This window comes from Persicitalea jodogahamensis, from assembly GCF_014651615.1.
GTDB classification, from domain to species: Bacteria; Bacteroidota; Bacteroidia; order Cytophagales; family Spirosomataceae; genus Persicitalea; species Persicitalea jodogahamensis.
The window spans coordinates 2,219,519-2,277,189 of sequence record NZ_BMXF01000001.1 but is presented as its reverse complement, the minus strand read 5'-3'; the positions used below and the strand labels follow the sequence as shown (position 1 = coordinate 2,277,189).

General features: G+C 49.3%; 49 protein-coding genes (1 of these 49 cut by a window edge). 37 read left to right on the top strand and 12 right to left on the bottom strand.

The genetic code is table 11. The features are described from left to right. The 12 genes from IE117_RS09405 to IE117_RS09350 all read left to right on the top strand — a co-directional run. Nucleotides 1–125, top strand: the 3' end of a protein-coding gene (locus tag IE117_RS09405; protein ID WP_189564026.1) for a glycosyltransferase family 2 protein. Its footprint begins 874 nt before the window's first position; the window shows 125 of its 999 coding nt (coding positions 875–999); its start codon lies beyond the left edge, outside the window; the stop codon is at nt 123–125. A gap of 87 nt (nt 126–212) precedes the next feature. Further along, nucleotides 213–1,523 (top strand): serine hydrolase domain-containing protein, encoded by a 1,311-nt coding sequence (locus tag IE117_RS09400; protein WP_189564025.1) that lies wholly within the window; start codon nt 213–215, stop codon nt 1,521–1,523. A 109-nt stretch (nt 1,524–1,632) separates the two neighbouring features. Continuing rightward, a complete protein-coding gene (locus tag IE117_RS09395; protein WP_189564024.1) occupies nt 1,633–1,800 on the top strand; it encodes a hypothetical protein in 168 nt (55 codons plus the stop codon). Between the two features lie 27 nt (nt 1,801–1,827). Further along, nucleotides 1,828–2,256: a hypothetical protein gene (locus tag IE117_RS09390; RefSeq protein ID WP_189564023.1), complete on the top strand. Its 429-nt coding sequence runs from the start codon at nt 1,828–1,830 to the stop codon at nt 2,254–2,256. Nucleotides 2,257–2,314: 58 nt separating this feature from the next. Beyond that, the gene (locus IE117_RS09385) at nt 2,315–2,998 is read left to right on the top strand and encodes a hypothetical protein (protein WP_229580587.1); all 684 of its coding nucleotides are present in this window, start codon (nt 2,315–2,317) and stop codon (nt 2,996–2,998) included. A gap of 106 nt (nt 2,999–3,104) precedes the next feature. Next, complete coding sequence (locus tag IE117_RS09380) at nt 3,105–3,653, top strand: CIA30 family protein (protein ID WP_189564021.1); 549 nt, start codon at nt 3,105–3,107, stop codon at nt 3,651–3,653. Nucleotides 3,654–3,679: 26 nt separating this feature from the next. Continuing rightward, nucleotides 3,680–4,084, top strand: coding sequence for a hypothetical protein (locus IE117_RS09375; protein WP_189564020.1), 405 nt, complete (start codon nt 3,680–3,682; stop codon nt 4,082–4,084). Nucleotides 4,085–4,344: 260 nt separating this feature from the next. After that, a complete protein-coding gene (locus IE117_RS09370; RefSeq protein WP_189564019.1) occupies nt 4,345–5,322 on the top strand; it encodes a diguanylate cyclase domain-containing protein in 978 nt (325 codons plus the stop codon). A 160-nt stretch (nt 5,323–5,482) separates the two neighbouring features. Next, nucleotides 5,483–7,180, top strand: coding sequence for a sulfatase-like hydrolase/transferase (locus tag IE117_RS09365; protein ID WP_189564018.1), 1,698 nt, complete (start codon nt 5,483–5,485; stop codon nt 7,178–7,180). A 21-nt stretch (nt 7,181–7,201) separates the two neighbouring features. Beyond that, complete coding sequence (locus IE117_RS09360) at nt 7,202–8,371, top strand: serine hydrolase domain-containing protein (protein ID WP_189564017.1); 1,170 nt, start codon at nt 7,202–7,204, stop codon at nt 8,369–8,371. Nucleotides 8,372–8,561: 190 nt separating this feature from the next. Continuing rightward, nucleotides 8,562–9,404, top strand: a complete 843-nt coding sequence (locus IE117_RS09355) for an alpha/beta fold hydrolase (RefSeq protein WP_189564016.1) — start codon at nt 8,562–8,564, stop codon at nt 9,402–9,404. A 300-nt stretch (nt 9,405–9,704) separates the two neighbouring features. Beyond that, complete coding sequence (locus tag IE117_RS09350) at nt 9,705–11,219, top strand: TlpA family protein disulfide reductase (protein WP_189564015.1); 1,515 nt, start codon at nt 9,705–9,707, stop codon at nt 11,217–11,219. A 154-nt stretch (nt 11,220–11,373) separates the two neighbouring features. Here IE117_RS09350 and IE117_RS09345 read toward each other — a convergent pair whose 3' ends face one another. From IE117_RS09345 to IE117_RS09335, 3 genes are all read right to left on the bottom strand, one after another. Continuing rightward, nucleotides 11,374–12,132: an EcsC family protein gene (locus IE117_RS09345; RefSeq protein WP_189564014.1), complete on the bottom strand. Its 759-nt coding sequence runs from the start codon at nt 12,130–12,132 to the stop codon at nt 11,374–11,376. Between the two features lie 506 nt (nt 12,133–12,638). After that, entirely contained in the window at nt 12,639–13,268 is a 630-nt protein-coding gene (locus tag IE117_RS09340) for a hypothetical protein (RefSeq protein WP_189564013.1), read from the bottom strand. 73 nt (nt 13,269–13,341) lie between these two features. Continuing rightward, entirely contained in the window at nt 13,342–13,995 is a 654-nt protein-coding gene (locus IE117_RS09335) for an outer membrane beta-barrel protein (RefSeq protein WP_189564012.1), read from the bottom strand. Nucleotides 13,996–14,337: 342 nt separating this feature from the next. On the opposite strand from IE117_RS09335, the gene IE117_RS09330 reads away from it, so the two are divergent. Beyond that, a complete protein-coding gene (locus IE117_RS09330; RefSeq protein ID WP_189564011.1) occupies nt 14,338–14,757 on the top strand; it encodes a T9SS type A sorting domain-containing protein in 420 nt (139 codons plus the stop codon). Between the two features lie 217 nt (nt 14,758–14,974). Here IE117_RS09330 and IE117_RS09325 read toward each other — a convergent pair whose 3' ends face one another. Together IE117_RS09325 and IE117_RS09320 are read right to left on the bottom strand one after the other, a co-directional pair. Further along, nucleotides 14,975–15,550 (bottom strand): porin family protein, encoded by a 576-nt coding sequence (locus IE117_RS09325; RefSeq protein ID WP_189564010.1) that lies wholly within the window; start codon nt 15,548–15,550, stop codon nt 14,975–14,977. A gap of 482 nt (nt 15,551–16,032) precedes the next feature. Continuing rightward, complete coding sequence (locus tag IE117_RS09320) at nt 16,033–18,177, bottom strand: ligand-binding sensor domain-containing protein (RefSeq protein WP_189564009.1); 2,145 nt, start codon at nt 18,175–18,177, stop codon at nt 16,033–16,035. 245 nt (nt 18,178–18,422) lie between these two features. Between IE117_RS09320 and IE117_RS09315 the strand changes: the two genes are divergently transcribed. The 18 genes from IE117_RS09315 to IE117_RS09230 all read left to right on the top strand — a co-directional run bounded on the left by IE117_RS09315 (nt 18,423) and on the right by IE117_RS09230 (nt 39,438). Continuing rightward, nucleotides 18,423–19,037, top strand: coding sequence for an FMN-binding negative transcriptional regulator (locus tag IE117_RS09315; protein WP_189564008.1), 615 nt, complete (start codon nt 18,423–18,425; stop codon nt 19,035–19,037). 180 nt (nt 19,038–19,217) lie between these two features. Further along, nucleotides 19,218–19,676, top strand: coding sequence for a YybH family protein (locus tag IE117_RS09310; protein WP_189564007.1), 459 nt, complete (start codon nt 19,218–19,220; stop codon nt 19,674–19,676). Between the two features lie 508 nt (nt 19,677–20,184). After that, on the top strand, nt 20,185–20,772 hold the full coding sequence (locus tag IE117_RS09305) for an RNA polymerase sigma factor (RefSeq protein ID WP_189564006.1): 588 nt from the start codon (nt 20,185–20,187) through the stop codon (nt 20,770–20,772). Nucleotides 20,773–20,855: 83 nt separating this feature from the next. Beyond that, entirely contained in the window at nt 20,856–21,971 is a 1,116-nt protein-coding gene (locus IE117_RS09300) for a FecR family protein (RefSeq protein WP_189564005.1), read from the top strand. A gap of 196 nt (nt 21,972–22,167) precedes the next feature. Next, nucleotides 22,168–25,572 carry a TonB-dependent receptor gene (locus tag IE117_RS09295; protein ID WP_229580584.1) on the top strand — a complete coding sequence of 1,135 codons (3,405 nt, stop codon included), beginning with the start codon at nt 22,168–22,170 and terminating at the stop codon, nt 25,570–25,572. Nucleotides 25,573–25,612: 40 nt separating this feature from the next. After that, complete coding sequence (locus tag IE117_RS09290; protein WP_189564004.1) at nt 25,613–27,586, top strand: RagB/SusD family nutrient uptake outer membrane protein; 1,974 nt, start codon at nt 25,613–25,615, stop codon at nt 27,584–27,586. 255 nt (nt 27,587–27,841) lie between these two features. Further along, nucleotides 27,842–29,113, top strand: a complete 1,272-nt coding sequence (locus IE117_RS09285) for a PQQ-dependent sugar dehydrogenase (RefSeq protein ID WP_374757955.1) — start codon at nt 27,842–27,844, stop codon at nt 29,111–29,113. A 188-nt stretch (nt 29,114–29,301) separates the two neighbouring features. Then, complete coding sequence (locus tag IE117_RS09280) at nt 29,302–29,910, top strand: class I SAM-dependent methyltransferase (RefSeq protein WP_189564002.1); 609 nt, start codon at nt 29,302–29,304, stop codon at nt 29,908–29,910. Between the two features lie 36 nt (nt 29,911–29,946). Then, nucleotides 29,947–30,390, top strand: a complete 444-nt coding sequence (gene arr, locus IE117_RS09275) for an NAD(+)--rifampin ADP-ribosyltransferase (protein WP_189564001.1) — start codon at nt 29,947–29,949, stop codon at nt 30,388–30,390. Between the two features lie 218 nt (nt 30,391–30,608). Next, the gene (locus IE117_RS09270) at nt 30,609–31,646 is read left to right on the top strand and encodes an aldo/keto reductase (protein ID WP_189564000.1); all 1,038 of its coding nucleotides are present in this window, start codon (nt 30,609–30,611) and stop codon (nt 31,644–31,646) included. Beyond that, nucleotides 31,639–32,613, top strand: coding sequence for a helix-turn-helix domain-containing protein (locus IE117_RS09265; RefSeq protein WP_229580582.1), 975 nt, complete (start codon nt 31,639–31,641; stop codon nt 32,611–32,613). Before IE117_RS09270 ends, IE117_RS09265 begins: the two co-directional genes overlap by 8 nt. A 64-nt stretch (nt 32,614–32,677) precedes the next feature. Continuing rightward, nucleotides 32,678–34,438 carry a glycoside hydrolase family 9 protein gene (locus IE117_RS09260; RefSeq protein WP_229580581.1) on the top strand — a complete coding sequence of 587 codons (1,761 nt, stop codon included), beginning with the start codon at nt 32,678–32,680 and terminating at the stop codon, nt 34,436–34,438. Beyond that, entirely contained in the window at nt 34,431–35,153 is a 723-nt protein-coding gene (locus IE117_RS09255) for a polysaccharide deacetylase family protein (protein WP_189563998.1), read from the top strand. The genes IE117_RS09260 and IE117_RS09255 overlap by 8 nt, the downstream gene beginning before the upstream one ends. Before the next feature lie 116 nt (nt 35,154–35,269). Further along, nucleotides 35,270–35,911, top strand: a complete 642-nt coding sequence (locus tag IE117_RS09250; RefSeq protein WP_189563997.1) for a DUF1801 domain-containing protein — start codon at nt 35,270–35,272, stop codon at nt 35,909–35,911. Between the two features lie 70 nt (nt 35,912–35,981). Beyond that, nucleotides 35,982–36,608, top strand: coding sequence for an NADPH-dependent F420 reductase (locus IE117_RS09245; protein WP_189563996.1), 627 nt, complete (start codon nt 35,982–35,984; stop codon nt 36,606–36,608). A 188-nt stretch (nt 36,609–36,796) separates the two neighbouring features. Beyond that, the gene (locus IE117_RS09240; RefSeq protein WP_229580580.1) at nt 36,797–36,994 is read left to right on the top strand and encodes a dodecin family protein; all 198 of its coding nucleotides are present in this window, start codon (nt 36,797–36,799) and stop codon (nt 36,992–36,994) included. 170 nt (nt 36,995–37,164) lie between these two features. Then, a complete protein-coding gene (locus IE117_RS09235; RefSeq protein WP_189563995.1) occupies nt 37,165–37,776 on the top strand; it encodes an inorganic pyrophosphatase in 612 nt (203 codons plus the stop codon). A gap of 66 nt (nt 37,777–37,842) precedes the next feature. Further along, nucleotides 37,843–39,438: a peptide chain release factor 3 gene (locus IE117_RS09230; protein WP_189563994.1), complete on the top strand. Its 1,596-nt coding sequence runs from the start codon at nt 37,843–37,845 to the stop codon at nt 39,436–39,438. Between the two features lie 71 nt (nt 39,439–39,509). Here the strand turns inward: IE117_RS09230 and IE117_RS09225 are convergent, their stop codons facing one another. Further along, nucleotides 39,510–39,926, bottom strand: a complete 417-nt coding sequence (locus tag IE117_RS09225; protein WP_189563993.1) for a DUF4890 domain-containing protein — start codon at nt 39,924–39,926, stop codon at nt 39,510–39,512. A 204-nt stretch (nt 39,927–40,130) separates the two neighbouring features. Here IE117_RS09225 and IE117_RS09220 point away from each other — a divergent pair, with 204 nt between their 5' ends. Beyond that, nucleotides 40,131–43,649 carry a family 78 glycoside hydrolase catalytic domain gene (locus IE117_RS09220; protein ID WP_189563992.1) on the top strand — a complete coding sequence of 1,173 codons (3,519 nt, stop codon included), beginning with the start codon at nt 40,131–40,133 and terminating at the stop codon, nt 43,647–43,649. A gap of 64 nt (nt 43,650–43,713) precedes the next feature. Here IE117_RS09220 and IE117_RS09215 read toward each other — a convergent pair whose 3' ends face one another. After that, the gene (locus IE117_RS09215; protein ID WP_189563991.1) at nt 43,714–44,004 is read right to left on the bottom strand and encodes a hypothetical protein; all 291 of its coding nucleotides are present in this window, start codon (nt 44,002–44,004) and stop codon (nt 43,714–43,716) included. A 171-nt stretch (nt 44,005–44,175) separates the two neighbouring features. Between IE117_RS09215 and IE117_RS09210 the strand changes: the two genes are divergently transcribed. Together IE117_RS09210 and dinB are read left to right on the top strand one after the other, a co-directional pair. After that, nucleotides 44,176–44,868: an XRE family transcriptional regulator gene (locus IE117_RS09210; protein WP_189563990.1), complete on the top strand. Its 693-nt coding sequence runs from the start codon at nt 44,176–44,178 to the stop codon at nt 44,866–44,868. A gap of 208 nt (nt 44,869–45,076) precedes the next feature. Further along, the gene (dinB, locus tag IE117_RS09205; protein ID WP_189563989.1) at nt 45,077–46,147 is read left to right on the top strand and encodes a DNA polymerase IV; all 1,071 of its coding nucleotides are present in this window, start codon (nt 45,077–45,079) and stop codon (nt 46,145–46,147) included. Here dinB and IE117_RS09200 read toward each other — a convergent pair. Further along, entirely contained in the window at nt 46,144–47,367 is a 1,224-nt protein-coding gene (locus IE117_RS09200; RefSeq protein ID WP_189563988.1) for an ATP-grasp domain-containing protein, read from the bottom strand. The genes dinB and IE117_RS09200 overlap by 4 nt on opposite strands. Nucleotides 47,368–47,449: 82 nt before the next feature. Beyond that, the gene (locus IE117_RS09195; RefSeq protein WP_189563987.1) at nt 47,450–48,844 is read right to left on the bottom strand and encodes a leucyl aminopeptidase family protein; all 1,395 of its coding nucleotides are present in this window, start codon (nt 48,842–48,844) and stop codon (nt 47,450–47,452) included. Nucleotides 48,845–49,015: 171 nt separating this feature from the next. Here IE117_RS09195 and IE117_RS09190 point away from each other — a divergent pair, with 171 nt between their 5' ends. Then, the gene (locus IE117_RS09190) at nt 49,016–49,780 is read left to right on the top strand and encodes an exodeoxyribonuclease III (RefSeq protein ID WP_189563986.1); all 765 of its coding nucleotides are present in this window, start codon (nt 49,016–49,018) and stop codon (nt 49,778–49,780) included. A 104-nt stretch (nt 49,781–49,884) separates the two neighbouring features. Beyond that, nucleotides 49,885–50,454 carry a pseudouridine synthase gene (locus IE117_RS09185; RefSeq protein WP_189564297.1) on the top strand — a complete coding sequence of 190 codons (570 nt, stop codon included), beginning with the start codon at nt 49,885–49,887 and terminating at the stop codon, nt 50,452–50,454. 60 nt (nt 50,455–50,514) lie between these two features. On the opposite strand, the gene IE117_RS09180 is transcribed toward IE117_RS09185, so the two are convergent. Further along, nucleotides 50,515–53,943 carry an OmpA family protein gene (locus IE117_RS09180; protein WP_189563985.1) on the bottom strand — a complete coding sequence of 1,143 codons (3,429 nt, stop codon included), beginning with the start codon at nt 53,941–53,943 and terminating at the stop codon, nt 50,515–50,517. A gap of 81 nt (nt 53,944–54,024) precedes the next feature. Continuing rightward, entirely contained in the window at nt 54,025–55,842 is a 1,818-nt protein-coding gene (locus IE117_RS26240) for a DUF5723 family protein (RefSeq protein ID WP_229580574.1), read from the bottom strand. A 458-nt stretch (nt 55,843–56,300) separates the two neighbouring features. On the opposite strand from IE117_RS26240, the gene IE117_RS09170 reads away from it, so the two are divergent. Continuing rightward, complete coding sequence (locus IE117_RS09170) at nt 56,301–56,816, top strand: hypothetical protein (RefSeq protein WP_189563984.1); 516 nt, start codon at nt 56,301–56,303, stop codon at nt 56,814–56,816. A gap of 71 nt (nt 56,817–56,887) precedes the next feature. Here IE117_RS09170 and surE read toward each other — a convergent pair whose 3' ends face one another. Continuing rightward, nucleotides 56,888–57,622, bottom strand: a complete 735-nt coding sequence (gene surE, locus IE117_RS09165; RefSeq protein WP_189563983.1) for a 5'/3'-nucleotidase SurE — start codon at nt 57,620–57,622, stop codon at nt 56,888–56,890. Between the last annotated feature and the right edge of the window lie 49 nt (nt 57,623–57,671).

Sequence of the window (57,671 nt, the reverse complement as noted above, 5' to 3'; positions counted from 1 at the left end):
CGCAGCTTTTCCTGGGTGGTTTTCTGGGCGAATTGCTGGTGAAGCAGTCGATCCACCAGACGGGCGACTACCTGATTGCCGACGAAGTGGACCATCAGGCCGGAATGCTGGTGAAGAAGGACTGAATAGCCCCGTTCGATAATTTAGTTTCTGGTTTTGGGAGATAACGGTTATTTTACCGGAGCTTTTGCCTTTGCTCCTATAAAAGATCCATGAAACGCCTACTCCTCGCCACGCTCCTGCTGGTCGGCTCGTGCCTGCCCCTTGCCGCTCAGACCAAACTCACCACCGACATACCTTACCAGAAACTCGTCGAGGCCCGCACGCCCGAAGCCGTGGGCATGTCGCCCGAGCGGGTAGCTCGTCTCGATCAGGTGATGAAAGGGTTCGTGACCGATAACAAACTACCCGGCCTGGTGGCGATTCTAATTCGCAACGGGCAGATCGTGTACCATCAGGCCTACGGGCTCGCCGACGTGGCCACGCAACGGCCGATGAAGAAGGACGATATTTTCCGGATTGCCTCCATGACCAAGGCCATCACGGCCACGGCGGTGATGATGCTGTACGAGGAAGGCAAATTCGGCCTCGACGACCCCATCTCGAAGTACATTCCCGAATTCAAAAACCCGACGGTCCTCAAATCGTTTCGGTTCAGCGATAGTACCTACACGACCGAGCCCGCCAAATCCGAGATCACCATCCGGCAACTGATGAGCCACACCTCCGGCCTGGGCTACGGCATGATCGACGGCGACGAGCGCTTCAAGGCCATGTACCAGAAGGCTGGCATCACGGATCTGTTTACGACCCAGCCGATCAGCGTGGGTGAGAGCGTCAGGAAGCTGGCCCAACTACCCCTACACTTCAACCCCGGCGAAAAGTACTCCTACTCCGAAGGGCCGGACGTGCTGGGGTACTTTGTGGAAGTCATGTCAGGCATGCCGTTCGACGAGTACATGCGGACGCACCTCTTTGAGCCGCTGGGCATGAACGATACCTACTTTTACCTGCCCGAGGCCAAAGCCAACCGCCTCGTCACGATTCATAAACCCATGAGCGGTAGTTGGATGGCTTTCCCGGTGACTTTCTACGACCCTGAGTATCCCCGCAAGGGCGCGAAGCAGTTCTTTTCCGGTGGCGCGGGGCTATCGTCCACGGCGAAGGACTACGCCACTTTCCTGCAAATGCTGCTCAACGGCGGGGCCTACAACGGCAAGCGTTTCCTGAGCCGCGTGAATACCGAACTACTCACGATATCCAACCAAACGGGCGACAAGTTCAACGGCGAGGGCGGGCCGATGTATTTCAGCCTGGGCTTCAGCGTGGTGAATCCCATCGGGCACGACCGCGGGCTGGGCAGCGTGGGGAAGTTCAACTGGGGCGGGTACTTCAACACCAATTACTTCGCCGACCCGCAGGAAAAAATCGTGGCCGTGCTGATGAAGCAAACCCAGCAACTTTCCGGCGATACCAGCGAGGCGACATTTATCAGGATGATTTATCAGACGCTGGATGATTGATGGGGAAAGTCCAAAAAACTAAACGTCAAGCCGAAATGTGAAGTTATTTTACAAACTATTGTGAAATAACTTCACATTTCTTATCTTTCAATAAGAATCCAGCACCAAGATGAAAAAGCAATCCAGAACCGAGGAACTTATTGAAAAAATTAAGGTAAGGCTCAACGAATTAGATTTTCTGCTGATGCTGCCTCCCGACGAGATTGATGATGAAGAATTTGAGGAATTACGAAAAGAAGCGATCAGATTGAGAGATACCTTGAAGATGCTGGAGTAAGACAATGACAGTCAAGCTAAAAAAAATATGAAAGAGTCAATAAAAGAGCGTGTAGACAACTACCTTACCGAAATGAGGGGCGCATCCGAACAGGATGTCCTACAAGTACGCGAGCGTTTTGCAAGCTGGTACCGTACTCTTTCGGCTGAGGACCAAGCACAGATGAGGCCCTTCTGGCAAGACGTAAAGCAATCAGCCAAGGCGGCCATCGAAGAAATCAACAATTCGCTGACCGAGTTAAAAGCTTTGACGGAAGCCAAGCTCGTGGTTGGGAAGTATGAGTATAGTTTAGATGAGTGGATCACGATCTCAGACTACTCCCGTCGTCATAATTTGAAAACGAGCAGGGTGCAGAACTGGATAACGCGGGGAGTTATTCCACCGGACAAAGTGGTGATCGTCCCCCAACTCAATTCTCTGAAATTAATCAAAGATGAGGTTTATAAGTCGGCTTAAATTGCTTTTGTTCGCTCGATCTTTGGAGACCACGATAAAGCAGACCACAGCAAGAGATATGAATTACTTAATATCATTATTGTTGGTTATTAGTCTGCCTCTGAGTAATGCATATTGCCAGACAGATTCGTTGCCCATGCCAGTACTTAAACTAAGCTATACTTTTGACAAATTAAATCCTATTCAAAGTACTCAAAATGAGAATTTACAGAAATCATTTTTAGATTCTATTTGTCTCCCAACCTCGAACATAAACTATCAAATAAATAAAGAAAAATTCAATTATCAACGTATAGATTCCTCTTATGAAAGTGTAGCCTCATCTCTAAAAGAAAATCTGCATAAGGACATATATAAGCAAATTGCTTCTCAAATCCTGGTTCTGCATTTTATAGATTCTAGTTATGTTGGAAAAGAAACAAATGAAAAAATCTATAAGTACATGGAGGAAATGACAAAAAATAATGGAATAAATCCTGGACTTTATGCTTATGGGTTATTAAAAATAGGGTCGTTTTACTCAGGGATAGGAATTTGTAGCATGTACAAAAAATATATTACTATTTCTGATGATTATTTAGAAAAAAGAAAGACTCAAATAGATGAAGTAAAGCATAACTTTACTAATCCCAGAGATGATAAAGTCATTAAAATACTTTTAGGTGTTATGGAAAGGGATTTAAATAGAGATATTCAATTTGTAGATCATTTAAAAAGTAGATTTGAAATTCTGTGCAAATAATCTCCGTTCCTTTTCTCCACAGACCAAGGTGAGGAACAATTAATAAACAAGAAAGTATAACCGAATGCGAACTGCACTAATTATATCACTCTTAATAGCTTCTTACATGTCTACACCAAATAAAAATGTCGATCACAACAATGCGAAATCTGGCTCGTCCGGGGTCGTTCTTTACAGCTTTCCTGAACAAGGCAAGGGCAAATGGCGGGTACAGAATGATGTTGTGATGGGTGGCCGTTCCGAAAGCCAGCTCAAGATGACCGACAACAATCAGGCGCATTTCTCTGGTCGCGTTTCGCTGGAAAACAATGGTGGGTTTTGTTCGATCCACCAAACGGTAGAAAAAGACCCCTACGTAATCGCTGAAAATGCGGAAACTTTTGTATTGCGGTTGAAAGGGGATGGCAAAGCGTATAACTTCCGCGTTAGAACCCCTAATGGGCGTCATTCTTACGCTTTTACTTTTTCTACTAAGGGTGGCGATCAATGGGAAACGATTTCTGTTCCGTTTGACAAGATGGAGGCTACCTACCACGGTGAATCAGTAGAAGTACCTAACTACGCCGGAGAAAATGTCGTTGAAATGCAATTGTTGATCGGTAATAAAAAGGAAGAAAGCTTCGAGATATTGATAGAATCCATAGCGGTTATGTAATCGAGCCGGATCAAAACTGAAAGCCCATGTATTATCATGCAAATCGTACGGATAGTCTTTACCCAAAATGGATGTATTCCATTGGGATGGGCGCCTTTTTCCTCTTCCTGTTGGGATGCACCCCTAATCAGGATCAGGAAAAAGAGCAGCTAAAAGAGGGCCTGGAGATCGGGCATGAGAGCCTGTACGGTGACGAAAAGGGCTTTACCCACTATGCTTTTTTCGTAAAAAATACCAATCAAACTACCATAAAGTCCGCTACGCTTGGCTTGTTTCTTGCCGGATCAAAGTCCGGGATGAACTCTAATGAAGTTAGTTTTGAGAATTTATTTCCCGGAGACTCCGTAAAATTATCAGTCAATTTGTATTCTGAATATCCTGATCAACAAGGGTATTCTTGTACATTTAAGGTTAAAGACATCACCTATTGAGGTATTGCCACATTCATTAAGCAAATGCAAAAACTTTCCGGAAATATCAGCAAGGCAACGCTTGTTCGGATGATTTATCAGGCGCTACACCATTAAGGGAATGTTCGCAGTCGCCGCCCGGAGGGCTATCAGATAGTCGTCACCGGGTGGCGTTCCACTCGGCTGAGCCGAGCGACTGCTGGAAAGTAGTTTATGCTATCATTGCTATACAAATAAAAATTTTCATATTTATTTGCATAGCGACACAATTAATTATCACAATGGGTAAGATAAAACCGATTAGATTGGAATTAAAATATGGTTTAGTCATAGGCTTAGCTCTTCTTCTCATTACTGTTTTTACTTTAATATCAAAATGGGAGGATGTGTCTTCTTTCTTTATCCCAAGTGGCGAATTACTAAATTGGCGTTTCGTTTTTTTATTAATTGTCCTTTTTGTAGTTATTACTTGGTTTATAATGAATTCACTTTGGATTAGCGAAATTGATGCGAATAAGAAACTTCAAGAAGAAAATAAAAAAACTAATGAGGATTTACAATTAAAAATTGAAAATATAAAAGAACTTTTAAAGCTTTCAGAAATCGAATATCTAAGTGATCCAATAACCGGTGTTCCAAATGTAAGACGCTTAGAAAAAGATTTTGGAGATTTCTTTTTAAATGATAAGAAACCTCTATTACAGTTTGTTTTTATTGATTTGAAAAACTTTGGCGAAATCAACAAAACATTTCTTTCTCAAAAAACAAACCGATTGATTCGAAATGTTGCCCAAGATATTTACTTAGGTATGCGTAGAAACGAGAGTATGTTCAAATTTCCCGCATCAACAGCAGAAAAAAAATCAGAAGGTAATTTCTATCGAATTTTTCCTGGTGGTGATGAATTTGTATTCATAATAGGAGGTGATCAGTCCGAGGCGTTGGGTTTTATTAATCGATTACGTGATAAGTTTGAAGAGCTATCTAAATCAACTAAGTTAATCCTTGGGGAAATTAGAAATTTATCTTTTTATTGCTCCATTGTTCAAGTTGATGCGAAGGATAAAAACTTCGAAGATATTTTTGAAAGAGCAGAAATTTGTTACCGCACAGTTTGGTTTGCTGCTAAATCTGATTTTGCAATAACGTGGTACCCTACAAATTTTGAAGCAAAACTATCCGAAGATCCACGTAAAAAAGATTTATACAAACGTAGTAAAGAAAATTTTGAATATATTCCAATAATTGAGGATTTGTAGTTATCATATCTAATCCGTGATCTGTGTCCCAACAGACCTACTACCTCGACAGGTCTGTAAGGACAATGACCACGGAGAAGACCCTTCCCTCTTCTCCCAAAAAACCTAAATTCCCGGTAAGGCGTATGAATGAAAGTACCCGTCCAGCAAAGCCCGACTCATGAAAAAATTTACCTTCCTGTTCGCGCTGCTTTTGAACGGCTCGCTACTGTTGGCTCAATCGAAACCCAACATCGTGTTTTTGTTGGCTGATGACTGCAGTTCCTGGGATATTGGCGTGTATGGCAGCAAGGACTCCAAAACGCCGACCATCGACCGATTGGCGAGCGAAGGGATGCGTTTCACGAAATGCTACCAGTCGTCGCCCATGTGCTCCCCGACCCGGCAAAATATTCTGACGGGTTTGTCGCCCTTCCGGTCGGGCGCCTACCCGAATCACACGAATGTGAACGCCAACGTGAAAAGCATAGCGCATTACCTGAAACCCCTGGGCTACCGGGTGGCCTTGGGTGGAAAGCAGCACTACGGTCCGGCGGAGAACTTCCCGTTGGAATATCTGGGCAAAGCAAAAGGGAGAGATTCGGACCCGGATTTTGGCAACATCGATCGCTTTCTGAATAGTGCATCCACTGAGAAGCAGCCGTTCTGCCTGTTTGTGTGTTCCAACCAGCCGCACAGCCCCTGGAACCGGGGCGATACCACGCTGTTCGATAAAAATAAAATCAAATTGCCGCCCTTCTACGCCGACCTTCCTCAAACCCGGGAAGATTTCAGGGATTATCTGGCGGAAGTAAACTACCTGGATGGGCAGGTGAAGCAGACGCTCGATTTGTTGGAAAAGTACCATCTGTCGGACAATACCATTTTTGTATTTGCCAGTGAGCAGGGAAACTCGTTTCCTTTTTCCAAATGGACGTGCTACAACGTCGGGCTGAAATCCGCCCTTATCGTGCGGTGGCCGGGTAAGGTACAACCCAATACGGTGTCGGACGCGCTGGTGGAGTACTCTGACATCACCCCCACGTTCATCGACATGGCGGGTGGCGAGGCGGTGGATGGCCTGGACGGCGAGAGTCTGGTGCCCGTACTTACCGGCCAAAAAACCGAACATAAACAATACACCTACGGCCAAATGACGACCCGGGGCATCATTCGTGGCTCCGAATACTACCCAATCCGCTCGGTCAGTAATGGAAAATTCCGCTACATCGTCAACCTAACGCCTGAGGTGGAATTTCGAAATGTTATCAACGCCAGCTCCTTTTTTGAGGAATGGGTCGAGGATGCCAGGACAAATCCGGGGACCAAAGCGCTGGTGCACAAACACGGGTATCGCCCGCCGGAAGAATTGTACGACGATGAGACGGACCCGTACAATCAGCACAATCTGATTGCCGACGGGAAGCTTGCTGCCGTAAAAGCAGAGTTGAAAGAACAGCTCAGGCAGTGGATGGAGCATACTGGTGATCGGGGCATCCTTACTGAGCTTTTGGCGCTCGAACACATGCCCGGACAAAAATCAGGGTATCCGGTTATCGTGGATACTACCCCACTGAGGCCTTCCGCAGGTAAAGGCGGTACAGAAATCAAAGTACCTGCCGACGGGTACTATACATTTTACCTCCTGGGAAAAGGGGAGCTAAAAATAGACGATGTAAAGATTGTAGAAGCTAACGGCTCCGCCAAAGAAGCGGATGAGCGGTACGGCGTGGCGGCTCTCGCAAAAGGAACGCACCGCGTAGTGTTCTCGAACGTAGAATCAGCAAAGGTCAATTACAGTGGGCCGGTAACGCCCCGCAGCTACCTGAATGGGGAGCAGGTAAAGGGCAAAAAAAACACTGATGAGAGTGAAAAATGAATAAAAAAACAAAATGAAATCATGCGTACCCTCCTTAAATCACCAATTCTATTGTTCGTTGGGCTGGCTATCACGCTGATCCTGGATTCTTCTGCTTTTGCCCAAAGTACCTCCGACCCGGATTCCCTTACAAAAAATTCGTCCCCATGGAACCCGAAAGAGCGCCAAGTACCTAAGGGGAGCAAAGTACACGAGCTTTCAGCGGGATTGCCCATCGTTGCGTTTAGCGCCGGTGGAGCCAAAGAAAAGGCATTGGATGATTTTATGGAGGAACAAAAAGTAGCTGGCTTCCTCATTTTACAGGATGGAAAGATTCGGTTGGAACGCTACGCGCTTGGGCACAACGATTCGAACCCGTGGAATTCGTTTTCTATTGCAAAGTCGGTAACAAGTACCCTGGTAGGGGCTGCTATTAAGGATAGCTACATCAAAAATGTGGACGATTATGTAACAAACTACCTGCCTGATTTGAAAGGGAGCGCCTACGATAGCGTCACCATCCGCCATCTTCTCACCATGACCAGCGGTGTCCGATGGAACGAAAACTACACCGACCCGAATGCTGACATTGCCCGGTTTAATACAGAGCCGATCGAACCAGGCATGAATGCCACCGTGAGCTATATGCGGAGTTTGCCAGCCGTGGCAGCACCCGGCAAGAAATTTCAGTATAGTACGGGTGAAACTCACCTGCTGGGTGCCCTGGTCAGCGCAGCTACCCAGCAAACGCTATCCCATTATCTTTCCACGAAGATCTGGATTCCTTACGGTATGCAACAGAAGGCCACCTGGACCCTGGATCGAACCGGCCAGGAAATGGCGGGCTGTTGCCTACAGTTGCCGCTCCGGGATTTCGCGAGGTTTGGACAGTTCGTGCTCGAAGACGGGAGCATCGATGGAGAATCCATTGTTCCCGATGATTGGTTCAAGACGGCGACCCAAATTCAGGTACCGCTTTGGCCCGGTGGAGGCTATGGCTACGGATGGTGGATCTTCAACCCCAATAGTTTCGAAGCCTTGGGCATCCACGGCCAAATGATCTATATCGACCCTTCGAGAAAACTTGTGATTGCCGTCAACAGCGCGTGGCCGGAAGCTGACAGTAACCAGCGGCATTTCGCAGTCGAAAACTTTGTAAAATCCATTGCTGCCGAGATTGATAAAGAGGAAAAAGAATCGGCGGGTAAATGATTGATTTGGAACTGCTATTTCGTAGGTCTGTGTCCTTCACAGACCCATTATGTCGCGAGGTCTGTGGGGACACAGTCAACGGGGAAGAATTCCAAATCCCAACCTGCATAAAGCCCTGTTCGTTCTGCACAATGCCTGAAGAAGCTTACCGCCCTTAATAGAATTATTTACTGAACAAATCATTCTATATATGAAACTTGGACATCTCTTCTCGTTTTTGATTTGTGTGATATTTCTATCTCACTCCATAGTTAGGGCACAAGAGCCACTCTCATCAAACGGTAAATTTATTGATGTAAATGGTGCAAAAATTTACATTGAGGACTATGGGAAGGGTGAGCCTTTGATTCTACTGCATGGTTTTGGCAGGACGTTAGAGGACTGGAAGCCCTATATACCTGAATTTGCAAAAAGTTATCATGTAATTGCCTGGGACATGAGAGGACATGGCAGGTCAACAAATCCCGACACAAGCAACGTTTTTCTTCACGCGACTGCCGCACAAGATTTGAGTGCCCTAATAAAAAAACTTAGTTTAAAAAAAGTAAAGGCAATTGGACATAGTTCGGGAGGGATAATCATACTCTATGCTGCACTAAAAGAGCAAGACATGTTTGAAGCGATTGTTCCGATAAGTGCACAGATCTACTTTAGTGTGCAAGTTCGTGAGTTTATAAAAAACAACGCAAAGCCTGAGGCGTATTATGTATTTAATGAACTTGAAAAACAACATGGCGAAATCAAAGGAAGGTTGATTGCGAATCAGTTTTATCATTTTCAGGAACTCTATGGTGATCCCTCCATCACAATTGACCAGCTTACCGTTATCAAAGCTAGGACTCTCGTAATTCATGGAGATAATGATTTTGTCCCCGCTTCTCAAGCTTACGAAATGTACAAAAGTATTCCCAATGCTCATCTTTGGATTGTTCCAAACGGTTGGCATACGCCTCATATTGGTGGTGCGAACGAAGCTGATTTTACCAAAAAGACATTAGAATTTCTAAAAGGCGATTGGGATAAAGCGCGTTGACTGAAACTTAGTAGTTAAACACTACTGAAACCAGCCTCCTCCGTGGTCTGTGTCCCCACAGACTTCAGCGAAAAGCCATTTGTTCCCTATACAACTATTCTAGTCCTTTCAATCATAAAGCGCTTAAAATCAACCATTACAATTTACTGCTTGACCATTTCCAACCTTTTTGTTTCAAGTTGCCTCTCTTCCTTGAAAATCGTTTCCACGACTCTTTGCCCAAATGCTGCGCGTTGAAAATACAAGTCGAAACAACCTCGTAAGGCCGACCCGTTCCAGCGGGCAATCGTGCCAGCAGAAATGAAAACAGAAAAAATTTACGGTACTGATTTAGTCTTATCCATTAAAGAGCGCATGAAATCACTCATTCCAATTCTCTGCACGGTTATTTCCGTTCTTTTTGTTACAGGTTGCGTCTCTCCCTCGACGGATGATAAAACGGAAATAAATATCTCTTGTCAAGAATGCGCTGGAAAGGAAGTATCTCTGACTAGATCTACTATTTTACCTACTGGGCCTAAGGAAATTTATAAGTCCCAGTTTGATTCCTCAGGGCGTGCAAGAATTGAATTTATCCATAAGGATACCCTCGATGCACACCTGGTGATTGGGGATTATGAATTCTCCACGCCTCTTTACTTGGAGCCAGAATCAATTATCGACCTTACGATTGAGAATGGACTCTTTAAGTTTGGTAGGGATTTAAAAATCATAAATTCATTTTATAATAAAATAAATTTGAATGCGAAAAAAGGACAGGATTATGTAAACGCCAATTGGACAAAATATATGTCTGCACCTTCTTCTGAGCGACAGGTATATTTTGATAGCCTCGCAACGTTTGGTCCAGAGATAAAAAAGCAGATAGAATCGGACAACTCTATTTCAGATTATTATCGAAAGATACTAATCGATAAAATCTCCCTTTTTAAAATCACCCAACACCTGTTTTTTGATACGAGGGTCGATCTAAATAAAATATTCAATGAGGATAGCAGCGTCGTTTTAGATTCGTCTCTTTCTAATGTATTCAAAGAGGTAATCCTGCATCCTCATTATATTAATTATCCATCCTATACGTGGTCATTAAGTAATAGATTGGCGCCGTTATTTGATGTTATTTTAGACTATCACTATGATCATGAAGTGAAAACAGATAAGTATGACTACGTTAAAGGAGCAATTATAAAAGACGCAAAACTGAACGATTATCGAGAATTAATGATGGCCTTATTTGTAGCTCATATGTCGTATGATTTCCGGATGCATTATGATGAAGAGGTAAAATTCATTGATTCGTTTCAAAAGGATTATCCTCGCTCAAAGTACTTGGAAGGATTGAAATATATCCTTACGGATTACCATGACTTGAAGGGTGGAATGCCTATGAAGGACCTGAAAATGCAGAATAGTAATGGGAAAGCATTCTACCTTTCTGATCTTAGGGGAAATCTCATTTACATCGATGTATGGGCAACGTGGTGCGGGCCTTGTGTAGACGAACTGGAATATTCTAAAAAGCTATCGAAGAAATATGCAACTCATCCCAAATTAAAATTTCTCTATGTATCGATAGATGAAGACACGGAGAGATGGAAGAAATTTTTGAGAGACAACTCACAAATTAAAGGACTGCATGGTTTACAAAACTCTGAATTTGTAGAAGATTCAAGCATGATCACCAGCCTGTATAAAATTGGTGGAATCCCCAGATATGTCTTGATTAATAAAAGTGGAAATATCATCACTGCTAATGCCAAACGCCCGTCGGAATTATTATCTAATAATTATCTGGATTCTTTGTTAACACTTTAATCGGTTTTTTTTAACAGAAAAGACAAAGTTCAGCAAGCCGTACTTTGGTAGTTTTCAGACTAAAATACCAGCTATTCCCGACATGCAAAGGCGGCGGCCGACCGTGCTGTTCCCGAATAGGCAATGTTTAAAACAAAACGATGGCCTTCCAAAACTACCACCGATCTGGCGGAGGTAGTTTTTCTTTTCTGGCCAGGTCGTCCAGCCAGCGCATCCGGTAGGCATTCATGGCCGTAGTACCCAGGCTATCGATGAGCCGGTAGTTGACCACCAACCCCACCGCAGCCCCCACGCCGGGAATGAGCTGGGCCATCTTGGCCAGGTCGATGTAGTCGCGGTACTCGAGCTGAAAGGTAAGCCAGTCAAACTGGTTGATGTCGTCCGGCAGGAGTTGGCTTTGCTCGTTCCACCGCTCCATCTGATGGTACACCTCCTGCCTCCGCTCCTGACTCGAAAAAGCCAGCTGAAACACATGCAGGATGTAGAGTCGCTCGCGGTAGTCGTCGATGGGGTAGCCGTAGAGAGCCGCTATTTCGAAAAGCATCTTCATTTTGATTCCCAGCAGCAGTGGGAAGTCGGCCAGCGCCAACCAGAAGCCTCCCGCGCCGGTCAAAGCACCTTCGGTAGCGCCGGTTTTCTTATAAAACCGGATTCGGTCCCGCACGTCCGCCTCCCGCACCTGCAGGGACGCGGCGGAGTCCGGCTGGCGGGTGGTGAAGCCCGCGCCGTAAAGTACCCCCCGGGTCATCTGCTTGATGGCCGCCGTCACGGCCTGGTGTACCCTGGCGGGTATGATGCGATTGATGCGCCGCTGCACCGCCTTGGCCAGCCGATTGACTGCTGATGGCGGACGCTGCATTTTTTGTTGCCACTGCTGCAGCTCGCGCTGGGTTAGCTCCTCATAAAGTGTCATGGTGTTTTAAAATGAAGGGACCCGGTTTAGGAAAGTCACTCAATATACACATTACAGATCGGTAGTTTTACTTTCGAAAGTATTTACCAAAAATCAGTCCTCTTCCTATAAAGGGAAGCCTGGCTATCCTGTGGCGTGTTACAGGGAACATCTTCATCAAAGATTACAGGATAGTCACTTTACCGAAGAGCTTTTCAAACACTATCGTAAACACCTGGATGAAGTACCCTATCGCCCTCTGCCGGAGGCGCAGACTTTGTCCGCACCCCGGCGGGTACTTGGAAACTTTGTAAAATCCATTGCTTACGAGATTGATAAAGAGGAAAAAGAATCTGCGGGCAAATGCTTGATTTGCAATGCTTGTTCGGTGGATCGGTGTCCTTCACAGACCACAGTGAAGTGTTGTCGGGCTATCTATGCCGTGTGGGCACAGACTACGGAGAATCGCACTGAGTCAGATATTATATTATGAAATCAAGGTAGGTTTCTTTTTCCTAATTCTACCTTTAATAAGTGCAGCGTAACATACGCTTACGCTTGTCATTGCCCAAGTACACCTGAAAACCAAAACCGATTCTCAAAACACCGGGACTACCGTAATTCATACCCTCTCTGATTAAGAAATTAATCGTCTTACTGTGAGCCGTATAGTTAGCCGATACATCAAAGCTCACCGCAGGAATAAGAAAGAAAGCTACACCAGCTGTCGCCCCGTATAAGAAGCCGCTATTTGTCAGCAAATGTTCATAATTGTCAGTAAGTCCAACCGACCGATCGTAGTCAATGAGCCAACCGGCCGACAGAGTTCCGAAGGGCTTAACCGTTTCGTTGCTGCCCAAATAATAGCGTACGAAGGGAGATACACCGATCGTTGTCAAGGATTGGATATACATCATATCTTTGAGATAAACATACTGAAAAGGAAGTTCTAGCCCTACCACTAAATTAGTACGGATAAATCGACCCAAAGCAGGTGTGAGATTAAGAGTTCTGATGGGTCGAAAATCATTTGAGGTAAAATGACCAACGTGGGTGCCGACCAGGTAGGTGCCGGGCTCGATTTGGGCATTCGCCACTGAAGTCAAATTGAGTAAGACTGCTACCATCAGCCAGTAAGCGCAGTGGGTTGGTTTCATGGAACAGATGGACAAAAAAATAAAGATGGTCGACTCAACTTTGTGTGAATTCTAGACAAGCAGGTAGCTGTCGTTACCGTGTGTTTTTACCTAAATAAATTTGAAAACCCAGGTTAGCCGCCAGCCTATTTGCCTTGTCGTAACCCAGTGCGTTATTGCTGGAATTATAACCGTACTCTGCTTTTTTATTTGTTTCCGTGTAGCTAAGTGAGAGATCCAGGCTCACCCAACTATTTATAAAAAAAGCTACCCCTCCCCTCGCTCCGTACAAGAGATCAGTTTGAGACTCAGATTCAGTTTCGGTTGAATTGATGGAATACCTTACGTAGATATAACGAGGTCCTGCCAATACGCTAACAAAAGGCTTAACCCGACCCTCACCAATGTAATAGCGCACAAAGGGGGTCAGAGCAATATGGATAGAACGATTGGGGACCGGGCTATTACGAAAAGAATAAAAGAAGGGTAGCTCAAGGCCAAGGGCTAAATTAGAAAGTACAAACTTGCCATAAGCTGGGCTGAGGAGAATTGAAGAAGCTCGGGTGTCTCGAAGGGATAAGGACAGCTCCCCCGCTTGCATGCCTACTAAATGCTTCCCTTTTTGGGTTTGTGCCCAGGCGGGAAAGGCTCCGTTAAGTAGCCCCACCGCTAAAAGAAAAGCAAGCTTTTGGCCTGGATTCCTAAAATAACGAGCAGGAACAGATAACAAACTCAAAAATGAAGTCATAAACTGGAAGTAAAAAAGGGTACATTTTATTCGCTTCAGAGCAAAGTTTTCTTCTTTTACGAAATCACCGTGTGTTTACTTACGATAAATCGCTCACTTTATTGTTTGATTCAATCCGCGGGTATCGGATCAAGAATTGGAAACTCACCAATAGGCCGGCGGGAAAAACGGAATTAATGTCCGCCTCGTGCCCATTATCGAACAAAGATGTTCGATAATGGACATTCCTATGCTTGACAATTTGACATAAGTAACTGAAAGCCAATAATTTAAAAACATGGCACAGTATTGATAGCTAAGGGTATAAACCAAATATACTTTACCATTTTAATAGAAAAAGCCATGAAAACTGTAAAACAAATTGTCATTGCCCTAGCCCTCGGCCTCCTGCTGAACGTTCCAACCTTTGCCCGCTCGATCGAATCGGCACCCCTACCCACTGCCAACTACCCCGAGAAGCCCGCCTTCCAGATTGGGATGTACCAGGTCATCCATTCCCTGAACGTCAATGTGATGATTGAGAAAGTGTTGGGTCAGCGGGTAACCATCGAGGTACTCAACGAACGGGGAGAGGTACTTCACAGAGATGTGCTTGGAAAAAAACAACGCAAATACGCCCGCACGCTGAATTTCTCGGAAATGAGAGACGGTCAGTACGACGTGGTGATCAGTAGCGGTGACCAAAGGGTAGTCCGGCAGGTACAACTGGATACCCACAAACTTTACGAAATGCCCCAACGGCTTCTGATAGCCGAGAACTAGGAAACCACTACCCGACCTGATTTCAAAACTACCCCCGGTCAGGTGGGGGTAGTTTTTCTTTTCTGGCCAGGTCGGTGTAGACCCGGTACTCGAGCTGGAAGGGGAGCCAGTTAAACCGGCCCCGCAGACCTTTACCATTGCAGGATCAGTAGGAACACAAACCAAAGAAGGCCCGTGAGTAACTCACGGGCCTTCTTTTTTATGCCTTTCGTCTGCTTTACTTATGGTTGTTAAACTGGTAAAACAATCCCAACTGGAAGACATTGTTGGTGGTTGTATTTCCAGTTTTATTTATTTGGCTGATGCCTGGAACCCATCGGCCATCAATCCCCAAACCAGAATCAAACAGATAGCCCAGGCCTATTGGCAAAGACACATCCGTGGACTTATACTCATTTTCCAAATCAACTTCCAGACTGTTCGCTTTATTCCTTGCGCTTAGCAGGAAACCTAACTGTGGACCTGCCTGTAGGCGAAACCCATTGTTAAACATGTACTGGAACAAAACAGGGACGTTGATATAGTTCAGTACGAATTTGTTGGTCAATGAGCCGGCTGTACGCGAGCCCCCCTGGCTGGAAAAAACTACCTCCGGTTGAATCGCCCACTGCCTTGATAAGTGTACGTGCGCTAGCCCTCCCAAATGGATACCGGTAATGTAATCCAGACTTGCACCGTCCTTCACCTCGAGATTAGAAAAGTTAGATCCGACTTTTAGACCAAATGATGGTGCCTGGGCTTGTAGATTACTGAATGAAAAAGCCAGGAGCGAAAGAATCAGGATTTTTTTCATGATACTAAGTTTAAGTAGTGTGTTATTCGAGTTTCAAGTTAAATGGATAATAGTACTATTCGTATAAATGGCATGCCACTCCAAAATAGAATACTGGTGAGCCCATTCCGATGCAGCTTTTAGGTGATAATTGAGTTTATTATTTGCAACTAATTAGCATTCAACTACTTGATTTGAACCAGTGTCTTTCTTTTAAATAAATTGATAGGTACAAGATCCATTTACAGCCTACTTTTCAGGCAATTTCAGAGCTGCCCGTGCGCACAAAATGGTGGAAAAAAGTATACAAATCGTAGAAAAGGGAAGGGTGAATACACCATTATGACCACAAAAAAAGATTCTCTATACCACTACGTCAGCCGCCAGGCTGGCGTCCCGAAAAGGGTTGACATAGTTTGAGAATCGGGAAATACAACGTCAGGCTACTCTCCGTTTGAGCTCAACACACTGACCGTGAATCCTTTTCCGTTAGGTACTTTGCGTTATTTCCAAAACCCCTGGTACCTCCCCATCCAGTAGGCGAACAGAAAATAGGTTCCGCTGTCTTCTGTTTTACCGCCATTTCCGACGTCGAAGTGTTTCGGGTTGGTATTCCAACGGGAGATACCGCTTTCGGGCGTAGGAATGGGGCGGGTGGACTGAGGCTTTCTTGCCCGGCTGAGAAGCGGGTCTTTGGGGAGGTCCCACCGGTGGCTGTTTTCCATGCGCCAATCCACAAGATCTACCGGATACTGCTGAATTTCTTCCAGTGCTATTTCCAAATCGCAATCTTTATCCAGTAACGCGCTGGCAAATACATTCCATACCGGCATACGGTCATTTCGTACGGCCTTCCAGCTTCGCTCAAGGCTCTCGATGTACATCTCCCGATGGGGGTCACCGTGGCTATATCGTAACAGGTTGTAATAGGGAAAGAAGTTGAGAATGTCGTCGGAATGGCTGGTTTCGAAAGGCCCGAATTTTTTCGCCTGTAACGCGTTTTGGGCATAGCCGTGCTGGCTGACCAGGTACTTATAGTGTTCTTCAAACTTGGGATCGCCCGTGAAATGGGAGGCCGTTTTCATAAAAGAAAGAATCTGCAGGGAATTTAACCCGCGCTCATACATCCAGTTGGTCGAATGATTCAGTGAATCAGGGTGCCAAATGCCCCAGCGGGTAGGCTTTCCGTCCAGGTCGATCAACTGGTAATCGTTGTCAACGATATGGGTTGCTATTCGCTTGATGAGCTGTCGGACCCTTTCTTTTTGTTCGGCATCGGCAACCAAATCAAAAAACAGTGGTAACACAAATAGGTGGCCCGTGATTTCGTCCGAGCTGGTGTCATCGAGCCAGTACCATTTTTTGTCGGGCGAGAGGTGCCACTTTTTAGGGTGAGGTGATCGGGACGGCGTGATGGAGTCGGTAGCTGCGGCATAGGAGCGCGCCGGATAGCCCGAAATCCCGCTGACGATTTCCAGCCTTTCGAGGGCTTCGAAGGTTCTGATGGCATTGGCTTTGGCAGTGGCATCTTTGGTTACCCCGTAGCGAAAGCATTCGGCGGCCAGGTAGCAGGAGGTCCACAGCCCGTCGTTGTCTTCGTTTTGCTGGTAGCTGCTCGATACATCGCCCGGTACTCTCAGCATCGACCGGTTAATCAACCCGCGCCGGTTGTGGCGCAACGCAATGACCTTCTCTATGCTATCCGCTTTCTGTGCCAGAGTCATGGGCTGCCGTTTAATCTGCACGATTCCTTTGGGCGTCGCAATCCAGGTGCGGAGCGAATCGACGATCAGGATGTCCTGTACCTGGTCATCGGGAAGCCAGCGTTTTCCCTGGTAGTAATGCCAGCGTTCATCCTTTTTGATCGCGCCTTTTGCGGTACCCATCCAGAGGCAATCCTTACCGGGACGAAGTACGGTGACGGGGCCATAGGGTAGTCCGTTCGCGCCCGTCGCTACCCAGTGGTTCCCATCTCCGGCAATGCAACTGACCGACTGAGCACTGCTGAAAACTACGTCATTGCCGCTATTCAGGGTAGCCAAAGCGTGGTACTTTTCCTCGTAGGCAACGGCCATCAGGGCCTCATCCAGGTTGACCCAGCCCCTTGCCTCCCGACGCCAGAGGCCGTTGGTCGTGGCTACGTACAAAGTACCCTGGGCATCTCTGGCAATACTGTTTACCCGGGTTTCCTTTATTACCTGAGATGGTTTCCAGCTTCCTTCCCAGACGAGCAGGCCCATAGAAGTACCAACCAATAGTTTTTCGGGGCCTTCCCAAAACAGACAGAGAATGGTGTCTTTTTCGGAAACAGGCGGCTGACCGATACTTTTTTTACCGTCTTCTGCCTGAATAGACCGCGCCGAAGCCAGCCATAAATTGTCGCCCGGATCGAGGGCCGCAGTCAGCCAGGCTGCCCCTTTGTTCGTTCCGGTCCATATTCCCTCCCGGTAGCGAAACACACCCGTTGGCGTAACGGCAATCACAGCATCGTTCGACGTGAACAATTTGAGTACATTTTCTCCCGCCCCTATGGGTAGTTGAAGGTCTGTCTTGATATCCTGGGTGTAAAGATCCTTCGACTGCGCAAAAACACAGGAAGCGGTCGTGAGCAGCAATAACAATGAGAAGATGAATCGATCGGAGGGCATTTTTTAGTGGTTGACCTGGTGACAATACAATAAGGATGCGGCGCACCCATTGTCCATAATACACGATAAGTGGCTAAATTTAGGAAAAAACACAGGTTCAGGGCTTTGTTTGGCAAATTTTTGATCCCGGTAGCCCTAATTTGCAGTTTGAATGGTCAGCCGTTGTTTTTGTAGTGACCCGCATTTTTATCACGGATACCAGCCAGAAGGATTTACCAAAAATCAGCCCCTCCCCTAGTAAAGCCATGTACATCCCCGCCACAAACGCCATGAACGACCGGGATGAGATCGTCGATTTCATGCAGCGTTTCAGTTTTGCCACCATCATTTCAACTAAAGACAGCGTCCCTACTGCCACCCACCTGCCCTTCGTGGTGGAGGTGAGAAACGACACGATCGTACTCCTATCCCATTTTGCCAGGGCGAATAGCCATTGGAAGTACCTTGAAGGTCAAACGGTTTTGGTGATTTTCAGCGAACCCCACGCCTATATCTCCACCGAACACTACGACAAACCTCAGAATGTACCGACCTGGAATTACGTGGCCGTTCACGCCTACGGAACAGTGCAGTTGGTGGAAGGCTACGAACCGACGGTAGCGATTCTCGAAAAGACCATCGAAAACTACGAGGCTGCGTACGGAATGCAGTGGAACGGGTTCCCCGAAGAATACAAAACGAGAATGACCAAAGGGATTGTGGCTTTCGAGCTGACGGTTACGGATTTGCAGGCCAAGCAGAAGCTGAGCCAAAACCGAACCGATAGCGAGAAGAAGAGAATTATCGAGTCGCTTGCCCGAAGCGAGGATAGCAACGAAAATTGCATTGCGGATTACATGCAGAATATGGCCGGAAAGTGAAAGACCATGCCTGGATGGATACCCTTCACGATACCAGCTTGATGAGCCGGGAAAAGAGACCGGAAAGGCGTCTAGTTGGGAGTAGCAGAAACATTTGGTATAATTAAAGCATATTAGCAGGTAGTAGTGGCCCTAAAACGATCAATTATGGAGCATTTTGATTTCAAAAACGCAGTCCTCATGGTTTTACTCGTTGCCTTAGCGGTTGGCTGCCAGACCAAAGAGCAGCCAAAGGAAATCGCGAAATCATCCTCAACCGACCTCAAAGCTGAAATCAGAGCCCAGGTTGACAGCCTGTACGAGGTGTATGAAAAATTTGGTTACGAATGGATCGATTTCTACGATGATGAGTATACGGCCATATACCCCAACTCACCGATCAAATTGATGAATAAGGATTCTTTGAGGGCACAATGGAAGGGGATCTATCAAAAATACCATGTCAAGCTTATTGAGCGGGGAGAGCCTACGATCATCGAGTCGGAGGACATGGCCATTTCTTACAATAGTTTTAATGAAATATTTGTCAATAAGGTAACAAACGACACCACTAAAAATGTGGGAACGTATATCATAGCCTGGAAGAGACAGCCTGACGATTCCTGGAAAATCGTATTCGAGACGTTGCATAATAATTAAGACACTTCCGGCACTACCCCTAATCGAAAATTCTTTGGCTAACGGCTCTATTCCATGGGCTGTTTCTCCGCACATACCATTAATATTGCAGATAAATAAAGGCTGGGAATGGTCACTTCACCATTTCTCGTCCAAGGCATTGTCCCCCTAATTAACACGTTGTTCAAAGTGTAAATAAATGGAAAATAAAAAAGTACGCGCATTTCCTTTTTTGCTTATCATTATCGTCATAGGAGTAGCATTGTTCAAGTTATTCGACTTCGAAACCCTGACATTCGCCAAACCGGCATTAGCCATTGTATACAGCATAACCTTCTTATTATCAATCTATTTTCTGGTGAGACATTTAAGAAAGTAAACCGGAAAGCAGGAAATGCAGCTAACACCAGCTTGGCAATATGCCGCTCCCAGCCCACCCTGACTGGGGATAGAGGTTGTTTGTCATTTAGGCTGACTTGTTTTTAAGCCATTGAAAGGCTAAGTTGGTCCGTTTTTGAAATCCCACACTATGACAGAGGAAGAGCAATTGTGGAGGCATTTTACCAACGGCGACGAAAAGGCACTGGAAGAGCTCATCCGCTTATTCGGTAAGCCACTGGCGCTTTATGGCCGGAAAATGGTAAAAGATGATCTGCTGATCCAGGATTGCATTCAGGAAGTCTATATTCAGCTGTGGCAGTACCGCGCCAACCTGCGGCAAGTGACGGAAATCCGCCCTTACCTTTTTACCTGCCTGAGAAGAAAGCTCATCACCATCCTCAAACGGGAGCGCCTGTTTGTCTCCACGGAAAACGAAGAGGAACTCCCTTTCCGGGCGGAGTTCTCCATTGAAGAGCGGCTGATCGAAAATGAAACGGAGGCGGCACGGGTCCGGCTGATCAACGGCTACATCAATCAGCTTCCCAAGCGTCAGAAGGAAGCAATCTACCTCCGGTTTTTTGAAAACCTGAGCAATGACGAAATCGCTACGGTCATGGGCATCAAGTACCAGACGGCCACCAACCTGATCCACGAAGCCCTTACCTCCCTCCGCGAATCCTTCCCCAACAAATTCACCACCCTGCTGCTGGCTTGCCTCGATTTTTTCCTCTATTGAAATTTTTTGAAAAAAAATAAGACCAAACCAGTATAATTTCTGGAGATGCTTTCTACTACTAGTAAAAGCAATAGAACGTTTCCATGAAAATTTATTTTGATTACAAAGTTCAGGATTACCTGGCCGACGAAAGTTTCCGGCGCTGGGTACTGGACGGGGGGCTTCGGAATCAGGATTCAGCGTGGAGCCGGTGGCTTTTACAAAATCCCGACTACGCCGGCGAAGCCCTGAAGGCGCGGGACATCCTATTGGCCGCCAGGCCCGTAGAAGAGCCCTTCGAGGAAGGGTACTTTGAAACGATCCGCCGGGAAACGCTGGGGGCTATCCAGGCAAACAGAAGGAATGTGCGTCCCCTCTGGTGGCAGGCTGCCGCCGCAGTGTTGGTGGTGTCCGGCCTGCTGGGATGGCTGTTGCTCGATAAGACCCAAAGCCCGGAAACGGTGGTGGTTGCTCAACGGGATGACGTAGTTGCGCCACCGGATACCTCGGCCGCAAATACCGTTTTTCTGCAAAAAAACAGCTCCGATGTCATTTTGCCGGTCGCTTTGCCGGATGGGAGCTCTGTGCTGCTTCACCCCGGCAGTGAGCTGAGCTACCGCCACACTACGGGTGGTACCCGGGAAGTACAACTGACCGGCAAAGCTTTTTTCGAAGTAACCAAAAATCCTTCGAGTCCTTTCCTGGTGTACTCTGGCGAGATGGTCACAAGGGTGCTGGGGACGAGTTTCACGGTGACGGCTTACGCCAACGATGCTGATTTTTCGGTCGTGGTAAAAACCGGCCAAGTGGCTGTTTCGGCCCCAAAGGAAAAGATGGAGACAGCCGCCGCAGACCTGGATGACCAAACCACGATTCATCTGGTGCCTAACGAACAGCTGTTTTTCAATCGAAAGAAATCCTACTTCAAGCGCAAGGAAATCAATCAACGGGACATGCTCCGGTACGTACCTGACACCCGCAATGTCTACGCTTTTGAAGATAAACCCGTGGCCGATGTATTCCGGCAAATCGGAATGGCCTACGGCCTGGATATTGACATGGAAGAATCATTGTTCAGTGGCTGTGAACTCACGACCAACCTGACCGATGAGCCCCTGTTTGAAAAGCTGAGTATCCTATGCAGTGCCGTAGGACCCAGTACCAGTTTTGTAGTCAAAGAAGGCCGTATCCGGGTAATTTCCAAAGGCTGTAACCAATAACCTTCACACTTAATCCCCCTTATCAATTCATGCATTTACATTTATATCCGCCCCCCTGACAGAACCAGAAAAGCCGGTCATGTTTGCACCATGACCGGCTTGAATCCCCCCCAACTTGCTCTGTTCAAGATGCTCCCTTGCCGGGGAGCGTGAGGAGTTGTTTTTGCCTTTTCAAATCACAAAAACCTTTAAATCTATGCAAAAAAATCAACATGGCGCTAATCTGTGGCTAAGGATTATGAAAATTACTACCGTACAGATTTTCATGACATTATTGCTCTCAGGGATCTCCTGGGCGGTGCCGGCTCAGGAATTGCTCAACAAACGCATCTTTATTCCGAAAGAGAATACCGAGATGCGCAATGCCTTGGCCCTCATCAGTAAGGTGGCCAAAGTAAAGATCACGTATAACTCGCAACTGATCCCCAAAGGCCAGTCCGTATTGCTGTATGCCAACGACGAGCGGCTGGAAGAAGTCCTGAACCGGACCCTGAATCCGGCCGGGGTTTCGTTTGTAATTCTCAATAAACAAATCGTACTGAGAAAAGCCGAAGCCCCCCGCCCTGACAACGAATCGCAAGCCGTAGACCAGGCGCCGGACCGGAGAGTGACCGGCCGGGTGCTGGATGAAAATAAAGCGCCGCTTCCGGGGGTGAGTATCGTCGTGAAGGGCACCAGCCGGGGTACCACCACGGACACCGACGGAAGGTTCTCGATCGACATACCGGATGGTGCCACGCAGTTGATCTTTTCATTTGTGGGGTACGTCACGCAGGAGATCGAGGTAGGCAATCAGTCTGAGCTCAACCTTACGCTGGCGGTAGACAGCAAGTCCCTCGAAGAAGTAGTGGTGATCGGGTATAACCGGGTAAAAAAGAGCGACCTGACCGGATCGGTGGTAAGTGTGGGAGCCGAGGAAATCAGGAAACGCCCGGTCGCCAACGTACTTCAGGCCATTCAGGGCCGGGCCGCCGGGGTGGATATCACCTCCAACGAAAGGCCCGGCGAGATGGGGAGCATCCGGATTCGCGGGAGCCGCTCGCTGAGTGCAGGAAATTCTCCCTTGTATGTAGTGGACGGCATCCCCCTGGCTGCGGGCGGCATCGAATCTTTCAACCCCAACGACATCGAGTCAATCGATATTCTGAAAGACGCCTCGGCCACGGCGGTGTTTGGTTCCAGAGGGGCCAACGGCGTGGTGCTGGTGACGACCAAGCAGGGCAAAAGAGGCAAATTATCGTTGAATTACATCGGTACCGCTACCATCGAAAACATGCAGGACCGGACTCAGATGATGAATTCGGGACAGTACATCGAATTTCGGCGGGACGCGTACCGGCGGGCGGGAAATTATCCGGCAGCACCCACGCTCCAGGATGATCGCCGGATTTTTGGGGGCGATGCCAATGCCTGGGCCAACGTGGCCAAAGGCTGGCAAAACGGTACGTGGGACGGAAGCCTCGTCCCGACTACCGACTGGACCGGAATGGTACTGAAAACCGGAGTAACTCAGGACCACACCCTGAGCGTGAGCGGTGGCACCGACAAAATGAAAGCGTATGGCTCCATCGGGTACTTATTTCAGGATGGCACCCAGCTGGGCCAGGATTTCGAGCGCTTCAATTCCAAGTTCAGCGTGGAGCTGAATCCGGTCAAGTGGCTGAGGTTTGGGGGTAGTATCAATGGGACCTACAGCATCCAGAACTACGGCTACGCCACCAGCAATGCCACCGGCCCCGGCAACCTGTACTTTGCCGCGCAGGGCATGCTTCCTTACGCGGTGCCTTTCGACTCGACGGGCAGCCGCATCAACCTGCCTGGTGGGGATATCAACATTCTGAATCCGATCGGAGAAGACCGTTACAACATCAACGAACGGAAGGTACTCCGTACGCTGGGGGTACTTTTTGCCGAAGTCGACATTATGAAAGGTTTGAGGTACCGCGTCAATTTTGGTCCTGATTTCTATCACCTCCGTAACGGCCGCTGGATGGACCGGAACTCGGTGAACCGGGGCGGGGGCGAACCGGGCTCCACCAACTACGCCCAGCTGAACCAAACTTCCCGTTTTTCCTGGACATTGGATAACCTGCTCTACTACAATCGTACGATCGCTGAGAAGCATGACTTTGGTGTCACGCTTCTCCAGAGTGCTTCGTCCAACCTGACCGAAACCAGCACTATGATGGCTACGGCCCTGCCCTGGGACAGCCAACGCTGGCACCAGCTCAATTCTGTCAGCAGCCTCGATGCCTTCGGGACGGGGCTGAGTGAGTCGCAGCTGGCCTCCTACATGGCTCGGGTCAACTACGGCTTTGATAATAAGTACCTTTTGACTGCCTCCCTGCGTTGGGACGGTGCCTCTCAGCTGGCCGAAGGCAACAAGTGGGATGTGTTTCCGTCGGCGGCCTTTGCCTGGAACATCGATCAGGAGAGTTTCCTGAAACCGGTGAACTGGATAACCCAACTGAAAACCCGCATCGGGGTGGGCAGCACGGGGAATGCCGCCATTTCGCCCTACCAGACTAAGGGAGCGATCGAAACCCTGTATTACACCTGGGGTAGCAAAGTAGAAGCCGGTTATGTGTCCTCGGATGCCTCTCTGGCCAATCCGGTGGCAATGGCCAACCTCAACCTGGGCTGGGAGCACACCACGCAGTGGAACTGGGGGCTGGATTTTGAGCTTTTCAACCGCAGGCTGAGTGGTACACTCGATCTGTACACTTCTCGTACCACAGACCTGCTCCTGCTGCGAAGCATACCTTCCATCGTCGGGTATGTATCGACCTGGGACAATATCGGTGCGACATCCAACAAAGGGATAGACCTGACGCTGAACACCGTCAACCTGCGCACCCGCGATTTCGAATGGTCATCGACGCTGAATTTTTCGGCCAACAGAGACCGGATCGAAAAGCTGGCCAACGGTGCCAATGACGACCTCTCGAACCGGTGGTTTATCGGCCAGCGCCTTGCGGTGTACTACGATTATGTCAAGGAAGGAATCTGGCAAAACACGCCCGAGGATCAGTCGGAGATTGAAAAATTTAACGCCAACGGTCATTCCTTCCGTCCGGGCGACATCCGGGTAGCCGACCTGAACGGAGATTACCGCATCGATGCCAACAACGACCGCCAGGTCATCGGCCATTCCAGTCCGAAATGGAACTTCGGTCTCAACAATACCTTCACCTACAGGAACTGGGATCTGGCCGTGTTTATATTTGGCCGCTTCGGCTTTACCCTCGCGACTGGCTCCGAGGCGCTGCAGGGCCGATTTGCGCAGCGGGTCGTAGACTACTGGACTCCGGATAACCCCACCAACAACTACCCCTCACCCAACTACAACAGTGCTGCTGGCGACCCGTTCAGGAGCTCGATGAACTACCAGGATGGCTCTTTCATCAAGGTCAGGAACGTATCGCTGGGCTACAACCTGCCCGGCACGATCACCAGTAAGCTCCGGATGGCCAACTGCCGCCTTTATTTACAGATGCAGAACCCGGGTTTACTGTACTCCGGCATATCCTGGGTCGACCCCGATTTGGGAGGCTCCACCTTCAACCGGGGCGTTGTATTTGGTCTAAATGTAGGGTTCTGACCGAGCCCTGCCGACAATCACTTTTGAGATAATAATACAGATGAAAAATATAAAACGAATCATAACCCAAATAGGCCTGGCATCGGTACTGCTGACGCTTCCCATGGCCTGCAATGAGGATTTTCTCGATGAAGACCTGATCACCTCGCGAAGTACCCAGGACTTCGAAACCCCCAACGGACTCGACGGCCTGGTGACCGGCATGTACCAGAGCCTAAAATTCCATTTCAACTACGAATGGGCCTACACCACCACCAACTACGGCGTCGATGAATTTACCGTGGGCGGCGACCGCACCATGCAGATGTGGAACTCGTACGACGCCAACCTCAATTCTCTGACGGGCGACGTGGCCACGATCTGGAACAATATGTACGGCAACATCAACTCGGCCAATATTGTCATCCAGAATGTACCGACGTACTACGGCGACGGACCTAACCGAAATACCCGGCTGGGCGAGGGGTACTTTATGCGCGGCTTCGATTACTTCAAGCTGGTGCGGCAATACGGCGGGGTACCTCTGAAACTGGTGCCTTCTACCTCCGTAGAGCTGGAATTCGAGCGGAATAGCGCGCAGGAAGTATACAACCAGATCATCAAGGACCTGGAACAGGCCTACGAGCTTTTGCCCCCTGCTTCTGCCGAAACGGGCCGGATCACCAAGTGGGCCGCGGCGCATTTTTTAGCCAAGGTGTACTTGTTCCGGGCCAGCGAGCTTAATAGTGACTGGAACGGCAGTACCAAACAGTCGGACCTTGAAAATGCCGTCCGCTACGCCAATCTGGTGATCGACAGCGGGCGTCATTCTCTGGCTGCGAATTTTAGCGATTTATGGAACTACGCCACGGTAGACGGCCCCAACGAAAGGCTGCCCGAGGTTATCCTGTCGGCGCAATTCTCCAACAATGTGTCTACGCAGGGACGCTACGGGAATCAGGTTCACCTTTATTACCCTTCCGTGTATCAAAACCTGCCCGGCATGCAACGGGATATTCCGGGCGACCGCGAGTTTCAGCGGTTGCGCTCTACCGACTACGCCCTGGATGTCTACGACCGGGTGAATGACAGCCGTTTCTGGAAAAGTTTCAGAACCACCTACTTATCCAACCGTCCCGCCTCTGCTCCCGTGTGGACCACCGGAAACGCTCCCAGTTCTGACCTGGCAGGCAAACCTAAATTTTCGGGCGGCCAGGAATCCATCCGTTACATCATCAACAAACCCGGGGACACCCGCTACACGTCCGCCAATATTCAGCGTCGGGCCCCGCACATGTTTGTCAGGTACTTTGAAGGGGAAAGCGAAAATATGCTGGGCGGGCATGGCAACTACGACGCCAGCCGGTACGTGGCCCTCTCCAAGTTTATGGACGGCAGTCGTATTTCCGTAGCTTCCCAGTTCGGCCAAAGAGATGGCATTCTGGCCCGCCTGGCCGAAACTTACCTCATAGCCGCCGAAGCTTACGGCCGCTTGCAACAGTACGGAAAGGCTGTGGAGTATATCAACAAAGTACGGGACCGCGCTGCGTATAAGGCTGGCGAAGATCGCTCCTTTTACGTAGATGGGGGCGTCTCGTACAAGAACAACACCGCAGCCAATACGGCCCAGTTTGTGTCATATTCCTCCAAGAACTCTTACTATGAATCCAATAACGTGGAAGAGACGACGGCCAGCAGCCTCAGTCAGCTGCACCTCAACAGCATCGACGACATCTTTAACGCTACTACCGAATTTTATGATAAAGTAGGTGCCAGCTCCAATGAAAGCAAGTTTGTCAACTTTATCCTGAACGAGCGCTCCCGCGAGCTCATGGGTGAACTCATGCGCTGGGAAGACCTGGCCCGTACCCGGACGCTGGTTTCTCGCGCTACGGCCTTCAACAACGAAGCCAAGCCTCTGCCCAACAAGCATTACCTAAGGCCCATTCCGCAAACCTTTCTGGATGCCATTCAACGAAGTGGGCGACCCCTCACCAATGAGGAAAAGCAAACCATGCAAAATCCTGGTTGGTAGTCGGTTGGCTTTGCAAAATAGAATAGCGGGGGGCGATCAGCATCTCCGCTTTTTTTATTGCTACTTTTGAAGGATGTCACACTTTTTCCCATCCGTGCCAAAAAGTACTTCTCAGGTCTTTATCAGAGAGGACTTCCCAGTTAAGTACATTTCCAAACAACTTTCCAGGCTCGCGGTGTGGTAGCAGTATAAAAGCCCATTTCTATTCCTTTCAAAAGATGTTTACCCTATTCATCTCTTTTATTTTACATGCAAATGATTAAGCGCGTTGCTTTCGGGACGCTAGCCATGGCCGGCTTAAGTACCCTCGGAGCATTCACAGGATCTTTTTTACCATCAACTGGCCCGGTTGACACGCCCAAATTGGCAGCAGGGATCACAGTCCCGGCTGGCTTTACAACTACCATCTATGCCGAGGAACTGGACGGCGCCCGGCACATGGCGGTCTCCAAAGGCGGCGATGTGTTTGTGCGGTTGTCAAAACCTAAAGACGGAAAAGGCACCTACCGGCTCAGGGATACCAACGGCGATGGGGTAATGGACGAAAAAACGGGATTTGGCGACTTCAAAGGAACGGGGGTCTTTATCAAAAACGGCTTCCTCTACACTTCTTCGAATAGCGGAATTTACCGCTACAAATTGAATGCGAAGGAAGAAGTGATCAATCCCGATGCGCCCGAAACGATTGTAACCGGACTGGTGGACACCGGCCGCGATAACGCCAAGTCGATCGCCCTGGACGACAAAGGAAATATTTACGTGAACGTGGGCTCGCCCAACGATGCCTGCCGCGAGACCGGTACGGGCAAAGGGATGATGCCCTGCACGCTGCTGGACACCGTGGGCGGAATCTGGCGCTTTCGCGCCGATGTCCAGAATCAGACGCGCAAGGATGGCTTTCGCTACGCTACGGGCCTTAAAAATTCCGTGGGTATTAACTGGAATAATCAAACCAACAGCCTTTTTGTCCTTCAGCACGGACGCGGGCAGTTTCATGATTTTTATCCTGAGCTTTTCACCCCCCAGCAGAGTGCCCTCCTGCCGGCCGAAACCATGTACGAAGTGCACGAAGGCGATGATGGCGGCTGGCCCTATGTGTACTACGACCCGATTCAGAAAAAGAAAATGCTGAACCCCGAGTACGGCGGCGACGGCAAGAAAACCGGGGGAGAGAAAGCGTTGAATCCGGTGGCGGCGTTTCCGGCCCACTTTGCACCCAATGCAGTCGTTTTTTATACCGGGACCATGTTCCCGGCCCGCTACAAAAACGGCGCCTTCGTTGCCTTTCACGGCCAGAATTCAGAAATGAAAAAAGGGTACTTTGTGGCCTTTATCCCTTTCAAAAATGGCAAGCCGTCGGGTCCTTACGAGGTGTTTGCGGACAATTTTGCGGGCGTAGACCTGGCCCAACCGGACGGGCCGGTACAGCACCGCCCCTGTGGACTCGCACAGGGGCCCGATGGCTCACTGTACGTCTCCGACGATTTGAACGGCACTATTTACCGGATTGCCTTTCAAAAAAAATAAACAAGTGCTAGTTTTAAGGACCTGATTTGCTTCGCTTACTTAGCCAATCAGGTCCTTTTTTTGTGGCGGTGAATCCGAATTAATTTAATGCTTGAATTGGTTATTGGAAAAGTAATTCTTCCACGACCCTGGAAGGTTTGTGGAGATCAAGGTTTCAGTGGAAAAAGTTTGGGCAGAAACACAAAGCCATGACAGAATTTTGGGAAGAAGCATTTAAAGACAAACAGGCCATGTGGGGTTTGGACCCTGCAAAGTCAGCTGTATTGACAAAAGATTTCTTTGTAGAGCACCATGTCAAAACCGTGCTCATTCCTGGCATTGGTTATGGACGCAATGCTCAGGTTTTCAGAGATCAAAAAATGACCGTGACCGGAATTGAGATTTCACAGACTGCCATTGATATAGCCCATAAACATTTTGGCGACGATTTGACAATTTATCACGGCTCTGTGACCGAGATGCCCTTTGACGGGAAGCACTACGATGGAGTATTCTGTTACGGGCTAATCTACCTGTTAGACAAAAATGAAAGAGCAAAGCTGATTCAGGACTGCTATAATCAACTGATAGAAAACGGCTTTATGGTCTTCACGACTATTTCCCGGGAAGCCGAAACGTACGGAAAAGGTACTTGTATTGGCGAAGACCGGTTTGAAATGTTTGGCGGGGTTAAAATCTACTTTTATGACCGCCAATCGATACAGGAAGAATTTGGCAATGCCGGCCTGTTTGAAGTATCAGAAGTAACAGAAAACTATCCTTTTCATCTGATAAAATGCAGGAAAACAGGAAAATGAATGACAGGCCCTCACCTATAAAGTAAGCAAACGAAAATGAACGAAAACGACGACAAGACGAGTGGGAAAAGTCCGGCCCCTTTCGCGCAAACCTACTTTCACGGAACAAAAGCGGACCTTAAAGTGGGGGATTCTATCCAACCCGGTTTCAACTCCAACTTCGGGCAAAGAAAAAATGCCAAGTACATATTTCTGACGGCAACCCTGGATGCTGCGATCTGGGGGGCAGAGCTATCGCTTGGAGAAGGTCGCGAAAGAATCTACCTGGTAGAACCCACCGGAGCCATTGAAGATGACCCGGATTTGACGGATAAAAAATTTCCGGGCAATCCCACAAAATCGTATCGTTCCACCCATCCGTTCAAAGTGGTCGGAGAAGTTAATACTTGGGAAGGTCACTCCTCCGAACAGATTAAGGAGATGAAAGACGCCCTGGATAGGCTCAAAGAGCAAGGCATCAATTCGTTGAATGACGAATGACCCATACCGCTGCCCCTAAGAGGCAATGAGGTTGGTTCGCCCTGCGAAGGTTCATCGGGTTAAGTCTGTAAAATTTGCGCAATCTGGAAAAAGGTAGCAACAGTAAGGCGCTTCATACGCACGCCGCTCCCCCGTTTTGAACACAAACAACTGCATTATGGACACAGCCGGGCATTAGGAACCGCTGACCTTTGTACTTCACAATTAAACAAAAAAAGATGAAGTACAAGATTTTAGGAAATACGGGTCTGAAAGTATCAACGCTATGCTTAGGTACCATGAACTTTGGCGGAAAAGGGTTTTTTGGCTACATGGGTAACCTTGATCAAAATGCCGTTGACGAACAAATTAGAACCGTAACCGGAGCAGGCGTCAATTTTATTGACACCGCCAACATCTATTCCGAAGGGCTTTCGGAGGTAATGATAGGAAAAGCACTCAAAAACCTATCGATCGATAGAGACGATTTGGTGCTGGCGACCAAGGTGAGGGGTTCAATGGGGAAAAGTGAAAATGACCGGGGCCTCTCGAAAAAACACATTATACATCAAGTTGAAGCCAGCTTGAAAAGGCTTGGGACAGATTACATTGACCTCTACCAAATTCATACGGCAGACCCGCTCACGCCCATTGAAGAGACGATCAGAACACTGGACGATTTGGTGCGAAGCGGAAAAATCAGATATTTTGGCGCCAGTAATATCGCCGCCTGGCAATTGATGAAAGGCTTGGCCTATTCGCAATACAACCATTTGGACAGATTTGCGTCGCTTCAAGCCAACTACTCACTGGACGTCAGAGATGCCGAACGCGAAATCATCCCGTTATTGCAGGACCAAAAAGTAGGAATGATGATTTGGAGCCCCCTGAGTGGTGGCCTGCTTACAGGTAAGTACAAAAGAGACGGACAAAAAGCAGAAGGAAGGTTGAACAGCTTCCCGTTTCCGCCTTTTCACGAAGAAAGAGCGTATGATGTTCTGGACGTACTGGCTCCAATGGCAGCGGCGAAACAGGTATCCATTTCGCAACTGGCGCTCGCCTGGCTGTTGCATCAGCCGGTGGTGAGCAGTGTCATTATTGCTGCCACCAAAATACACCAGCTTCAAGATAATTTGAAGTCGGTTGAGGTGTCATTCACAGTCGAAGAACTAGCTCAGTTGAACGAGGTGAGCAAATTACCAATGGAATATCCTGGTAATGTACTTGAAGTGATGACGGCGGATCGAAGTGACGGGACTGACTTTTTGAATGCTTAAACTTACAAACCAACCAGTAGGCAGCAGATTTTCTGCCTGCTGGTTTTCCGATATGAAAAATTCCCGGCAAGACATTAAAAGGATTTACTCGGTTAAAGAGTTGCATACCTTTATGGAGTTACCGAGTCCATTGAATCCTTTAATTACGATCATTGACCATTCTGTTTCAAAAAGGCCCACTTACTACCGTGATGAAAAATTACTTTTAGATTTTTACACCATTTCAATCAAGAGAAGTTTCAAAGGGAAATTAAAGTACGGCAAAAATCATTATGATTTTGACGATGGAACGATGTCTTTTATCGCTCCAAATCAATTAATTAGTGTGGATGACGATGAGGATCGAAATAAAGATGGCTGGTCGTTATTATTTCACCCCGATTTGATCAGGCAATATCCGCTAGGTAAGGCAATCAAAACGTATGGCTACTTTTCTTACGCTGTAAACGAAGCTCTTCATCTTGCTGACGAAGAAGAAAAGACAATCGAGGCAATCGTACAAAATATTCAAAAAGAGCTTAATTCAAGGCTGGATAATTTCAGTCAGGATGTCATTGTATCCAACCTTGAACTGCTTTTGAACTACTGCAACCGTTATTACAGCCGACAGTTTATCACCCGGAAAATGGCGACAAACGATTTGCTAACTCGCTTTGAGAGATGTTTAGAGGTTTATTTTGCCAACAATACGGAATTGCCATTACCCACCGTCGAAAAACTGGCAAACGAGCTGAATGTGTCAGCCTCCTATTTAAGCGATATGCTGCGGAGTTTAACGGGACAAAGTACTCAGCAGCATATACATGACAAACTAATAGAAAAAGCAAAAGAGATTTTAACTACCACCAATTTAAGTGTGGGTGAAATAGCCTACCAGTTAGGCTTTGAATATTCTCAATCTTTTAGTAAACTATTCAAAAGCAAAACGAAGCTGACGCCCATTGAATACCGACTCAGTTATAATTGAAAATATAAATTGAGAGTTTTCCGCAATCTCAATCTTACCAAAAACGCAAAATATGTTCAGAGTGATGCTTTTGATCTTGTTGGGTACTTTGCCCCTTTTCGCACAGGCACAACCTAGTGTTGAGATCAGGGTCAATTTGAGAGGGTACCCAATGGAACTACCCAAAAAAGCATTGGTTCTGAGTAAAACGGAATTGGCCAAGCCGGTTTTGCTCCTGAAAAAATCCGATGGAACAATAGTGAGAGAGTACAGCGGCACTCCAATTGATCAAGCGTGGGCTCCATTTTCGGATTATCACGATTTTGACTTTTCTGACTTTAAGGAAAAGGGTGCCTATTATTTTGAACTCAAAGGCAGTAGCACGGCTAGCCAGCCATTTCGCATCGGACCATACCCGGCCTGGCAGAATGATGTCGTTGATTTCATTCGAACCCAGCGTTGCGGCTTCAATCCCTACACCGGGGAGTTCTGTCACCAAAAAGACGGGTTGAGTTTTTTCGGACTTCGACCTGATTCGACCAGAATTGATGCCACCGGCGGCTGGCACGACGCCGGCGATCAGCTGAAGTACCTGATTACGGGTAGCAACACGACCGCCCGAATGCTCATGGCTTACCAGATGAAGCCGGGTAGTTTCACCGACGAGTACAATGCCCGCGGACTGAAAGGAGCCAACGAACTACCCGATATCCTGGACGAAGCCAAATGGGGGCTGGAATGGCTACTGAAACTTCATCCGGGACCCGAAGAACTCTATCATCAGGTAGCCGACGACCGGGACCATCGGGGATTCAAACTACCCCACGAGGAAAACGCGGATTACGGGTGGGGCCCCAATAGTTTCCGGCCGGTGTACTTTGCCACTGGTAAACCGCAGGGGCTTTCAAAATACAAAAGTGAGGCGACGGGCATTGCCAATCTGGCGGGCCGTTCGGCGGCCACCCTGGCGTTGGGCTACGAGGTTTTCAGTGCTATAAAAGGCTACGAATCTTTTGCAGAGACTTGCCTGCAGAGCGCCAAAGAGCTGTATGCCATGGGAGAGAAGCAGGAAGGTTATCAACAGGGAAACAGCTACGGTGCGCCCTATCGGTATGAAGAAAACACCTGGGCCGACGATATGGAATGGGCCGCCGCAAAACTGTACAAGATCACGAAAGACAAAACATACTTAAAAGAAGCCCGTGCCTACGCCAAAATGATCGGGGCATGGTCGTGGATGGAACGGGACACGGCAAGCCACTACGAAATGTACCCCTTTGTAAACATGGGGCACTACGCCTTATGGCAGGTGGGTACTGAGAAAGATAAAAAGGAAGCGATTGGTTACTATGAACATAACCTGGCGAGAATTCAGGATAGAGCCAACAAAAACCCCTATGGAATAGGTCATTTATTTATCTGGTGCTCTAACAATCTGGCCGCGGCGGTAGCTACCCAAGCCATACTGTACGAAGAAATGACTGGTTCCCGAAAGTACCGACCGCTTATGCAAAATCATGTCAATTGGCTTTTGGGCTTGAATCCGTGGAATTCGAGCATGATCACCGGAATTCCCGAAAATGCGGATACCCCGGTAGATGTTCATATGCCGTTCTGGCGCCTCAAAAAGGAATCAATCAAGGGTAGTTTGGTAGATGGGCCCATCTGGGCTACTATCCACGATAAAATGATCGGCATCACCTTATCGGAGCCCGATGAGTACGCCCATCTACAACCCGACCATGTCAAGTACAACGACGACTGGGCGGATTACAGTACCAACGAACCTACCCTGGATGGCTCGGCTGAACTGCTTCTGATCCTAACCAGCCTGAGCCATGATTAGGACTCTTTTTATTTTGGTTCTAGTGCTTCCCCAATCGCTTCATGCCCAGAACATTATTGACCGGCATGGAGCGATCATAAGATCCGACACGCTCAAAAAGAACATTTATCTCTGTTTTACGGGACACGATTTCAACGAAGGCTTTGACCACGTACTTCAGATATTAGGAAAACAGGATATACGCGCATCCTTTTTTCTGACCGGCGACTTTATCCAAAATAATACAGCGCTGGTAAAGACCATGGCGAAGGAGGGTCATTATGTTGGGACGCATTCAGACCGCCATCTCCTGTACTGCGACTGGGTCAAAAGGGACAGTTTGCTTTACCCGGTTGATGTAATAGAAGCGGACATTGCTGAAAATCTCAAAAAATTAAACGATTTGGGTATCCACCCCACTTACTTCATGCCACCCTACGAGTGGTACAATCGAAAAATAGTGGAAATCGCAAGAGGGCTTAACCAGCAGACAGTCAACTTTTCTCCGGGCACCCGTTCAAATGCCGATTACACATCGCCCGAAATGTCGAACTACGTAGCAAGCCGTGATATTTTGGAAAGCATCTATGCTTATGAGGAATTGCACGGGATGAATGGATTTCACCTCCTTATTCACCCAGGTACCAGTCCACTGAGGACGGATAAACTTTACCTCCATTTGGATGAAATCATCAATGAGCTGAAAGAAAAAGGCTATCAATTCTCGAAGTTATAATCCTGAAATTTAGTAGAGTTGCTGCTACACTGTTACCGCTGAACCAGGTTATCCGACTAACTCTGATCAAGATTCAGATTGTCTACCCAAAATCCTTCCAACTGAATACAGACGCCATGAACCCCAAAGTCGACGCATTTCTCAGCAAAACCAACAAGTGGCAGGCAGAACTGGAACAATTGAGATTGCTCCTTCTCGACTGCGGGTTGACCGAAGACTTCAAGTGGAATCATCCCTGCTACACTTTTCAGAACAGGAACATAGCATTGATCCATGGTTTTAAAGAATACTGTGCGTTGTTATTTGTCAATGGAGCCTTATTGGCGGATATCCACGGTATACTGATCCAGCAAACTGAGAATACGCAGGCGGCACGTCAGATCAGGTTCGTCAAAATGCAGGAAATAATCAAACAGAAATCCACTTTGAAAGCCTACATTTACGAAGCCATCGAAGCGGAAAAGGCGGGGCTGAAAGTGGATTTCAAAACCAACTCCAAGCTGGAATTCTGCGAAGAGTTCCAGGCTATATTGGATAAAAATCCTGATTTGCAGACTGCTTTCGAAGCATTGACACCAGGAAGAAAAAAGGCCTACAACATGTACTTTTCTGGTGCCAAACAACCCAAGACCAGGTATGCAAGGATTGACAAATACTCGCAGCGTATCCTCGACGGGAAAGGTCTGAATGACTGTGTTTGCGGCCTTTCTCATAAGATGCCCAGCTGTGACGGCTCACACAAATATCTTCGAAAGTGATTATCTTAGCCAAACTTAACGGCTGAGAATTCAGCGATCAATCCGAACTGGCACCTAAAAAAGCAGCGTTATGAAATACAAAATAGGAATCATTGGCTCAGGCAACATCGGCGGAACCCTGGGCAAGCATTTTGCCAAGGCCGGACACGCAGTCATGTTCAGCTCCCGTCACCCGGAAGAACTGGAGCCGTTGGCGGAGCAGGCCGGGAACGGCGCACAGGTGGGTACTGTGGAAGAGGCGGCGCAGTTTGGCGATGTACTCCTGCTGGCCTACCCGTTTGGCAAAACGCCCGAAGTGGCCGGCAAGGTGGGCAACCTTGCCGACAAGGTACTTATCGACGCCAACAACTACTATCCCGGTCGGGATGGGGCCGCACCTAAGGAAGAGATGGAAAAAAAAGGCTTACTTGAAACCGAATGGACAGCCAGCTATTTTCCGGGGGCGCATGTCGTGAAGGCATTTAATAGCATCTTCTACAAAACGCTGGAAGCCCGCGCCTTCGACAAGGCCAATCCATTGGCCATTCCTTTTGCGGCATCCGATAAAGACGGCCGGGAAGTAATCGAAAACCTTTTGCATAGCATTGGGTTTGTGGGGGTATCTCTGGGCGATTTGTCCCAAACCAAGATTTCCCAGCCGGATGAGAAGCTCTATACTTTGCAGGTTTCAGAAAAAGAACTGAGAAATCTTATTTAGGTAGTTGCCCTAAACCTCACTCATACCAACGCTACGGCCTGTCACTTTCAGGAACGGTTCTTTTGGCCTCAGAGTCGACAAAGTAATCAATTGATGGAACGGGAGCAGATTTTAAATCTGCTTTTTTCCAAAAAAATCATTATTTTGTGCAAAAAACTATTTGTCCAACCAACTACAAACTACACATTATGGTAATTAAGGTAATCGAAATATTAGCCAGTTCTCCCGACGGATGGGAAGCCGCCGCTCAGGTAGCTCTCGACGAAGCAGCCAAGAGCGTACGGGGCATCAAATCAATTTATGTCAACGAGATGAGCGCGACCGTGGAAGACAATAAAATCAAAAACTACCGCGTCAATGCCAAGATAAGTTTTGAGGTACAGTAAATTCCTGCTGTACGTATATTGAAAAAGCGGCCGTAGCCATACGGCCGCTTTTTCGGTTTTAATTGGATATTTCCGGGTGTTTATCTCCTGAAATCAGCTACCTTTGCCTAAATATTTAAATAAACCAAGATACAACTTCCGCATTAGGATTTAATACCAATCATCCCAAAATGAACGCAAACGTCCATAAAGCGCATCCCTGGCACGGTATCCCCATCGGTGAAAAATCGCCCGAAATCGTGACCGCTTTTATCGAAATTGTTCCGACTGACACGGTCAAGTATGAGATTGACAAACAAACAGGTTACCTGAAAATTGACCGTCCTCAAAAATATTCCAATATCGTTCCCGCCCTGTATGGCTTCATCCCGAAAACGTATTGTGGGGAACAAATTGCATTGCTGGCGCAGGAACGCTCGGGTCGCGATGTAATGGAAGGTGATGGTGACCCGCTGGATATCTGCGTATTGTGCGAGAAAATCATCTCTCACGGCGACATCATCTGCGAGGCTCGTCCAATCGGCGGTATCCGCCTGATCGACAAAGGTGAAGCTGACGATAAGATCATCGCTGTATTGAAAGGGGATGAGGTGTATGGTGCCTATCAGGATCTGAACGAAGTACCTGCCAACGTCGTGGAACGCCTGAAGCACTACTTTTTGACCTACAAAAACCTTCCGGGCGAAACCGCACTGATTGAGATTGCAAACGTTTATGGCCGCGAGGAAGCCCACGAGGTAATCCGCACGTCGGTAGAAGATTACAAACAGTCATTTTATTGATCTGCGGAACGCATTCCGATAAATTTACCGTTTGATCTTGTATAGCAATTACCAAAGTCCTTTCAATTGAGCTACCAGAACGAAATAAAAAAACGCCGCACCTTCGCCATTATCAGCCACCCCGATGCTGGCAAGACCACGTTGACGGAGAAGCTATTGCTTTTCGGTGGGGCGATTCAGACCGCCGGGGCCGTAAAGTCCAACAAGATCAAAAAAACCGCTACTTCCGATTTCATGGAAATCGAGAAGCAGCGCGGTATTTCGGTGGCCACTTCGGTAATGACCTTCGAATACAGGGATTTGCTGATCAACATACTGGATACGCCCGGCCACAAAGATTTTGCTGAAGACACCTACCGCACCCTCACTGCGGTGGACAGCGTGATTCTGGTCATCGACTGCGTGAAAGGCGTGGAGGAGCAAACCGAACGCCTGATGGAAGTTTGCCGGATGCGTAAGACGCCCGTTATCATTTTCATCAACAAACTTGACCGCGAAGGCCAAAGCCCTTTCGACCTGTTGGACGAACTCGAAAACAAATTGCAGATCCGGGTGCGTCCGTTGACCTGGCCTATCAATATGGGGGCTAACTTCAAGGGCGTTTACAGTCTGTACGACAAGAGCCTGTATTTCTTTCAGGTCAATAAAACGAAGATCGAGGCAGATGTCGTCGAGATTGGTCTGGACGACGAAAAACTACCCAGCCTTCTCGGTGAACGTGATGCCGGAACCCTGCGCGAAGAGGTAGAGTTGATCGAAGGCGTTTATGATCCGTTTTCGGAAGAAGCGTACGATGCGGGTGAACTGGCGCCCGTATTTTTTGGCAGTGCGATCAATAATTTCGGGGTGAAAGAATTACTGGACACTTTCTGCGAAATCTCCCCTACCCCACAGGCCCGCCCAACCGATGTCCGGCCCGTAGAGCCGACCGAAGATAAGCTGAGCGGCTTCATTTTCAAGATTCACGCCAACCTCGATCCGCGCCACCGTGATCGTATCGCCTTTTTTCGAGTGTGTTCGGGTAAGTTTGAGCGGCGCAAATTTTACCACCACGTGCGGCTCAACAAGGACATCCGTTTCGCAAGTCCTTTCACGTTCATGGCTTCCGATAAAAGTATTTTGGAGGAGGGGTTTCCCGGCGATGTGGTCGGCCTTTATGATACCGGAAACTTCAAGATCGGCGATACGCTGACTGAAGGCGAAGATTTAATGTTCTCTGGTATCCCTAACTTTTCACCGGAAATATTCAAAGAGTTGGTCAACCTTGACCCGATGAAGTCCAAGCAGTTGGATAAGGGCGTGCAGCAATTGACCGATGAAGGCGTGGCGCAGCTTTTCACGCTTGAATTAGGCAATCGTCGTATAGTGGGTACGGTAGGCGAACTTCAGTTCGACGTGATCCAGCACCGTTTGGAACACGAATACGGGGCCAAGTGCCGCTGGGTGCCTATGAACATCGACCGTGCCTGTTGGATTACGTCCGACGACAAGAAAAAACTCGATGAATTCATTCGCATGAAAGGCAATCAGATTGCCTACGATAAAGACAACAAGCCGGTATTTCTGGCCGAGTCGGAGTGGATGATTCGCATGAACCGTGAGAATAACCCCGAAATTAAATTCCACTTCACGTCAGAGTTTAAGACGGAAGTAGCGGCCTGATGATAAAAAATGAGTGATGAAGCAAATCGCTTCATCACTCATCTCCGCGCGGGCAGTCCCGGCACAATTCATTACTTATTTGTTCCGCGCGATTTTTTGCCTTTTTTCTCAGAAGAGTCCTTTCCCTTTTCCATGCTGCCTCCCCGACGCCCCTGGCGCATTTCAGCTTGCATGGCTTCGTACTTTACCTTTTGATCGGCGTTCAGAATGGCTCCAAGGCTCTTCTCAAAATCGTCGTTGGCCGACTTCATCCGGGCGCGGGCATCGGCACTTTGATCCTGTGCTTCGCGCATTTCCTGCATTTTCTGGGTCCGGGTCAACTGCAGAGCATACACCTGCTTCTGCTGGTCGGCAGAAAGGCCGAGTTTTTCTGACATCATCGCAGTCTGCCGTTCGGCCCTTTTTTCGGGGGTAACATCGCCACCACCCCGTTGCGCGAACGCTGCAGTTCCCAACAGGATCATACCCATCATCATTACATTTTTCATGCTTTTCATCATTTTCCTTGTTTAAATAATTGTACGCTCGCTTTGAAGAGAAATGTTGCATCGAGTTTAACGATCCGGGAAAATAAATTAGCTCTGCGCACATGGATAGTCGGCAACACGGATAGGGCCACCAGGCCAATTATTCGTCTGTAAGGGTAAATATCCCTATCTTCAGTATCTTACTAGAAAAACATTCAAAGTTCTATGCGCCTTCTCCGTGCCGTCCTTTTATCTAGCTTTTGCTTACTTTTTCTGTCCAAAAATTTACTCGCTCAGAAAAGCGCCGACAAACCGAACATCATTTTTATCCTGACCGACGACCAGCGCTGGGATGCCCTTGGGTATGCGGGCAACAAGCTGATCCATACCCCGGAAATGGATAAGCTTGCGCAGCAGGGAACCTATTTCAAAAACGCGGCCGTCAGCACACCGATCTGCGCGGCAAGCCGGGCCACGCTGCTGAGCGGTATGTACGAGCGCAGCCACAGGTATAGTTTCACCACCGGAAATATCAGGAATGAGTACATGGAAACCGCCTATCCCAGGGTCTTGCGGGAGGCGGGCTACTACACTGGTTTTTATGGAAAATTCGGGGTAAAGTACGATAACAAAGATCAACTGTTCGATGTCTATGACGATTACGACCGGGGCCCTTTTCCCGATCGACGGGGCTATTATTACAAAAAAATTGGTAAGGATACCGTCCACTTGACACGCTATACCGGACAGCAGGCCTTGGATTTTCTCGAGGCTGCTCCCAAGGATAAGCCTTTCTGTTTATCGCTGAGTTTCAGTGCCCCCCACGCTCATGATTCGGCTAAGGATCAGTACTTCTGGCAAAAAGAGACGGACAACCTGTTGGCTGATACTACGATTCCCAAAGCTGACATCAGTGATGACAAGTACTTCAACCTTCTCCCCAAGATGGTGCGGGACGGCTTCAACCGTGTCCGCTGGTACTGGCGCTACGATACGCCCGAGAAATACCAGCACAGCGTGAAGGGCTACTACCGTATGATCGCGGGCATTGACCTTGAAATCGCCAAAATCAGGGAGCAGCTCAAAAAGACGGGACAGGATAAAAACACCATAATCATACTCATGGGCGACAACGGCTACTTTTTGGGAGAAAGGCAGCTGGCGGGGAAATGGCTCATGTACGACAATTCTATCCGGGTACCGCTTATCGTATACGATCCGCGCATCGACAAGCACCAGGATCTGAGTGAGATGGCACTCAATGTCGATGTTCCGGCGACAATAGTGGACATGGCGGGCATTAAGGCGCCTGGAAAATGGCAGGGGAAGAGTCTTTACCCCTTGGTGAAAGGTAGTACCAACGGTCTGCAGCGCGACACGATTCTGATCGAGCACCTTTGGGAGTTTGCCAACATTCCACCCAGCGAGGGCGTGCGGACGAAGGACTGGAAATACATGCGCTACGTAAACGATAAGTCGATCGAAGAACTGTATTCCCTGAAAGACGATCCGAAGGAAATCAACAACCTGGCAGGCGACGCCAAATACAAAACCCAGCTACTGGCACTACGGAAGAAAAACGACGAACTCACGCGACGGTTCAGTGACGGAAACTCGGCGGCTCCCACTGGCCTGATGGTGGACTACATCCGCGAACCAGGCAACACGCGCATTCGCAAGACGAATCCCGGCTACGGCTGGGTGGTACCTGATTATGCCAGGATTCAATCGGCTTATCAAGTACTGGTTTCATCCTCGCCCGGAAAAAGCGAACAAAACCTTGGCGATGTGTGGGATAGCGGACAAGTACGGAGTAACAAATCATCCAACATCGGGCAACAGGGCGCGGGCTTGCGTCCCAACCAAACCTATTACTGGAAAGTCAGAATTTGGGATGAGGTCAACCGCGTGTCGGAATACTCGCCCGCACAGGTGTTTCGAACCGGGGCTACACTTGATCAAAGTGCATCGCCGAATATTTTTGAAATCCAGCGCATAGCACCTAAGTCGGTGAATTCTGCGGGTAAAGGGAATTACTTCGTTGATTTCGGGAAAGATGCCTTTGGCACCCTGGAACTGAACTACGCTGCTCCAAAAGCAGGAAAACTCATGATACGATTGGGTGAAAAGCTACTGGATGGCAAAATCGATCGCAAACCTGGCGGCACAATCCGCTACCAGGAGGTTGAACTAGCCGTGAAACCAGGCCAAAAGAAATACACGCTCGCTCTACCGCCCGACAAAAGAAACACCACGGGAGCGGCTGTGCTACTGCCCGATAGCTTTGATGTGATCATGCCCTTCCGTTACGTGGAAATTGAGAACGCACAATCGGAAATCAAAGCCGGCGATCTGCGGCAAAAAGTTTTTCAATACTATTTTGATGACAATCTGAGCAGCTTCACTTCCTCCGACACCGTACTGAACCAGATATGGGATTTGTGCAAATACAGCATTAAGGAAACTACCTTCGCCGGGCTATACGTGGATGGCGACCGGGAACGAATCCCCTACGAAGCCGACGCCTACATCAATCAGTTGGGCCATTATTCGGTAGACCGGGAGTATCCGATCGGCAAGCGGACTATCGAATACTTCATGGAACACCCCACCTGGCCCACCGAGTGGCTGCTGCACACGGCGCTGATGGTGAATCAGGACTACCAGTACACGGGCGATTCTTCATTAATCAAAAAATACTACGATAAAATCCGGCATAAAACGCTGATTGAGCTGGCGCGGGAAGACGGGCTGATCAGCTCACAGACCGATAAGGTAAACGACGCTTACATGGCCCGGATCGGCTTTAAGGATTCCACCAATCGGTTGAAAGATATCGTGGACTGGCCACCTGCCCAAAAAGATACGGGCTGGAAACTAGCCACGCCCGAGGGCGAGCGTGACGGCCACGATATGCGGCCAGTCAACACGGTGGTGAACAGCTTTTTTTACGAAAATATGCGGATCATGGCTGAGTTTGCCAAAATTGCCGGAAAACCTGACGACCAGATTTTCTTTGAAATTATGGCACTCAAAGTCAAGGAAGCCATCAATTCCAAATTATTTGACGCCAAGAAAGGCATATACCTGGACGGTGAAGGCTCTACGCACTCGTCGCTGCATAGCAACATGCTGCCTTTGGCCTTTGGGATCGTGCGGGATGAAAACAAAAAATCGGTGGTCGATTTCATCAAGTCACGCGGTATGGCGAGCAGCGTATACGGTGCTCAGTTTCTGCTGGATGGCCTGTACCGCGCCGGAGCCGAAGACTACGCCCTGAACCTGATGCGCGCTACCGACGACCGCAGCTGGTACAACATGATCCGCATCGGCTCTACTGTAACCCTGGAAGCCTGGGACATGAAATACAAGCCTAATGCCGACTGGAACCACGCGTGGGGCGCCGTCCCCGCCAACATGATTCCGCGGGGATTGTGGGGTATTACGCCCCAAACACCCGGCTTTGGCATCGCTTCCATCAAACCGCAGCTGGGCGATTTGAAAAGCAGCAGCATCACCGTTCCCTCGCTGAAAGGGCCGATCAAAGCGACCTACCAGCGGCAAAACGCCCGCAACCAGAAGTACACGATCGAACTACCTGCCAACATGGTGGGCGAGTTCCAGCTGACCACTGCGCCCGAAGATGAAATTACTTTGAACGGTCAAAAAACCAACCGCGCCTTTGACACCCTGCGGCTCGAGCCGGGCCTGAACGAAATAGAAATAAGGGTTAATTCTTTCTGATAGAGGGATAAGCGTTTTTCCACCACAAGCGAAAGCCGGGTCTGACGATCCGGCTTTCGCTTGTCTAGCCCAGATGCCTTTTCACCAGACTTTCCCATTCCTGCTTCAAAGTACCCTCCGGCATTTTGGCACCTGCCCTGCGATACCAGTAGTTGGCATTCCAGGTGTCGCCTTCTACACGATGCAGGTAAGCGTGCAAATGGTCGTAGGCCTGAGTACCCTCTCTGGATTGGGCGATGTTGTGCGCGGCTTCCCAATCGCCCTTACCATCGTGCCAAAGTCCTGTCAGTATTTCGTTCAATCCGGCAGGCGGGTGACTGTTTTTTAGTGATTCTTCAAACTCTTCGTAAGTCATTTTTGAGCAAAATTGCGTTATACGTTCGGTACTAGCGATAAGGTACGGTACAGCCCGCAAAAAGCAGCTATTTCCATCGGAAAACTACCGTTGTTATTGTTTCTTGGCTGTCTTTTTTACCAAAAGTTCAATATATTTACACATCATTAAAACGCCTGTCATCTTTTAGCTATGAATTTTAACCAAAACCTCGGTTACCTCCGTACCCAATACGAATCCAGACTTTCCCAGCAAAAGTTAGCCGATGCGCTGGGCTTCAAAAAATCGACACTTGCTGCCTGGGAATCAGGACGGGCTAATCCCTCCTTTGAGGACATGCTTAAAATTGCCGATTATTTCAAAATCTCGACCGACGATCTATTGACCCTCGACCTGAGTGCGGCTCAGGAAAAACCCTGGATCAAAGAGGACAACCTGCGGGTACTGGTCACATCGGTCAACTCCCACAACCAGGAAAATATCGAGTACGTCCCGGTGCGGGCCATGGGCGGTTATGCCCGGGGTTACGGCGATGTGGATTATATCGGGGAACTCCCGGCCTTTCAACTACCCTTCCTGTCGCAGGAAAAAAAGTACCGTGCCTTTCCCTACGAAGGCGACTCCATGCCGCCATTGCGCGAGGGCTGCACTGTAATGGGAGAGTTCGTCGAGAATTGGCACGAGATCAAGAGTGGCACGATTTGCCTGGTTGTGACCCAGAATGAAGGGGTAGTTTTAAAAAAAATCTTCAACTACCTGGAAGAGAAGGGCATCCTTGTCCTGAAATCCACCAACGAACGCTATTCTCCCTATCCCGTTATGCTGAGTGATATTCAGGAAATCTGGGCTTTTGCGGGGTACTTTGATACAGAATTTCCGAGGTAAGGGCAGGGACTAAAGCCACAGAGCGACAAAGGTTCAGAGAGATCAACTGTCAGCCTTGTAAACCACAAAAGCGCAAAATGTTGCTGACTGTCCGCGATTTTTTCAGCAATAAGCTTCAGTTCTATGATTCAACTTTTGTTTAAAAGAACCTTTGCCGCTTTGTCGCTTAGGAACTTTGTCGCTTCATAACCTTGCTCTTCTATATTCAATGCCTAACCGCAAAATCATCCATATCGACATGGACGCTTTCTTCGCTTCCGTCGAACAGCGCGATCATCCCGAGCTGCGGGGCAAGCCCGTGGCGGTGGGCGGTGGTGGGGATCGGGGTGTAGTAGCGGCCGCCAGTTATGAGGCGCGGAAGTACGGGGTTCGGTCGGCAATGGCCTCCCGCACGGCGAAGCAGAAGTGTCCGCATCTGATATTTGTAAAGTCCCGTTTCGATGTGTACAAGCAGGTTTCGGCCCAGATCCGCGCCATCTTTGCCGAGTACACGCCGCTCATCGAGCCGCTCTCACTGGATGAGGCTTACCTGGACGTAACCGAGAATTTGAAGGGTATGAAATCGGCTACGCTGATTGCCAACGAAATCCGGCAACGCATCCGGCAAACTACCCGCCTCACCGCTTCGGCGGGAGTTTCCTACAATAAGTTTTTGGCCAAACTCGCGTCCGACCATCGCAAACCCGACGGAATTTTTGTCATAAAACCGGAAGAGGGTGAAGCTTTCGTTGCGCAGTTAGCCATTGAACGATTTCATGGCATTGGGCGCGTCACCGCCCAGAAAATGCATAGCCTGGGCATTCAATCCGGGGCCGACTTGCGGCAAAGGACAGAGGATTTTCTACGGCAGAATTTTGGCAAATCCGGCGGCTATTACTACCGTATTGCCCGCGCGCAGGACGACCGCCCCGTCGAACCGGACCGTATCCGAAAATCGGTGGGTTCCGAGAACACCTTTGCACACGACCTGGATACTTTGGCCGAAATGCAGAGCGGCCTGATCCCCTTGATCGAAGACGTATGGCAATGGGTCGAACGTACCCGAGTGTACGGCAGGACGGTCACTGTGAAAATCAAATTGAATGATTTTCAAACCCTGACACGCAGCCGCTCATCTTTCCTACCCATCCGGGAGCGGAAGTTTTTTGAAAATCTGGCTTTTGAGCTTCTTGAAGAGAACTTTCCACTCCCCCTGCCCGTCCGCCTTCTGGGCGTGTCCCTTTCCAATCTGGAAGACTCCCAACCATTTGAAGGAAAGCAACTGACCCTGAATTTTTAATGCACCGATTTGTCGGGTGCAGGCGCGGAGGCATGGAAATCATTTCGGATACGCTCAGCGTAGCTTTCCAGCAAAGCCAGAACGCGCTCCCGGCTCTCAGAACGCACCACGCATCCTACGTGATATTCCTGATTCATTCGCCAAACTACCTCTGCATCCTGAAATACGGCGTGATCGGGCCACTCCTGCCGGGCGAGCGAGATGATGATACCGGAATAATTGCGTTGCGGTCGCGGCAATTTGTAATCTTCACCCCGCGCCACGGCCGTTTCCATGTGTGCCCATTCTTTCCAGAGATTGATTCCCGAAGCGGCTTCTACCATGTCGGACAGGTGTGCTCCTCCTACGCGGGAAGACGTTTCCAAAAAGTAGTATTGCCCGTCGTCGTGGCAGCGAATCACTTCGGTGTGGGAGGCACTGTGCTTCATGCCAAAAGCTTTGAGAACGTCCACGGTCAGGGTTTCGAGTGCGTGCCATTCGGCGGAGTCGAAGGGAACGGTTACGGAACGAAAGATACCACCGCCGTGGGCCACATCGAAGGGAGGGGCGATGTACTGGCTACTCCACGAAAAGATCACCCGTCCGTTAAAGCTCAATGAGTCAATATGAAATACATTTCCCGGCTTGTATTGCTCTACCAGATACTCGTGCCTTTTATCACCCAATGAATTGATCGCATCCCACAGTTCGCTATCGGTGTGAAGTTTTTTAATACCCGTTGCCGATGCCTCAGAGCGGGGTTTTATCATCCACGGACCGGGGTGGGTCTGAATGAATTCAGTGATAGCAGCATCATTGAACAAAGCGGAAAAACCGGGTACCCTGATACCCGCTTCGGCAGCCTTGGTACGCATGGCCAGCTTGTCACGGAAGTACCGGGAGGTAGTTTGCCCCATGCCGGGAATCCGAAAAGACTCCCGCAGCATGGCGGCTTTCTCCACGTCAAAGTCATCGAGTGCTACGATGCGGTCAATGGGCCGGCTGCGCATGACGTACGCCAGACCGGCTACTACGTTATGCATATCGTAACTACCGTGTTCATTTTCTTCCACGAAAAAAAACTCGTCGATCGAGTCGCGCACCCACTCCCGATTTTCGAGCTTTTTGGCCGTGAGCAGATACACGGTGTTGCCCGCCTCCTTACAGGCTTGCATAAAGTCGTTTCCTTTGAAAAAGGTAGAAACGCAGAGAAAAGTCAGTTTTTTAGTCGATGAGTTCATGAGTCGATGAGTTTATGAAGGTGCCACCCGTGCAGTGCTTATTCGCAAAATACGGAAGTTCACAAACTTTAAGCTCATGAAGCTATGAACTTTGCTCTAAAAATTCCACCAGCAGCCGCACACCAAAGGCTGTTCCGGCGCGATTTGGCGTAAATTCAAGATCGCCAAAGGCGGTGCCCGCGATATCGAGGTGAGCCCAGGCAGGGTGGTTTTCGGTAAAAGTTTCGAGGAACTTGGCGGCGACGATGGCCCCGGCGACCGGCTTGCCGTGGTAGTTGCGGACGTCGGCGATGTCGGACTTGATCTCGTCTTTGTACTCGTCCCAGATCGGCAGGCGCCACAGCCGCTCACCCGTCTGGTCGGCGGCTACGGTGAGTTGCCGGGCCAGGTCGTCATTGGCGGTGAAGAGTCCGGCAGCGGCGTAGCCAAGGGTTTGTACCACGCTGCCCGTGAGCGTGGCCAGGTCCAGCAGCACGTCGGGTTTGTAATTTTTCAGAGCGTAGCTGAGTCCATCGGCCAGGATAAGGCGGCCTTCGGCGTCAGTGTCGATCACTTCGATCGTCTTGCCCGACAGCGACTCGATGACATCGCCCGGCTTGGTGCTCGATCCGTCCACGCAATTCTCAGTGGAAGGAATAACCCCAACTACCCGCACCGGGATTTCCAGGCGGGCGGCCAGTTCAACCGCACCAAGCACGGCAGCAGCCCCGCCCATGTCGCTCTTCATCAAATGCATATTGGCAGAACTCTTGATCGATATGCCCCCGGTATCGAAGGTAACTCCCTTGCCTACCAGCACTACCGTTTTCTCAAATTTTGCCGGACTGTATTCCGATACGATCAGCACGGGCGGCTCATCGCTCCCCTTGCTCACCGACAGCAAGGCGTGCAACCCCAGTGCTTCAAGCGAGTCCTTTTCCAGGACCGTCACCTTGTAATTGTGCGCCCGGCCTGAGTCCAGTGCCCATTCGGCCAGTACACGGGGCGGTTTTTTGTTGGCAGGGGCGTTCATCAGATCCATGACACGCATCTGCACGGCAGCAGTGGCTTTACCTTTGAAAATAGCCCGCTCATTTTCGGGGGTTTTATCATCCACCCAAACCGTCAGGGTACCCCCTTTTCCGAAAAAAGTACTGTAAGCCTTGGCCTCCGTTTTGTACAGGTTCAGTTTGTAGCCACCCAACATAATGCCGTTTACGGCAGCTTCTATCCATTCCGTAGTCAGGCCCCGGGCGTCGAGCGTAATCGCATCGGGCCAGCGGTCCTTCCGCTTGTGAAATATCGTGCGAAGGGATTTCAGAACGGTTACGGCACTAGGGGATTTACCTAATCCCAGCCATAGTTCATTTTCAGAAGGCCACCAGATTTCGTTTTTCTCCGCTTTAAAAACACTGGGGTGCGGTGATTCGTGGTCCTGAACATACAGGCTGATCGTAAGATCGGTTGCCTGCGGTGCGGTGATTAAGGATATTTTCATATTGGGTTGGAATCAGATACGACGGTCAAACCCAAAGTTAAGCAGACCTTTCCAGAAAGGCAGCCAACGGGTCCTGCATTTCTTGCCACAGGTGTTACCTTTGCCGCTCCAAACGACCGCTGCACCCTGACTGTGCGTGACTGCAACTTCTCACTTATTTAGCCCCCCTTCATGAAAATCCTTTCCTACAACGTCAATGGCATTCGCGCCGCCATCCGAAACGGGCTGGTCGAATGGCTGGCGGATAATCCTTTCGATATATTGTGTTTTCAGGAAGTGAAGGCTCAGCCTGAGCAAGTCGATTTATCCGGTTTTACAGAACTTGGTTATGAGGTAATCGGCTGGCATGCGGCGGAGAAAAAAGGGTACAGCGGTGTAGCCATTTTATCCAAAAAAGTACCTGACCGGGTGGTGGATGGCTGTGGTTTGTCCATATACGATTGCGAGGGGCGGATTTTGCGGGCGGATTTTGGGGAAATCACCCTCTTGAATTGTTACTTCCCCTCGGGAACGAGCGGTGAAACGCGGCAGGGGGTCAAGATGCAATTTTTGCAGGATTTTCAGGAATACGTGAACAACCTGAGAAAAGAGCGTCCGAATCTGATTGTGTGTGGCGACTACAACATCGCCCATACTGAAAACGATATTCATGATCCGGTGAGGAACAAGAACACCACCGGCTTTTTGCCCGAGGAACGCGCCTGGCTGACAGGCTGGTTTGAAAACGGCTTTACGGACGCTTTCCGACACCTTAATCCTGAGCTCACCGAGTACAGCTGGTGGAGCTACCGGGCCGGGGCACGGGCCAACAACAAAGGCTGGCGCATCGACTACCATTCCGTTTCGGATTCGTTACGGGACCGGCTGGTACATTGCAGGCACGCAGTGAACGCGGTGCACTCCGATCATTGCGGGGTGGAGTTAATTTTAAAATGAGTAATTCAAGGCACAATGGGGCAAAGTACCGGCGTAATCCACGCACGGGCTCGCCTTTCAGCAAAGTGGCCTTGCGTCAGCCTAAACCTTAAACATCTAAACAAATCGACCACTCAACAAAAAAATACTACGCCATTTACAAACCCTTCGGTATGCTTTCCCAGTTCAGCCGGGAGGGTGAACACGCAACGCTGGCGGATTTGGACTTTGAATTTCCCAAGGATGTCTACCCCGTAGGGCGGCTGGATGCTGATAGCGAGGGCCTGTTGCTGCTCACCAATGATAATTTTTTCAAGACGCGCTTACTCGATCCCAAACAGCGGCATTTCCGCACGTACTATGTTCAAGTGGAAGGCGAAATCACGGAAGAAGCCTGCGCGGAATTAGCCGCGGGCGTTACGATATCCATTAACAAAAAGAAGCATCGCACGCTGCCTGCCCGCGCCGAAAAAATCACCGAGCCAACCCTCCCCGACCGTAATCCGCCCATCCGTTTTCGAAAAAATATTCCGACTTCATGGCTGGCGCTTTCGCTACACGAGGGGAAGAATCGCCAGGTCCGGCGCATGACTGCGGCGGTCGGCTTCCCGACATTGCGGCTGGTTCGGTGGTCGATGGATCACTTTGAGCTGGGGGGAATGCAGCCTGGGGAGGTTACGGAAATAAATAAATAAGAGGAAAAAGTAAGCTGACGCAAGTTCTTTTTATCCCTTTCTCCACCCTTTTTTGGAGACTCAATTTTCCAGCACCACAAACTCTACCCTTCTATTCTGCGCCTTGTTTTCTTCAATGTCGTTGGCGGCGACGGGCTTTGTTTGGCCGTAGCCTTTCCAGATCAGGCGGGTTTCGGGGACGCCATGGTTAACCAGGTAGCTGGAAATAACTTTGGCGCGGTTCTCGGACAGAAACTGATTGAGTCGGGCGTCGCCGACATTGTCGGTATGGCCGGCAATCTCGATTTTTAGCTTGGGATTTACTTGGAGCGTCTTGACAAGTTTGTCCAACTGGGGATACGACTCGGTGCGCAGAATGTAGCTGCTCTGATCGAAATAGACGTTATCCAGCCGCACGGCTTCCCCTACTTTCAGGTTTTCAAAGACCGTCGCATCCGCCTCAGCCACCGCGGCAGCGGGTTTGGTTTCGGCAGAAACGGGAGCAGCAACAGCAGTTTGGGCGGGTTTGACAAGCGTCAATAAAATCGATTTCGTTAAATCCTGCCGATCAGTCGGTTTATCGAACGTCAGCGTCCGTTCAAAGACTTCGTAGCCAGGTTGCCCTACCCGGACATTGTAGGTTTTTCCGGGCGTCAGCCTGACTACCCGCGAGTTGCCCTCACTTTGCAGATTCAGATCTTTCCCGGTTTCCCCGATTTTGAACGTCGCCGGATCGACGGGCTTCATCGTCACGGCATCCAGAATTGCGAAAGACACCTCAAAAGTGAGCGGGTCAAGCAGCACGATCCGTGGTTTGATGGGTTCGGCCTCTCTGGTATCCAGCGTGATCGGCGCGGAGTACTTCTCGTACCCATCAGATTCCACTTCGAGTAAGTAGGGATGCTTAAGTTTCAGTTCCGTGCCAAACTGCGGATTCTCTGCCGTCGTGATGGTGGCCGATCTGTTGGTTTCCGCGCTGTTGAGCCGGAAGCGGGCGGCAACGGGCTTCTTGGTGAATGCATCCTGCGCCACGAAGGCAAAAGTCTGAGTTTGGGGAACACTACGCTGCCGGATCATGCCTACCTCCAGCAGCCGGGAGGCGGGACGTTCCATCGGGGCAGTAACGGGCTGGTACTCTGCCGCCGAAGCCTCATAAGTAAAACTACCTTCGTCGGGCAGGAGCACCGTGGATTCGCCGGACATGGATGAAACGGGAATCGGATTGCGGTTTTGGTCAAAAACCTTGATCACAGCATTGGGGACCACCGACCTTTGGTCTTTATCCACCACCAGAAAAGTAAATTCCGTCACGGCGGGTTCCAGAGCCGGCTTGAAAGCGAGAGATTTCAGCTCCTTCTCTCCAATCACGAATTCCTTTTTGACGGGGCGGTAACCGGGTGCAGTGGCTTCGATCTGGTAGGTGCCGGGCATTCCAAAAACAAATATTTCGTCCCCATCGGTTTTGCTTTCCACTTTGAACAACTGCATGGTCGCCGGAAGCACAATGTTGAAAGTCGCCGCGACAGGCTTCTGGGTTAGTTTATCGGTGGCCGCCAACGCTACGAGCGACTGTACCTTGCGGGGTAGTTCTATCCCCACTTCATTTTCATTAAGTACCTTGGCCAGGTACTTGCGGTAGGGTGTATAGCCCGGCGCATCCACGGCCACCGTGTAGCGGTGCGAGGGGTCGAGGGTGGTGCGGGCAGTCATGCTGCGGGGGTCGTAGTCGAGGGAGCGATTCTGTCCCGTGGTTTCGTCCTGCAGCATTATAGTCAAGCCCGGTACAGCCTGGTGGATTTCGGCGTCTTTCACATTGACTAGAAGCGTTGATACCAACGCAGAAGGCAAATACGCATGGTACTCGTAGCGGGTATCCCCCCCAGCCTCCACACTAACCCAGAACGGTTCACTAACCTCGCCGTGGCCTTCGGCGGTAGTTACGATAAATAGCGTGTCCGGTTCCATAAAAGTCAGGTTCTGCGCGGGCCGCTGTGGCGTAGTATTGACCGACATCTTCCGCTTTGTGCTTTTGCCTGAAATCTGGAAAGTTGCGCCGATGGTTCTGCCGGATTGTTTGTCGAATGCCTGGAAGGTGACGATCGCCTTACCCACCTGAATGTTGATTCGGGGGGATGATCCGACGGATTCAGTGATAGCCGGGGTAGTTTTGGGGGAGGTGACCACAATAGGTTCAAGCGAAACCGAAGCCGTTGCTTCCGGGGAAGCGACGGGTCCCGAATTTGCCGAAGGCACCAGCTCTTGTGCCCTTTTATTCTCTGGTTCTGCGGGAATCTGGCGCATGGTAGCCTGCTGGGCGGGCGGTTCAGCCGCGGCCACTTCGGAGCTGATCGGCAGCGGAGTCAGTCTGATATCCTGAACGAAAGTACCGCAACTGGCCAGCGCATCGGGCGGCAACTGAATGATTTTACGTTGGTAGCCTGGTTGTGTGATTTGCAGCGTGTACTGTTTTCCAGTTTCCAAAATCAGCGTGTAACGACCATCGGAAGCATTGTTATCCATTTCGGAGATGCTGCGCTGCCCTTGATCATTGATGGCCACTACCCTGCCAACGACGGGTTTCCCGTTAAGCGAATCCGTTACAAAGCCCTGTACCGAAGCCATGCGAGAGGGCCGTAAATCTTCCGGAACGGGAACCGTGTAGATGTCACCATCACTGGTGTAGTACATGATGTCGCCGCAGGGCGGGATGGACACGAACTGATCAAGTCCCTTGGTATTCACAAATTTGAGATTGACGGGTTCCGACCACGAGCCATCGTCCTGCAACACACTTTTATATAGATCAAAATCACCTTTGCCTCCTTTCCGTACCGAGCTGAAAATGAGGGTCCGGTTATCAGCCATGATACGGGGAGCTTTCTCGCAAGTCAGGTTAATGGGCGCCGGCAGTTCGATGGGCCGCTTCCAGTTGCCGTCGCGGCCCCGCTCGGCCATCATGATTTTGTAGCAGGCATACTCGCTCTTGCTGGAGGTATCGAACCTGCCCCGCATGAAGTACAGCCGTTTGCCGTCGGCACTCACGGAGGGAAAACCTTCGTAATCCGGCGTGTTGATCACCGGGCCGATATTGATTGGTTTGCTCCAGCCGCCTTTTTCGCGCAGCGAATAGTAGATGTCCTCCCGCCCGTAGCTCTTGGCATCACTCCCTTCCAGAAAAGCAAAAAAGAACAGCGTGTTGCCGTCGTAGCTGATACTGGGACCGCCGATCAGCGCTTTGCCGCCGCCGTAAGCATTGATGTTCGCCAGCGGACGCGGCAAAGACCAGGTTTCGTTTTTCAGTAAATCGGCCTGGTACAACTCCCAGCCACCTTGCCCTGCCGCGCGGTCCGTTTCGTAGACGAGCGTCTGCCCGTCGGCACTCAAAGACGGGGCGTATTCCGTGAATTTCACCGTATTGACCGACCCCGGCAATAAGCGTTTGATCTGAGCGTGGGCAAGCCCGGCAACAAAAATCAGGAGGTGTACTAAAAAGAATATCGACGTTTTCATGACTATGGAGAAAGTACCAGGCAGCAGGGGATTACGAGTCTAAGGTAATGATTTTATAGACCTGACACCCGGCACGAAGTACTAATTCTTCTGTTCGGGGCACCCATCGAACTCGGGCAATCCCGCCACATCGGGGCAGGCATCGTCGGCGTCGGCGATGCCGTCATTGTCACGGTCGGGACAGCCATTGAGTTTCTGCGAACCAGCCACAGTGGGGCATTGGTCGTTTTTATCCAGTATACCGTCGCCATCGGTGTCAGGACAGCCATTCAGCTCAGCGGGTCCCGCGGCAGTGGGACATTCGTCGTCTTCATCCTTAATGCCGTCACCATCCGTGTCGGGACAGCCTTTGAACTCCCAGATTCCGGGGATATCAATGCAGGCATCGCGTTTGTCAGAAACGGCGTCGTTGTCACGGTCTTTTGGCTTTCTTCTTGCGCCTGAGAAAGAGAGCCCAAGGTAGATATCGGCACCACGCGGAGAAAATTGACCGTTTTTACTGATCAGCCCCAGCAGATTGTCGGAACCTACCGAAAGCGGCCCAAGCCGCAGCGCCACGCCAGGTACGAAAGCGCCGTTGAGGTACACAATCGGCACCGATAGTGAGGCTTCGGCCCCTTCGAAACGTGGCGTCAGGCCCACCCACGAAGGCTGCCACATACTGACCGCATCCGCCGGACGCAAATTCCGCATGGCAGCCAGGTTGATGAAAAATTTATTTTTCACATTCCAGTCGGCATTGATCTGGAAGGCGGCAGGCAAGCCACTTTTAAATTTGCTGAGCGACCCCGTAGCCGATAAGCCCAGCTTTTGCTCTGCCAGTTCGAAGGCATTGTCAAGGATGCGCCCTTGCTCAAAATCCTTAAAGGTCAGTTGCTGATTGCTTTCGGCGAGGTCGTATTGTCTTACGGCATTAACATCCTGAAATTTGATGCTTCCCAAATCAAGAAGAGACACGCTTAGCCGGACTTTATAAAGCGTCGCTTCGGGGTCGTCGCGCTCGGCCCCGTCCATCATGTATTTGTTGGCCGCGTAGTTGGGCCGGAACTCGTAGATCAACCCGACGTCTGCCCCATAACCGCTACCGGGCCGTTGCGCAGGTACTTTGAACTGAGTGAGGTCATCGGTCATGCTTCCGCCCGCTACGTAGCCCAGCAACCCGCTCACCTCATCAATCCGGATTTGCCCTGAACCTCCGCCCGCCGTGTCAGTCACGCTATATTTCACTTCATTGGCAATCATGTGAGACGAGTACCAGCTTGTGAGGTACTTTACGCTCAGGCCCGCGCTCACATAATGCTTACCGCGCGACCACACCTCTCGCCCGTAAGCCAGTGCCAGTTCACCATAAGCATTGGAATTGACAGCAAATTTATGATCAAAAGTCGTGCTGCCAGCCCATAGTGATGGTCTGTCCAGACCGGTGCGGATCAGGGAAAGGAATTCCGGTGAAGCATTGCTAAACTGAAAAGCCGAGCGAATGCGGGTACTTATGGAGAAACCCCCGCCGTAACGCGGTGTGATCAGCAGGGACGGTCCCCGCAAATCGGCTGACAAAGTACCTGAGCGCTGGGCGTTGCTTTGGATTTCAGCCACATGGTCGGGCAGAAAATCCACCTCCCCATCCGGGGTTTGGTACGTATCCGAGACTTTGCCAATCGCCAGCTCGGGTAGCCTGAATGGCGCATTGTATGTCGCAAAGGAATTATCGAGGTGCACACCGGCAGTCGCCAAGTTGAAACTGAACCGCTGCGGGTGATTGGCCAGCCGGGCGGGGTTGAGCAGTGCCCCATGAATGCCGCTGTGATTGGTCAGGCCGAGGCCCAGCATGTTTTGGGCGAAAGAGGGTGTCGCCAATAAAAGAACCAGCGCAGAAAAGCCGGATACAAATCTTACCATACGAATATCGAGTTTGCTTACAAGATACCCGTCTTTCCTTGCTCCCTTTCTATTTGACAACAAAAACTTATCAAATGGTCATTGATCTGTACATTCGTTGTTGAGGGCCGGTAACAATCTGTAGATGGACCGACAAATCCAGACCAAATTGGCATTGCCTACGGCGGCAATAATCTTTTAGTTGGTTTTCAGTACAGGTACATTGATTTTTTTCGCGGGAAAGGTGAGCGGGTCGAAAATGAAATGTCATACCTTCGGTTTTGCATTATATATAACTTCATCTCTACGATCTCTACCTTCGATCTGTAGGTAGTTTTTTTCAGGAAATCTTTAAGGTATTTTGGAAGCTGAAAGCAGCACTGGACGGCAGGTACTTTATAACGCCCATTCTTGCAGATCTCACGTTAACATAGTTCATTCCGGTACAAGTACCTACCACGTTATATTAAATCAACCGTATGAAAACGATCTGTTCACACCTAAAAAGCATTGGTCTCCGGGCAAGCGTGCTGCTCTTTTTGGTATCGACCGGCTGTAATTCCAAAGTCCGCTATCAAAGTCAATTGCTGCTTAAAAATGAACTGGATGTCCCTATTGAAGTCACCATCCACCCCAAGCCGTCACTCTTATTTCTCGGAGGTTACAAATCGTCGCCATCAGAGGGAGGTACTTTTTCCCAAAAGTTTACACTGCTGGATAATGGGGAACGAGCAATTTATTACGATACAAAATTGGGTATAGAACCCGCAAAACTAGCCAGCTCGGTTTTTGATAGCATTACTGTCGTCGTCGGTGATACCGTCTTGCGCCTACGACTGGAACAGACGGCGAACTACACACTCAGTCCATTTGAAAGTAATGAGAATTGGACCTTCGCGAAGGTGGAGTTTGATGCCGCTACCCAGTTCAAAAGAAATCCGGTACAATCGGATAATTTCTATTTCGTGATCAAGGAAGAAAACATTGTTCGTTAAAACCTTGTCTTTTTCCCAGATCCCCCCCCGATAAGCGTCTTGCCAATGTCACACGACATTCCGGATTTATTCTAGTCAGCCTTCGCCTCTAACTGATGGGTCAATTCCAACTCGTTGGTCAAGTCCAGGCGCAGCGGCGTGATGGATACGTAATTGTTCTCCACCGCCCAGCGGTCGGTCCCCTCCTCGGCGGGTTCCAGGGGTGTTACTGTAAACCAGTAATGTTTTCGTCCCATGGGATCTACCCCCGGTTCGATACGGCCATCGTAAAGCCGGACCGACTGCCGCGTCCACTTCATGCCCTCTGGCTTACGGGGAAGGTTCACATTGTAGAGGCCAAACTCGGTATCGTTGATCAGCATCGCCAGAGTCTCTTCCACAAATGGATCAAGATATTCGAAATCCGGATCGGTCTTATCGGCAAAAGTACTGAATGCTATCCCCTTGATGCCCAGCAGAACGCCCTGTTTGGCCGCCGCCAAGGTCCCCGAGTGCCACATGGAATTCCCCAGATTGGGTCCCATGTTTATCCCCGACAATACCAGGTCGGTATTGCTCCACAGATGCGTGCCCAGAGCGACGCAGTCGGCCGGGGTGCCGTTTACCCGGTAGGCTTCAATCCCCTCGAAATGAATGGGGGATTTCTTATAAGATAAAGGCCTTGAAGCAGTGATGGCATGGCCCATGGATGATTGTTCCACATCGGGCGCTACTACGCGTACTTCGCCAAAGCGGGCAGCTACCTTGGCAAGTGCCGCCAGCCCGGGGCTATATATTCCATCGTCGTTGGCAATGAGTATTCTCATGGTTTCTAATGTTTTTGGCTATTCTCCTAAAAACACATTCCAGCTTATT

Excerpts from the sequence above, each read along its gene's own strand:
- surE (WP_189563983.1), bottom strand. The coding sequence starts at position 57,622 with ATGAGAATACTCATTGCCAACGACGATGGAATATATAGCCCCGGGCTG.
- IE117_RS09370 (WP_189564019.1), top strand. The coding sequence starts at position 4,345 with ATGGGTAAGATAAAACCGATTAGATTGGAATTAAAATATGGTTTAGTC.
- IE117_RS09390 (WP_189564023.1), top strand. The coding sequence starts at position 1,828 with ATGAAAGAGTCAATAAAAGAGCGTGTAGACAACTACCTTACCGAAATG.
- IE117_RS09330 (WP_189564011.1), top strand. The coding sequence starts at position 14,338 with ATGAAAACTGTAAAACAAATTGTCATTGCCCTAGCCCTCGGCCTCCTG.
- IE117_RS09235 (WP_189563995.1), top strand. The coding sequence starts at position 37,165 with ATGAACGCAAACGTCCATAAAGCGCATCCCTGGCACGGTATCCCCATC.
- IE117_RS09200 (WP_189563988.1), bottom strand. The coding sequence starts at position 47,367 with ATGAACTCATCGACTAAAAAACTGACTTTTCTCTGCGTTTCTACCTTT.
- arr (WP_189564001.1), top strand. The coding sequence starts at position 29,947 with ATGAACGAAAACGACGACAAGACGAGTGGGAAAAGTCCGGCCCCTTTC.
- IE117_RS09240 (WP_229580580.1), top strand. The coding sequence starts at position 36,797 with ATGGTAATTAAGGTAATCGAAATATTAGCCAGTTCTCCCGACGGATGG.
- IE117_RS09380 (WP_189564021.1), top strand. The coding sequence starts at position 3,105 with ATGTCTACACCAAATAAAAATGTCGATCACAACAATGCGAAATCTGGC.
- IE117_RS09395 (WP_189564024.1), top strand. The coding sequence starts at position 1,633 with ATGAAAAAGCAATCCAGAACCGAGGAACTTATTGAAAAAATTAAGGTA.
- IE117_RS09255 (WP_189563998.1), top strand. The coding sequence starts at position 34,431 with ATGATTAGGACTCTTTTTATTTTGGTTCTAGTGCTTCCCCAATCGCTT.
- IE117_RS09300 (WP_189564005.1), top strand. The coding sequence starts at position 20,856 with ATGAAAATTTATTTTGATTACAAAGTTCAGGATTACCTGGCCGACGAA.
- IE117_RS26240 (WP_229580574.1), bottom strand. The coding sequence starts at position 55,842 with ATGGTAAGATTTGTATCCGGCTTTTCTGCGCTGGTTCTTTTATTGGCG.
- IE117_RS09335 (WP_189564012.1), bottom strand. The coding sequence starts at position 13,995 with ATGACTTCATTTTTGAGTTTGTTATCTGTTCCTGCTCGTTATTTTAGG.
- IE117_RS09400 (WP_189564025.1), top strand. The coding sequence starts at position 213 with ATGAAACGCCTACTCCTCGCCACGCTCCTGCTGGTCGGCTCGTGCCTG.
- IE117_RS09190 (WP_189563986.1), top strand. The coding sequence starts at position 49,016 with ATGAAAATCCTTTCCTACAACGTCAATGGCATTCGCGCCGCCATCCGA.
- IE117_RS09315 (WP_189564008.1), top strand. The coding sequence starts at position 18,423 with ATGTACATCCCCGCCACAAACGCCATGAACGACCGGGATGAGATCGTC.
- IE117_RS09295 (WP_229580584.1), top strand. The coding sequence starts at position 22,168 with ATGCAAAAAAATCAACATGGCGCTAATCTGTGGCTAAGGATTATGAAA.
- IE117_RS09325 (WP_189564010.1), bottom strand. The coding sequence starts at position 15,550 with ATGAAAAAAATCCTGATTCTTTCGCTCCTGGCTTTTTCATTCAGTAAT.
- IE117_RS09265 (WP_229580582.1), top strand. The coding sequence starts at position 31,639 with ATGCTTAAACTTACAAACCAACCAGTAGGCAGCAGATTTTCTGCCTGC.
- IE117_RS09270 (WP_189564000.1), top strand. The coding sequence starts at position 30,609 with ATGAAGTACAAGATTTTAGGAAATACGGGTCTGAAAGTATCAACGCTA.
- IE117_RS09345 (WP_189564014.1), bottom strand. The coding sequence starts at position 12,132 with ATGACACTTTATGAGGAGCTAACCCAGCGCGAGCTGCAGCAGTGGCAA.
- IE117_RS09290 (WP_189564004.1), top strand. The coding sequence starts at position 25,613 with ATGAAAAATATAAAACGAATCATAACCCAAATAGGCCTGGCATCGGTA.
- IE117_RS09260 (WP_229580581.1), top strand. The coding sequence starts at position 32,678 with ATGCTTTTGATCTTGTTGGGTACTTTGCCCCTTTTCGCACAGGCACAA.
- IE117_RS09280 (WP_189564002.1), top strand. The coding sequence starts at position 29,302 with ATGACAGAATTTTGGGAAGAAGCATTTAAAGACAAACAGGCCATGTGG.
- IE117_RS09385 (WP_229580587.1), top strand. The coding sequence starts at position 2,315 with ATGAATTACTTAATATCATTATTGTTGGTTATTAGTCTGCCTCTGAGT.
- IE117_RS09310 (WP_189564007.1), top strand. The coding sequence starts at position 19,218 with ATGGTTTTACTCGTTGCCTTAGCGGTTGGCTGCCAGACCAAAGAGCAG.
- IE117_RS09285 (WP_374757955.1), top strand. The coding sequence starts at position 27,842 with ATGATTAAGCGCGTTGCTTTCGGGACGCTAGCCATGGCCGGCTTAAGT.
- IE117_RS09180 (WP_189563985.1), bottom strand. The coding sequence starts at position 53,943 with ATGAAAACGTCGATATTCTTTTTAGTACACCTCCTGATTTTTGTTGCC.
- IE117_RS09210 (WP_189563990.1), top strand. The coding sequence starts at position 44,176 with ATGAATTTTAACCAAAACCTCGGTTACCTCCGTACCCAATACGAATCC.
- dinB (WP_189563989.1), top strand. The coding sequence starts at position 45,077 with ATGCCTAACCGCAAAATCATCCATATCGACATGGACGCTTTCTTCGCT.
- IE117_RS09360 (WP_189564017.1), top strand. The coding sequence starts at position 7,202 with ATGCGTACCCTCCTTAAATCACCAATTCTATTGTTCGTTGGGCTGGCT.
- IE117_RS09340 (WP_189564013.1), bottom strand. The coding sequence starts at position 13,268 with ATGAAACCAACCCACTGCGCTTACTGGCTGATGGTAGCAGTCTTACTC.
- IE117_RS09375 (WP_189564020.1), top strand. The coding sequence starts at position 3,680 with ATGTATTATCATGCAAATCGTACGGATAGTCTTTACCCAAAATGGATG.
- IE117_RS09170 (WP_189563984.1), top strand. The coding sequence starts at position 56,301 with ATGAAAACGATCTGTTCACACCTAAAAAGCATTGGTCTCCGGGCAAGC.
- IE117_RS09225 (WP_189563993.1), bottom strand. The coding sequence starts at position 39,926 with ATGAAAAATGTAATGATGATGGGTATGATCCTGTTGGGAACTGCAGCG.
- IE117_RS09245 (WP_189563996.1), top strand. The coding sequence starts at position 35,982 with ATGAAATACAAAATAGGAATCATTGGCTCAGGCAACATCGGCGGAACC.
- IE117_RS09195 (WP_189563987.1), bottom strand. The coding sequence starts at position 48,844 with ATGAAAATATCCTTAATCACCGCACCGCAGGCAACCGATCTTACGATC.
- IE117_RS09355 (WP_189564016.1), top strand. The coding sequence starts at position 8,562 with ATGAAACTTGGACATCTCTTCTCGTTTTTGATTTGTGTGATATTTCTA.
- IE117_RS09250 (WP_189563997.1), top strand. The coding sequence starts at position 35,270 with ATGAACCCCAAAGTCGACGCATTTCTCAGCAAAACCAACAAGTGGCAG.
- IE117_RS09350 (WP_189564015.1), top strand. The coding sequence starts at position 9,705 with ATGAAAACAGAAAAAATTTACGGTACTGATTTAGTCTTATCCATTAAA.
- IE117_RS09320 (WP_189564009.1), bottom strand. The coding sequence starts at position 18,177 with ATGCCCTCCGATCGATTCATCTTCTCATTGTTATTGCTGCTCACGACC.
- IE117_RS09305 (WP_189564006.1), top strand. The coding sequence starts at position 20,185 with ATGACAGAGGAAGAGCAATTGTGGAGGCATTTTACCAACGGCGACGAA.
- IE117_RS09365 (WP_189564018.1), top strand. The coding sequence starts at position 5,483 with ATGAAAAAATTTACCTTCCTGTTCGCGCTGCTTTTGAACGGCTCGCTA.
- IE117_RS09215 (WP_189563991.1), bottom strand. The coding sequence starts at position 44,004 with ATGACTTACGAAGAGTTTGAAGAATCACTAAAAAACAGTCACCCGCCT.
- IE117_RS09220 (WP_189563992.1), top strand. The coding sequence starts at position 40,131 with ATGCGCCTTCTCCGTGCCGTCCTTTTATCTAGCTTTTGCTTACTTTTT.